The sequence below is a fragment of the Empedobacter sp. UBA5987 genome (genome assembly GCF_002429865.1).
Lineage (GTDB): Bacteria > Bacteroidota > Bacteroidia > Flavobacteriales > Weeksellaceae > Empedobacter > Empedobacter falsenii_B.
The window spans coordinates 1-41,197 of record NZ_DJBB01000058.1 but is presented as its reverse complement, the minus strand read 5'-3'; the positions used below and the strand labels follow the sequence as shown (position 1 = coordinate 41,197).

Here is a 41,197-nt window from a genome sequence, read left to right as displayed (position 1 = left end):
ACACACTTTAAGAGACAGTCCTAATAATTAATTTTTAATTTGTCCAAATTTTTGGGTGCAGTCCAAATTGAGATGGATTTTTTTATTTATCATTAAGATACTTATTAATCAACAATAATTTTATTAGATTGATTTTTCGTTTTAACGATATAAACTCCTTTAGGTAATTTATTTAATCTAACTTTAGAATTATTTGTTACATTTTGAATCGTTTGAACCAATTGTCCATTGATAGTAAAAATTTGAATTGTTTCTTTATTTTCAATTCCATTGACAACAAACTCATGATTTTTAACTGGATTAGGATAAATAACTAATTTATTATTTTGCTTTTTAACCTCATCTGTTGCTAATTTTTCGTAACAAGTCCATGATAAATTATCAAAAGAAACACGGTTATTTGAAGTTTCATCAATCAACTCAATTACAACATCTCCTTCAACATTAATATTATCAATTTTTGTTGTTTTAGCTGTTTTAGAATAAGGTATTTGTCCTTTTACTTCTCCATTAATTTTTAATGTATAAAATCCATCAGAATCTGCAAAAGGAAGATATGTTTTTACTGATAAAGAACCTATTCCTCCAGAAATTGTAGATGATTTTAAATTTCCTTTTCTAATACAAATTGCTTTATTACTATCTCCATCGATATAAATTTGCTTGTCTGTTCTTGCATTTGTTGCAGTCCACACAATTCCTCTATTCGACCAAGTTCTATCTGTGTAAGATGATGCTGGAGGTGTACTTCCTGTAGATGGAATATTTTCAAAATCCTCTGTTCCACAGCTTGTTCCTTCTCCTGAACCTCCTCCTATATTAGATTCTTTTGTTGTTACTTGAATTACAGTACTATTATCCGATTTATTTCCAGCTACATCTTTTGCTACAACATAAAAAGAATAAGTTGTCGAAGGATTTAATCCAGAAACTGTTCCGTTATTACTATAAACAGTTGTATTATATGTATTGTCTACATAAATATCATATTTATTAACACCTACATTATCTCTAGAAGCTGTCCAAGTTAACGACACACTTGATGATGTAATCGTTGTTGAAGCTAAATTTGTTGGCACAGTAGGTTTTTCAGTATCCTCTTCAGAACCTCCTCCTTCACCAAAAGATTCTGGCCAATTATTTTGCGCTTTAGGACCTCCCCAAATAACAGTTGCTAAATATGGATTATCAATAAACGGATTTCTATTTCCTTGAACATTCGCTACAACATTATTTCTTTGAATTTCAAATTGCGAAACAGGATCTTCTACATTCCATTTCAAAAGAATATCAGGGAAATCTGATGAATATGTACTTGGTCCAAAAGTAATGTTAAGAGGTAAAGTTCGTTTGTCATAACGTACATACATATACATTAAAATTCTCGCAACATCTCCTTTCCATTCATCACCTGGATACCAACCACCACGACTCGTTTTCATTGCCATTGCTCCTACTCCATCATCAAAAAGCAAACTTCCACGAGTACTATTCAATGTGACATCAGCAGGACGTAAATGATGTCCATCTGATCCAGGTCCAGAAGTTCCTAAATTTGGTGTTCCTTTAGATTTTGCATAAACATGCTCTCTATTCCAAGATCCTGAAAAAGCACGACTTCTTTGATGTGTACCAGAACTCTGAGATCCATAAATCAACAATAAATTAGATGGATTTTGAGGATCGGCATCACTTGTTTGAAATAAATTTTTCAAACCTTCTGAATAAGAAACATTTTGCTTATGAGTATCAGTAATTAATTTAGCAAAATCATTTTTCAACTCATTCTTCGTTTTACTAAAATTAATGCTTGAATAATACGCAGGTGCTTTTTGAGCTTGTGCGAATAATGCTAAAGCAAATGATAAAAAAGTAAATTTCAATTTCATTTTAATAACAATTATTTGTTTAATAGTATAACTTCCTTGTTTTCATAAGAAAGCCTTAATGTGTAATTTTTCATTATCAAAGGAATTTGTTTTTCGAACTCCAAAAAATAGATTTTTCCAAATTGATAAAACCTCGCATTTATTTCTTCTTTCAAATATGTAGATGCAACATTAGCTTCTATTTCATTGATTAAAAATGGTTTTTCTAACCAACTTATATTTTGTTCTTCAAAAAAGAATACATCTGTAAAAAGGCCTGGATGATTTTTTCCTTGTCCTATAAAAATTCTGTTTTCGCGTTCATCAATTCCAATCACATAAACCGGAAATTCTTTTCCGCTAACATTTAAACCTTTTCGTTGTCCTATTTCAAATTTTTCTATTCCAGTATGTTCTCCCACAATAAAACCATCAAACAAAGAATAATTTCTTTGGTTTACCTTCCAAGAAAGTTCTTCTTCTTTTGATTGAAAAGATGGTTTTTCCATATTATAAATAGAAGAATTTTTTGGAATTTCTACAATTTGACCTATTTTCACTTCAATTAATTTATTTGTTTCTTTCCAAAAAAGGAAAGCCATAAATATAGAATGTTAATGTTAACTAAAAGTTAAAAATAAAATTTTCATTTTTAAACTATTAACATCTTATAAACAAAAAAGGGATTTCTAATTGAAATCCCTTTTTTGTATTTTAAAATCTTTTAATGACTATGCGTGTTAGCTTCCCCAGCTGAACCTTCACGATCATATGAACAACAAGAAGGTAAATTTCCGTACACTTTTTCTTCTGCACGTTTATTATCAGTATCGTGACCAACCGCTACTACAGCGTTTTCTACATCATCCACTTTACTCTTTTTCTCATTCAATATAATATGTAAATTTTGCGTATTACTATCCCATTCAGCAGATTTTACACCTTTTACACCATAAGCTGCTTTTTCTATACGATCTTTGCATTGCCTACAATTTCCTTTAACGTGTAAATCGTGTTTTGCATTTTTATTTTGTGCTTGTGCGCTAATTCCTAAAGTCGCAACCAAAGCAAAGGCTAATAATTTTTTCATTATTTTATATTTTTTATGATTTTTATTTTAAACTAAATCTTAATCCAGCGTAATACATTTGTCCAAAAATTGGCGCATAAACAATCGAACTATCGAAATTTGAACCAAAAGGATTATCTGCTCCTAAAATTACGCGATGTTGTTGATAATTCGTTACATTTTCTCCTCCAATATATACTTCAAAACGTTTTGAAAAAACACGTGTAATCTGGAAATTAATTGTCCCAAATGGATTCGAATATTCATTCAACTGATTTTCTGGTAAATTATCTGATGTATTTGGTAAACGCTGTTTTCCAATCCAATTATACGTTGCATCAAAACGCCAATTTTTACCATTTCTTTCGCGTGTTTCGTATTCTAAATTTGTAAAGAAACGATGTTTCGCTTGCAACGGACGTTCTAATTTTCCTTTTTCATAATCTGTTGCGATATCGTAATATTTATAAGATGCTCTAATTTTGAAATTTGTGAATGGATTATAATTAAAATCAAATTGGAACGAATTTGCATACGAATCTCCTTCTAAATTATAAAATCTTACTTGACGAGCCAAATAATCGATATCAGTTACGATTTGATTTTGAAAATCTGTTCGATAAAAATCTGCTGTAACATCTGCATTTTTACCAAATAATTTAAATTCTTGTGTTACGCTAAATCCATAATTCCATGCAATTTCTGGATCTAAACCATATATTTTTCCATTTCCATCGCCCAGAATATTAAATTGTCTTGAAGATGCAAATAAATTCTGATTTTCTGCAAATATATTATTGATTCGTTTTCCGCGACCAACCGACGCTTTTATTGTTGTTCCTTTTACTGGCATATAACGCGTATGCAAACGCGGTGTCAAGAAAAAGCCCATTCGATTATGATAATCTCCACGAAGCCCAGCAATCATATTGAAATTCTTCATATTATCAAACGTATATTCGAAAAATGCTCCTGCAGAATTATCAATTCGATCATAATTCGCATCCGTTGGAAGCGCTACAAATTCCTTGAATTTATCGTATGTAAAACTAGCTCCTGTAGAGAATTTATTTTTTGTATTGCTAATAATCGAACTAAAAATATAATTGGCATAAAAACTTTGTTGTTCGATATCATATTGATTCAATCCAAAGTAAGAATCTTGTTTATGATAGCTAAACGCCGTTTGTAATCCCATACTTTGATAAGGCATTTCTGGAAAAACATACCCAATTTTTGACGAAACATCCACACGATTTGTATTGATTTCTGACCCCCAATAATTTGTTGTTAATTTATCACGATCTTTATCAAAATCAACTTGTCCTGCTTGTTTTGTATCATTCAAATATCTTGCAGATAAAAATCCGACCCAACCTTTTTCTAAGTTTTGATATTGCCAACGATTCATTACATTAACTTGGTGTCCAAGCGGATTATCTAAAAATCCATCATCGTTCATATCATTCTTCGAAACGCGTGCATTTCCATGCATAAACAAAGAAGTACTCCATTTATCATTCAATTTTTTGTTCAAATGCACATTTCCTTCAAAACGAGAATCTGTCGAACCATAAAGATTCACAAACAACGGAATATCATTTGAAGGTTTTATTAATTCTGTATTAATCTGCCCAGAAATACTTTCGTAACCATTAATCACCGTTCCAGCACCTTTCGTCACCTGAATACTTTCTACCCAAGTTCCTGGCGTAAAACTAAGCCCAAAAGCTTGAGAAGCTCCACGAACATTTGGTATATTTTCTTCTGCAATCAAAATATAAGGAGAGGTTAAACCTAACATTTTAATTTGCTTATTTCCTGTCACAGCATCCGAAAAATTGACATCAATAGAAGGATTTGTCTCGAAAGATTCAGCTAAATTACAACATGCTGCTTTCAACAATTCTTTTCCAGTCATTGTCGTCATATTGGTTGCAAACTTCGATTTTTTAAGCGAACTACTTGTATCACGAACCACAACTTCATTCAACGAAGTATCCCCAAAATGATCTTTTACATTGATGGTGATATTCTGAAATTCGTCTTTTAATTCCTTAAAAGTTGTTGTTTCATTGTCATAAAAAACACCTAAAATTGAGGTTGGTTGATAATTTTCGATCTCAAAGTTTCCTTTTTCATCTGTAATAACAGTAATATCTGACGATTGCCAAAACACTTCTGCTCCAACGATTGGTTGTTGATTTTGATCTGTAATTTTTCCTTTTAAAGTAGATTGTGCGTAAGAAAACGCAGCACTTAGTATAAATACTGAAGTGAATATTTTTTTCATTTTTACGATTTAAGGCTCAATGCCTATTTATTATTGTGTACTTGTTGATTAGATTTTCATCAAATACTTTAATATTTAGATAATAGCGTATTGTTTTCTGATTAATTTAATCAAAAAATAAACGGGTATTACCCTTCGTAAAATGTTAACTGAGAATTGAGTATATAATTTGGCGGTGCATTTGACGCAACATAAAAATCAAGGAAACTAGATTGATTGCTCACCTCTTCATCTTGAATCGGAATTCTAATTTGAAGAATTTCAGAAACTATAAAACTAATCGGAATAAGTTTTTGAATTTTGACAGTTTGCTTTTCTACAAACTTATCCGAATATGAAATATCCTTACAGCAATCATCTTTTTTAGATTTATTGTTTTCCGGTAATTCGCAATGTTTTTTTTCTGTTTTTGGAGGACAACACGAAGTAGAAACTCCCATTTCGTGCGAATTATTATCCAAATGATTCAACTTCACTTGCTCCACCACTCCTTGACAAAAATGCATAGAAAATGCGTAGCTAAGATTTGAAAAAATCAAAACCACCGACAAAACATACTTTATGTAATGTTGCATTTTCATGTTGGACAAAAATAAACAAAAAATTCAAATCAAAACAAACTGAAATTTATATCATTTTCAAAGTTTCTTATAGAATTTTCAGTTTTCATCACTTTATCTTCTTGCCTGTTTGTTCGTCGGAATATTAATAATCCCAGAACCATTTACCAACGATTTATCGTTTTCGTTAACAATTTTCAAAACAACTTCAAAATTTTGCCAATCTATCCCTTGCAAAGTCACTAAACCTGTTGCTTTATCAATCGATTTTATTTTAAATCCTTTATCAGGAAAATCTTGTCCATCGACAATCGGATCAAAATCCAACCCAACTTCTGGCTCAACTTTAAAAGCAGAATCTTGCACAAATTTGTATCGATCTTTAAAACTTTGCGTCAATAATTCATTTTGCTTGATATACTCATCTTCGTTTATTTTTCCAATTGTATCCATGATATAATCAACATAATTATTCATAAAATCAAGCGCAACATTATAATTAACATCCGATTCTTTAACCGAATCTTTCACTTCACTTTCAATTTTATTTTCTGTTGATGAACTAGATGAATTATTAGAATTACAACTTGTAACAAAACTTAATAATAGAACAGGAAGAATAATTTTTTTCATAGGGTTATCTTTTTTTTATGATTTAAAAGTATGTTTTTTTTGATTGAAATTGAAATAACTCGAATAGTAAAATCAATCATTTTGTTAATAATCTTCTCAAAAAATAGAATAAGCGATTAAAGCCTTACGATTTTATCAAAATATACCTCAATAGTCATCAAAAATCACTAAAATTGCACTTTAAATAAGAACACACAATTAATTATGTCAGAAGATATTTTCAAGAAAGTAGTTTCTCATGCGAAAGAATATGGTTTCATTTTTCAATCGAGTGAGATTTATGATGGATTATCAGCCGTTTACGATTATGGTCAAAACGGAGCTGAGCTAAAAAATAACATCAAACAATATTGGTGGAAAGCAATGGTACAAATGCACGAAAATATTGTCGGCATTGATTCTGCTATTTTTATGCACCCTACTACTTGGAAAGCTTCGGGCCACGTTGACGCGTTTAATGATCCTTTGATTGATAACAAAGATTCTAAAAAACGTTACCGTGCCGATGTTTTAATTGAAGATCATTGTGCAAAAATTGAAGGTAAAATCGAGAAAGAAGTTGCAAAAGCTGCAAAACGTTTCGGTGATGCTTTTGATAAAGATCAATTTGTTGCGACAAATCCTCGTGTTGTAGAATATCAAAATCAAATCAATACAATTTTAGCGCGCATGGGAAAATCTTTGGAAAACGAAGATTTAGATGATGTAAAAGCTTTGATTGAAGAATTAGAAATTGCTGATCCTGTAACTGGTTCTAAAAACTGGACAGAAGTTCGTCAATTCAACTTGATGTTCGGAACAAAATTAGGTGCAACAGCTGATCAGGCAATGGATTTATATTTGCGCCCAGAAACGGCTCAAGGTATTTTCTTAAATTACTTGAACGTACAAAAATCTGGACGTATGAAATTACCTTTCGGAATTGCTCAGATTGGTAAAGCTTTCCGTAATGAGATTGTTGCACGTCAATTTATTTTCCGTCAACGTGAGTTTGAACAAATGGAAATGCAATTTTTCGTAAAACCAGGAACTGAGTTAGATTGGTACGAAAAATGGAAAGAAACACGTTTACGTTGGCACCAAACATTAGGTTTAGGAAATGATAATTACCGTTTCCACGACCACGAAAAGTTAGCGCACTATGCAAATGCTGCTGCTGATATTGAGTTTAAATTCCCATTCGGATTCAAAGAATTAGAAGGAATTCACTCTCGTACAGATTTCGATTTGAAAGCTCACGAACAACATTCAGGTAAAAAAATTCAATATTTCGATAACGAAACAAACGAATCGTACACACCTTACGTGGTAGAAACTTCTGTAGGTTTGGATCGTATGTTCTTAGCAGTTTTCTCAAATTCATTGAAAGAAGAAGTTTTAGAAGATGGATCAGAACGTGTAGTATTGTCTTTACCAGCTGCATTAGCGCCAATTAAAGCGGCTGTTTTACCATTAGTTAAAAAAGATGGTTTACCTGAATTAGCGAAAGAAATTTTGAAGAAATTACGTTTAGATTACAACGTAATGTACGAAGAAAAAGATACTATCGGTAAACGTTACCGTCGTATGGATGCGATTGGAACACCTTTCTGTATCACTGTTGACCACGATTCATTAAACGATAATTCTGTTACTTTACGTTACCGTGATACAATGGAGCAAAAACGTGTTAATATTAATGAGTTAGCTCAAATTATCGACAAAGAAGTCAACATGAAATATCTTTTTGAACAATTATAAAAAGAATATCTTCTCAATACAATAATACTAAAGCTCAGAAATTTCTGAGCTTTTTTTATTTTTATTAAAATTTTTAACAATTTGGCAAAGCTTTTGATTTTAATCTAGATATATTAATCTAAAAAATACAAATTATGGGCTTTATTATTAATCTTTTGGTATCAGCATTAGTTGTTTTCGGACTTGCTAACATTTTACCTGGAGTATCTGTAAAAGGATATGGTTCTGCGATTATTGTTGCACTTGTTATCGGACTTTTAAATGCTGTTGTAAAACCAATTTTAAACATTATTAGTTTACCTGTAACAATCTTAACATTAGGTTTATTTTCTTTTGTGATTACAGCAATTATTATCTTATTAGCAAGCGCAATTATGGGAGACAGTTTCCATGTTGACGGATTCTGGTACGCATTATTATTTGGTATTGTTTTAGCAATTGTCAATTCTTTAGTTGGAGGAATGATGGGAGACTAATTTATACAAATTACTACATATAAAAAGCTGTCTAATTTTGGACAGCTTTTGTATTTTATAAAAGTTTTATTGAGGATAAAATTTTATTTGCTCAAAAATATAGTTATCATGTTTTTTAAGAAGATCAACCAATTGTTTCAATTCGGACTCTTCCCATTTATTCTGAAACATCTCATCATGAATTAACACAACTATATTATTATTTGTAAAGGTTTTATTCGATTCTAATTGATTAACAATTTGTTTATAAATCGCTTGAACAGATTGCACCGGTGTTCCATCTTTTCCATGATGCGTCCATTCCAAATCCCAACCAATAACTTTATAACCCAACTTTGCTAAACCATCAGCCGTTTGTACACCAGAAGCTCCATCATTCTTCGATTTTCCGTCCAATCTCCACATGTTTCTTCCTGGTAAACGAACAATTTTATCTTGTAATTTTAGTATCGATTGGTTTTTCAAAATATCCTCAACCGACGTTTGCTCGTTACTATAAAACTTTTTGTACTGATCATTCGCATGCGTCCAACTATGATTACATTCTTCGATGTAAGGATTATCTTCGTAATATTTAAAATAATCCGTCATTGTTTTATTTTTCTCCACATGTTCTCCAACAAGAAAAACAGTCACTTTTAACTTCTCATTTTTGAAAACCTCATCAATATTTTCACTTCCATTCAAAGGTCCATCATCAAAAGTTAAATAGATATATTTTTTCACAGAATCACTCGCTTTCTGTGCAAACAAACTTGTCGAGAAGATTAATAAAAAGACACTCAAAAGTGTCATTATTCTTTTATTCCATATCATTTAAGTTAGTTTTTAATGAATTAAATGTATGAAAGAAATTCTATTTTTTATATTTTTCTAATGCTTTTTCTAATCGTGTTTTGATTCTTTTTTTCACTAATCTTGGAGCAAGAATTTCTATTTCTTCTCCAAATCCTAAAAGTTCTCGTTCCAACTCAAAATTATGTACAACTTCTATCGAAAATAAAGTTCCTTCGTCCGTCACTTCCAACACTTTTTGCGTCGCATGAATTGGTTTTGTCACCACATAGGGCGCTAATTTTTTATTCACACGAAAAACAACACGCTGCTCCCTTTCTTTCACACTTTTCGTTACGCCAATCGCATTGTTATAATACGTATCAAAATTAATTTCTTGCTCATCGATAAAAGGTTCATTTGCCAATTCATAAAACTCAACAATTCTATCCAAAGCCAACGTATACAAATTTTTATCTTTTCTCGATTTAGCCAATAAAAACCAGCGATTACGGTATTCTTTCAACAAATACGGATAATAAACTTGTTGTTTTGGTTCTTGATTTTTTGCTTTGAACGATTGATAAGAAATCAGCAAAGACTGCTTCTTCACAATTGCTTGATACAATCGATTCAAATGCTCCAAACCTTTTAACAATGCATTTTCCTCAAACTGAATATAATTTGGTTGTTGATGAGTTTGCTTGGATAAATTATTTTCGAGACGCGTAATAATCTCGTTCATATCATCAAAATAATTAAAACCATTCAATTGTTTCATCACCGAAATCACTTCTTTCATTTTATCTAAATCTGCAGACGAAACAGGCGAATTATGAATCGAATAATTATGATCTTCATATTCATAAAACTTTTTTTCTCGAACAACAATTGGCGCATGATAACCCAATTTATCACTTCGCATCACCTGAATGTCGCTTTGAATTGTCCGTTTCGAAACGCCAGAAGTTATTCCTTCGTATTCATACAAAGCTTCCGAAACTTTTTCTATCAAATCTTCTAATGTCCATTTTCTGAAATGATTTTGAAGACATTTATCGATCGTTTGATAACGTATTAATGCAATTTTATTGGTTGCCATGGTTGATTTCTTTGTTCAATACTACAAATTTCAAATCAAAGTACGCAATCTATTTGCGCAGAAATTTTTATTTCAAATTTTATTCAAAATATTTTCAATATAAAATCCTCTATTCATCATCATTTACAAATTATTTCGAAAAAATATTTTATTGCGCAATTCATTCGCACACTTCTACTCCAACTTTGTCAAAGGTTTAACAACCAAACGATTTTAATTGTTCCTTGACAAATGTTTCAGTATAGCATTGTAGTAGAAAATGCTTCATCACTTCTATTCTGAATAATTAAAATCCCAATGATGCACATGGGTTCGAATCCCATTTTCAATTTCGATTGGAATAGCTAAGCGGTATAGCAATCATTAATGATGGGTCGTAGGTTCGATTCCTACTTTCAGTAAACTGAAATAACTCAGTTGGTTAGAGTAATCATTAAAATCAGACTTTTAATCTGTTTTTTATCGCCCGAAAGGGCACCATTGGAAACAAAAAAAGCTAAAAAGTTTTCTTTTCGAATAGAAAGTTTATTTCGTAGAAATAAATTTGAAATAAGATCAAAAACTTGCTTAAAACCTGAATTTGAAACTTTAGTTGATGATTGATTTCAAAAGTTTAAACTAAAAAATCAAGTCAAAATGATTTGAAAAAAATGATTAAAACAAGAAATCAAAATAAGCTGCTCAAACTTCAAATTCCGTTTTAAAAAAGAAAAATGATTTAGCTTTTTTAATTAAAAAATTTAGAAAAAGATTCTTCGATAAACTCAGAATGACAATAATTCGTCAATTCGAGTGATTTTTCGAAATGAAAATAAAGAAAAATTGTATCGAGAATAGAATTAAAAAATAGTCATCCTGAACTCGTTTCAGTATCTCATAATAAAGATTCTTCGACAGGCTCAGAATGACAAAAAAAATAGTAAAAACCTATAAAAAATAATAAAATGAAAAAATTAGCAATTAACAACCAAGAAATTGGAATCTATATCAAAAATAACGAAGTAGATAAAATTTACTCAAAAGGAAATTATTGGATTTTCTTTAATAAAAACATCGAAAAATTAAACATCAACGAAATAATTGATGAAAAATACCACACAATGTTTTTAGAAAATGAAACATTGAAATCGATGGTAGATTTTATCGAAGTATTACATAACGAAGTGTTGATTATTTACAAAAACAATCAATCGTACGATTCATTTTACAATAAAAATGTGATGATTTGGAAAAATTCGACTCAATTAAAAGCTGTAAAATTTGACTTGAATTCTACTGACGAAATTAAGAATTTAACAAAAAGAGAAATAGATATTTTAAGAAAAACTGGTGCGATTCGTATTATTTCTATTCCAACTTATCATGAAGGAATTTTGTTCAAAGACAATGAATTTAATTCAGTTTTAAAAGCTGGCGAGTATAAATTTTATAACAACGAAGTTAAAATCTCGATGGTATCTTTTGATATGCGTCCGCAAACAATTGAAATTTCGGGACAAGAAATTTTGACGAAAGATAAAGCGCAATTACGAATCAATTTTATGGTAAATTATCAAATTACTGATTTGTTAAACGCTTATCAATCGAACAAAGATTTCGAGAAAATGATTTATCAAGCCATTCAATTAGGTTTGAGAGAATTTATTGGAAACATGAATTTTGATGATTTGATGTCAGATAAAAATTCGGTAACGAATTATATCATTCAAAAATATCAAGCTCAATTCCAAGAAATTGGTCTAAAATTGATTGACGCAGGTATGAAAGACATTATTCTTCCAGGAGAAATAAGAGAAATTATGAACCGTGTTTTGATTGCCGAAAAAACGGCTCAAGCTAATTCGATTACGCGTCGTGAGGAAACTGCTTCAACAAGAAGCTTGTTGAATACAGCAAAATTAATGGAAGAAAACGAAACATTATGGAAATTGAAAGAGATGGAATACATCGAAAAAATTGCTGATAAAGTAGGAGAAATCTCAATTTCTGGTGGGTCGAATGTATTAAATGAACTAAAAACAATGTTTACTAAATAATATTCTAACCAAATTATATGAAAACAACTGAACAACAAAACAAACCAATTAATGGAAACGATTTGATTGCCTTGGGTTATCCTGAGAATGAAATTTTAGGAATTGCCTTAAAAATTAACCGAAAAAGAAATGGTTATACAAAAGCCGAAATGCTTGATAAATATGCGCAAGTTTTGTCTTCGCCACAAGATTTCTTAGAAGATAAAATTTTCAAAACGCTTGCAAATGGTTTTATCAATGGAATTCATTTACCTCAACAAGATGAAAACTTAATTGAATTGAATGAAAATCCGAACGATTTCAACATTTATGGTGCAAAAAATATTGAAGATGGTGCTTTAGAACAAATGAAAGTAGCCATGAAACTTCCTGTAACAGTTGCCGGCGCAATAATGCCAGATGCTCATCAAGGTTATGGTTTACCGATTGGCGGAGTTTTAGCAACAAAAAATGCAATTATTCCTTATGGTGTCGGCGTTGATATTGGATGTAGAATGGCTTTATCGATTTATGATTTACCTGCTTCTTATTATTTTGAGCATCATGATTCGTTAAAAAAAACTTTAATAAAAAACACAAAGTTTGGTGCAGGACATGGTTTTCATGGTCAATACAAAGCCGAACATCAGATTTTGGATGATGCAAAATTCGAAACAAATTCATTTATTCAAAATTTAAAAGATAAAGCGTGGTCGCAATTGGGTTCTTCTGGAGGAGGAAATCATTTTGTAGAATTTGGTCTGATTGATTTCAAAGAAGATGATAAGAAACTGAACATCAAAAAAGGTTCGTATTTAGCGTTATTAACGCATTCTGGATCGAGAGGTTTCGGTGCTACAATCGCTGGACATTATACAAAAATTGCAAAAGAAATTTGTAAACTTCCGTATAAAGCACAAAATTTAGCTTATTTGGATTTGGATTCTGCAGAAGGTCAAGAATATTGGATTACGATGAATTTGGCTGGTGAATATGCTTCGGCTTGTCACGAAATTATTCATCAAAAAATTAAAAAATCTATCGGTGCAGAAGTTTTAGCTAAAGTAGAAAATCATCATAATTTTGCTTGGAAAGAAATTTACAACGGCGAAGAAGTCATTGTTCATCGAAAAGGTGCAACGCCAGCTTCTAAAGATGTGATGGGAATTATTCCAGGTTCTATGACTGCGCCAGGATTTTTGGTTCGCGGAAAAGGTGAAGAAAATTCTATTCATTCGGCTTCGCATGGTGCTGGTCGTCAAATGAGCCGAACACAAGCAATTAAATCATTATCACAAAACAAGATAAATGATTATTTGAACGATTTTGGAATTACATTAATTGGCGGTGGAAAAGATGAAGCGCCGATGGCATATAAAGATATTCACGAAGTAATGGCAGCGCAACAAGATCTGGTTGATGTTGTGGCTACTTTTACGCCTAAAATGGTCAGAATGGCTGATGACGGATCAAGAGAAGATTAAAAAAATGCCTGAACAAATTGTTCAGGCATTTTATATTTTATTGATTAAATCCAATCTTTTGGATGTTTTAACACGTCTACTAATCTATATTCTTCAGAACCTTCTTCTGGCTGATGATTATAATGCCATTGTACATGTTTGGGTAAACTCATCAAAATAGATTCTATTCGTCCATTGGTTTTCAAACCAAACAAAGTTCCTCTATCATGAATCAAATTAAATTCTACATAACGACCTCGTCTAATTTCTTGCCATTCCTTTTGTTCAGCAGAAAATTCATCATTTTTGTGTTTTTCAACAATCGGAATATACGCCTCCAAAAATGAGTTTCCTACTTCTGTTACGAAATCATACCATTGTTCAACTGTTTTTTCTGAAGTTGGTTTCAAGTAATCAAAGAACAAACCTCCTATTCCACGCGCTTCTTCTCGATGCGTATTCCAAAAATATTTATCACATTCTTCTTTATACTTTAAATAAAAAGCCGCATCATGCGCATCACAACTTTTTTTACAGATTGTATGCCAATGCATCACATCTTTTTCATCCAAATAATATGGCGTCAAATCTTGACCTCCTCCAAACCATTGATCGACAATATTTCCTTCTTTGTCATACATTTCAAAATATCTCCAATTTGCATGAGTCGTCGGAATATGTGGACTTGTTGGATGAATAACCAAACTCAATCCACAAGCAAAAAATTTACCCGAAGAAACATTCAAAGCCTTTTGCATGGTTTCTGGTAATTCACCATAAACCTTAGATATATTAACGCCAGCTTTCTCAAAAACAGCTCCGTCAGTTAAAACACAAGATAATCCACCACCTCCTTCTTCGCGTTCCCAATTATCTCGTAAAAATTTAGCTTTACCATCAACTTCTTCAAGTTTGGCTATAATTTTACTTTGTAAGTCTTGTATATATTGAAAAAATTGATCTTTCATCATAAATATTTTTGCAAATATAGAATGAAATCTCCTTGTGATAAAATTAGCCTTAAGATTAATAAAATTTCAAACCTTAATTTATAATTTTAAATGGTATATCAAAAATTAATCTTGCAGGTTCTCCTTTTTCAGTAAAAGCTGGAATTATTTTTTTGTTGTCTTTTTTCAATTTTAAAACATAATTCACAAAAGCCTCTTCTATAAGTAATTTTTCTGAATCATTCCCATTTATTTCTAAATCTTGAAATTCACCTTCTTTATTTATCTCAAATTTAACTTTTGCATTTACATTTATTTCATTAATTGTCAAACCATTATTTTTTAACACCTGTTCAACTTCAAGCAATAGCTGTTTATTAAAATCCTTACTAAAACAGTCTGCTAACTTCTTTACACCTTTCTTTTCAAATTTTTCACAACCAGGATAAATCATCATCCTAGCCTTCCCTTTTTCTTGAGCAAAGACAATTGAACTAAATAATAAAAAAGTAAATAGTAATTTCATTCATTTTAATTTTTTGTAATATAACAAAACCCATATCCATTATCAGAATTATAAGTAATATATATTAAAATACAATTTTAAATAGTAAATACTTATATTTATCAAAATCAATAGAACCTTCAAAATAAACTTAATATCATTAAAAATAAATATTTTAGCCAATTAAAATCATTTAAACGATTTAATTTTAAATCAAACCAATAGCAATCCAAAAAAGTTATTAACAATATTATTCACAAAAGAAATCTTTCTATACCTTTGCAGAAGAAATTTTATAAAACAAAATATAAATGTCACAAAACGGAATTCCATCGGTTAATTTAGCAGACTTTTTATCTGATGATCCAGCAAGAAAACAAAAATTTGTCAACGAAATTGGACAAGCATACGAAGAAATCGGATTCGTTGCTTTGAAAGGACATTTTTTATCTGACGAATTAGTTGAAAATTTATATAAAAGCGTTCGCGAATTTTACGCTTTACCTACAGAAACAAAACAAACTTATGTAGTAGAAGGAATTGGTGGTCAACGCGGTTATACAGCTTTCGGAAACGAACATGCTAAAGGTAGAACTGTTGGTGACTTGAAAGAATTTTGGCATTTTGGACAGTATTTAACTGAAGAAGATAAAGCGAAATACAACTATCCAGAAAATGTTGATGTAAACGAAGTTCCAGGTTTTAACACTTATGGTGAAGAAACATACAAACAATTAGAAAAAACTGGAGTTTACGTTTTACGTGCTTTGGCTTTATTCTTAGGTTTAGACGAGTTTTACTTTGATGATAAAGTAAAAAACGGAAACTCTATTTTGAGAGCAATTCACTATCCTCCTATCACAGAAGAGCCTAAAGATGCAGTTCGTGCTGGTGCTCACGGAGATATTAACTTGATTACATTGTTAATGGGAGCGCAAGGTCGTGGATTACAAGTGCAACGTCATGATGGAACTTGGGTTGATGCAATTGCTGCTGACGACGAATTGGTGATTAATGTTGGTGACATGTTATCTCGTCACACAAACAACAGATTAAAATCAACAATTCACCAAGTGGTTAATCCAGAGAAAGAATTATGGGGAACATCTCGTTTTTCTATTCCATTCTTTATGCATCCAATTTCTGAAATGGATTTATCTGTTTTAGAAGATTGTGTAACAGAAGAAAATCCAAAACAATTTGAAGATATTACAGCTGGAGATTTCTTGACTCAGCGTTTAAGAGAAATTGGTTTAATTAAATAAGCCATATTTAATCTATTATTTCATAAAAAAAGAGAGTTGATTTCGTCAACTCTCTTTTCGTTTACATGCCTCTTACGTACATGTTGTAGTTAAAAATATCCAAACACAACAAGGTGTATTTATAATCATTTTTATTGATATCCACTTCCAAAACTGGATCCGAATTATAAAATCTAATCTTTAGATTATCATTCTTATCCAACAATAAATAAATGGACGAAATCGTTGGACGAATATCATTCATCCAGTTTTTTAAAGATTCTTTTGAATCTTTAATCAACTCAAATTTTTGAAAATATTCGTGAAAAAAATTCTCTAAACGTTGCACTTGTGTCAAACGATCCAATTCACGATATAAATCGATAAAAACGCATAATTTTTCGCGCTTTGGACAAACACATGGATATGGATGTTCTCCATTATAAAGCCATCTTTGCCACTTTTTACACGACGTTTCTTCTATCGCTTTCTCAAATTCGTCTTCGTACTTTAAAAGCCACCAATTCATGCGGCAAATTCGTAAATTACCTTTTGATAACTGCAAAAGCTCGTCTATATAAGCGCTAACGTTTAACATCAATTAAAAATTTGAGTCTTGCTAATTTACAACTTTTCTGATTGAATTTTAATGTTTTAAGAATAATTTTTCAAATTTTAGAATCTTAAATTACTCATCAAATAAAACATTATAAAAGAACATTTTTTCCTTCATCGTTTTATTTTTCATTTGCACATTTCTAACTGGAATTAAGACGTTAAATTGAAATTTTCTGTCTTTTTCGAATTGATTAACAGCCGCATAATTAATCAGATTGTACCACGAATCAATTGGTACATAAATCCCATAAAAGTCTGGGTATAGCGCATCTGATTCATCTTTGTAAACATTGGTAATCGAATAATTATCAATCTCAAATTTCGAAACACATTTGTAGGTTGTTAACTTAGAACAAATTGAAGTGTCTTGTACATATTTTACCGAATCCAATTTCAGTCCAAATTCGTCCATTTTATAATCTTCAAACTTATTAATTGTAGGATCTACCACAATTTTTTTGTTCGGAAATTCCAAACTTTGTTTTTGGATATCTTGTAAAATAATATCGTATATTTTTGCTCGAATTTGATTTGGGTTAACATTTTACGCATCAACAAATAACACAATATGTAAGGAAAAAACCAATAAAAAAAGTCTCATTTTGGTGTTTTTGGTTTAAAATTTGTTTAAATTTATGAAGTATTTACGATTCAAAATCAAATTTAGTTGAAAAGATTTCAAATCTTATCATTTCATCATCTTTTCGTAAATAAATAGTTAAAAAGGTGTTAAAATACGTTTTAACGTAAATACATATTAACTATTATTGTTTATTTTTAATGAGTTAATATAAAGATTAATATCCGACAACAAACGATCGTTATAAATATTTTCTATCCATATTATAAATAAAATCTTTTACCATTTCTCCAAATAAGACATAAAAGTTAGACATTTGCAGTGTCAAATAATTTATTCATAGATAGTAAGACAAAGAGTAACAACGAGTATAACGAAATTGATTTATGAAGTTTGAAATTACTCGCACTCTTTTTACTTTTTAGAGTTTTTTATAGTAGTTTAGGTTGGTTAGTAATCCGTTCACTTTGAACGGATTATTTTTTTATAGCTTATTTATAAAATCTTTCAACAAATTATATACTTTTTCAGAGGAACTCAAATCCAAACTTTCAGCTGTATCATTGGGATCATGATAAAAACCTTTTCCTCCTAAAGTGTAAATAAAAAATGACGGAACACCTTTTAAATAAAACGGACAATGATCGGAATTACACGATTCTCCTCGAATTTTAACTTCTTTTAGGTATTTATTTGTTTGATTGAATTCAACTAATTTTTCAAATTGATTTTTAAAAACTTTACCATTCACAACTTGAATTCCTTGATCGCCCGCTCCCATAATATCTAAATTGACTAAAAATTTGATTTGATTCAATGGAAAAAGAGGATGATTAACATAATAATCTGCGCCTAAAATCCCCGCTTCTTCACCTGCAAAAGCCATAAAAACTGTTCTATAATTAGGCTGATGTTTTGAATAATACTTCATCAGCGCCATCATCATTGCAGTTCCGCTCGCATTATCACTCGCTCCAGGAAAAATAGTTTGTCCAACTTTCCCTAAATGATCATAATGAGCAGAAATCACAATTACGCTATCATTGTTCTTTCCGTCAATGTAACCAATTATATTATTTGCTTCGAATGAATTATTTAACTCTGAATCAATAGAATAATCGTTTATTTTTAAATTTTTAGAATAAAATTTATCCGAAATAATAAATTCTGAAATAGAAGATTGTCGTTGACTAAGACTTGAAGTCAATTTATCTGATGCAAATCTAAAAATCGCTCGATTTTTATTTTCATTTTTCTCATAAATATTCGCCCATTGTTTGTAATATTTCTGAATAGAATCTACAGAAGTCACTAAAGGCGGCAAAATAATATGTTTTCCTTTTTGCGATTCATCATCTTTCACAATAAAATCCCTCGTTTTATCTTTCGACTGAAAAGATTCCACATAGGCTTTTGTGTCAAAAATATAAAAAGGTGAATTGGTTTTCGAAATTGATTTAGAACTTGGCTTTACAATAAAATCAATTCCATATTTTAATTCTTTTCCATTAATTTTCAGTTTTGCATCTTTGATAATATTAATCGGAAAAGTAAATGTTTGATTATAACGATTAGAAAAAGACTTCAATCCATTTTTTTGAAATTCGTTTTGTAAATAAATTCCAGCATTTGTCATTCCATTTTCTACATAACCTCTGCCAGCAAACGAATTTGACGTAAGCGAATCTAAAATTGATTTAAAATATTTTTGATCAAAGGTTTGCGCATTTCCGATTGTAATTACAAAACACGAAATCAAACCAAATAATATCATTTTTATCTTCAGCATTTTAATCATTTTATTCTTCAAAAAATATTCTATTCTAAGATAATTATCATTTTAACAAAAAAAATCAATTATCTGTATTAAGTCAATAACAAATTTAAAAAATCTTTAAAAAGTAAATCAAATTAATACTACTATAAATTTTATATCTTGCATTATTAAGTTATCATAATAAAAACAACAAATCACAAATTAAATGAAAGAAGTCGTAATAGTTTCAGCTGTTCGTACAGCAATGGGATCTTTTTTGGGAAGTTTATCTAACGTTCCAGCTACAGATTTAGGCGCAACAGCTATTAAAGGAGCTTTAGATAAAATCAACTTAGATGGATCTTTGGTTGATGAAGTATATATGGGAAATGTATTGCAAGCTGGTGAAGGACAAGCACCTGCTAAGCAAGCAATGATAAAAGCAGGTTTACCAAATACAATTCCTGCAACAACGGTAAACAAAGTTTGTGCCTCTGGTATGAAAGCTGTAATGTTTGCTACACAAGCAATTCGTTTAGGTGACGCAGATGTTGTAGTTGCTGGAGGAATGGAAAACATGTCGATGGTTCCTTTCTATTCACCAAATGCAAGAACTGGAAATAAATACGGAAATACTGTTTTGTTAGATGGAATTGTGAACGATGGTTTACAAGATTACTACAGCAAAGAAATGATGGGACTTTTCGGAGATACTTGTGCAACTGAGTTCAATATTTCTCGTGAAGAGCAAGATGAGTTTGCAATTAATTCTTACAAAAAATCTGCTGCTGCTTGGGCTGCTGGAAAATTTGACAACGAAGTTGTTCCTGTAGAAATTCCTCAACGCAAAGGAGAACCAGTTATTTTTAAAGAAGACGAAGAATATAAAAATGTAAACTTTGATAAAGTTCCAGGTTTGCGCGCTGTTTTCTCTAAAGACGGAACTGTAACTGCTGCAAATGCTTCTACAATTAATGATGGAGCTTCTGCTTTAGTATTAATGTCTTTAGATAAAGCAAACGAATTAGGATTAAAACCTCTTGCAAAAGTTATTGCTTATGCTGATGCTTCTCAAGAACCTTCAAAATTTACAACTGCACCAGCTAAAGCGGTTGAAAAATTATTGAAAAAAGCAAATATGACAGCTGCTGATGTTGATTTCTGGGAATTTAACGAAGCGTTTTCAGTTGTTGGAATTGCAAATACTAAATTATTAAACCTTGATGCTTCTAAAGTCAATGTAAATGGTGGTGCGGTTTCTATTGGTCATCCACTTGGAAATTCTGGATCAAGAATTTTGGTTACATTATTAAATGTTTTAGAGCAAAACGGAGGAAAAATTGGTGGTGCAGCTATCTGTAATGGTGGCGGTGGAGCATCTGCAATGATTATCGAAAAAATCTAATTTTAGATCAAATACACGATGAAAGCGTCTAATCTGTAGACGCTTTTTTATCTTTTGAAATTAAAATACTTGTAAAAAATCTGAAAAACATTCGACATTTATTATAATTGGCTTAAAAACCTTTTCTATATTTGTTGGATTGAACAAACACTTTTGTATGGAATATTTAGAATTTGAACAACCTATCAAAGATTTAGAAGAACAGTTACAAAGCTGTCAAATCGTCGGCGAAGGAAGCGGTGTTAACATCAAACAGGCTTGCGTTGAAATTGAAATTGCAATTGAAAATAAAAAGAAGGAAATCTATGGTAATTTAACACCATGGCAACGTGTACAATTGTCTCGCCATCCTTCTCGCCCTTATACTTTAGACTACGCTTACGCGATCACAGATAACACGTTTATCGAAATTCACGGAGATAGAACTTTTGCTGATGATAAAGCAATGGTTGGTGGTATGGGAAAAATCAATGGTCAAACTTTTATGATTATTGGTCAACAAAAAGGGAAAAATACCAAAGAAAGACAATATCGTCGTTTCGGAATGTCTAATCCAGATGGTTACCGCAAAGCTTTACGATTAATGAAGTTAGCAGAAAAGTTTAATATTCCTGTCTTGACTTTAGTCGACACTCCTGGTGCATATCCTGGTTTAGAAGCTGAAGAAAGAGGTCAAGGTGAAGCTATCGCTAAAAACATCTACGAAATGTTGAAACTTACAGTTCCTATCATTACAATTGTAATTGGTGAAGGAGCTTCAGGTGGAGCATTAGGAATTGGAGTTGGAAACAAAGTTTTCATGTTAGAAAACACTTGGTATTCTGTAATTTCACCAGAAAACTGTTCTACTATTTTATGGAGAAGTTGGGATTACAAAGAGCAAGCTGCTTCGCAAATGAAATTAACTGGACCTGATATGTTAGAATTAGGATTAATTGAAGATATCATTCAAGAACCGCTTGGTGGAGCACACTACAAACCAGAAGTTGCGTACACAAACTTGAAAAATAAAGTTTTAGACACTTACAACGAATTGAAAAAACTTTCTCCAAAAGAATTACAACAACAACGTCAAGAACGTTACATCAAATTCGGAGAATTTTCAGGATAAAATATTGTTTTACAATAATACTTATTGTAGAATATACGATTTTAAAACGAGATATAAAATTAGTTATATCTCGTTTTTTTATTTAATTTTGGAACTCTTATGGAACAAGCAAATTATAATCCCGAAACACCAGCTAACAAGCACAATGTCATTGGTTTAGAGAAAGGTAAACTTCCTCCACAAGCTGTTGATTTAGAGCAAGCTGTACTTGGCGCGATGATGATTGATAAAAAAGGGTTAGACGAAGTCATTGACATTCTTACACCGCAAGTTTTTTATCGTCCAGAGCATCAGGCGATTTATGCTGTCATTCAAAAATTATTTAACGATTCAGAACCAATTGATTTATTAACGGTTTCGAATGAATTGAAAAGTGAAGGCAAATTAGATCGTGTAGGAGGTGATTATTATTTGATTCAATTGACGCAAAAAGTTTCTTCTTCTGCGCACGTGGAATATTATGCTCGTGTAATTCAAGAAAAATACATCCTTCGTCGTTTAATTGAGATTTCGAATCAAGTCATTGAAAAATCTTACGATGATACTGCCGATGTATTTGATTTATTGGATTATTCAGAATCGAAATTATTCGAAATTACAGAAGGTGGAATCAAGCGTAGTTATTCGGAAGCAAGAGATTTGGTAACCGAAGCGATTGATAAAATTAAAGCCCAATCTACCAAAGAAGGAATGTCTGGTTTATCTTCTGGATTTACAGAAATTGACAAAATTACTTCGGGTTGGCAAGAATCGGATTTGATTATTTTAGCCGCTCGTCCTGGTATGGGTAAAACTGCTTTTATCCTTTCGATGGCGAAAAATATGACGGTTGACAAAAATATTCCGGTTGCTGTTTTTTCATTAGAGATGTCTTCTGTTCAGTTGATTACGCGTATGATTTCGGGTGAAACTGGAATTTCGGGTGAAAAATTGCGTAAAGCAAAATTAGCCGATCACGAATGGAAACAATTATACACAAAAGTAAAAGGTCTTGAAAATGCGCCGCTTTACATTGACGATACGCCTGCCCTTTCGATTTTCGATTTAAGAGCAAAAGCACGTCGTTTAGTTTCTCAACATGGTGTAAAAATGATTTTGATTGACTATTTGCAGTTGATGACTGCTGGTGGTAAAGCAAATGGAAACCGTGAGCAAGAGATTTCGATGATTTCGCGTTCCTTAAAAGCAATTGCAAAAGAGTTAAGTATTCCTGTAATTGCACTTTCGCAGTTATCTCGTTCGGTAGAAACTCGCGGAGGAAGTAAACGTCCTTTACTTTCGGATTTACGTGAATCTGGAGCAATTGAGCAAGATGCCGATATCGTTTCTTTTATTTATCGTCCTGAATATTATAAATTAGAATATTGGGATGATGAAAGTGAACCTTGTGCTGGACAAGCCGAGTTTATCATTGCTAAACACCGTAATGGTGCGTTAGAAAATGTACGTTTACGATTCATTAATGAACAAGCTAAATTTACCGATTTAGAAACTTCATTTGGTGGAGATTTCGAAATTCAAAGTTCGATGAATGATGGTTCTCAAGAAATGGGAAGTGCCATGAATTTATCTGCTATTGATCCCTCTGATGCTTTTGGAGATTTCGGTGGGGAATTCACAAGTTCGATGAACAACGACGACGATAATTTACCGTTTTAGAAAATAATTTTCATTAATTAATATTATGTCAAGCTGAATTCATTTCAGCTTCTCATCATTATGTTTTTTTTATAACCAATAATTTAAAAGATACCTCGACAAGCTCGGTATGACAAATCGTTTTTGTTTTAAATTTATTTTACTAATTATTATATATGATAATGTGATTCTGAAACTAGTTCAGAATGACTTATCATCTTTCAAAGATGATTTAAGAAATCTAAATCCTTAAACATTTAGAAAATAGAAATTTCTGAATTCAGCAAACAATCATCTAGCTCAAATTAATATAAAAACTAAACAATCAACTACATTTAGTTTTATTCAACAAACTATCAGTTTTATTTATCCTAAAAATTTTGTTAGGAACGAGAATTGCTACAACTTTGTATACATTAAATAAAGAGTGAAATGGCAAGTTCAATCAGAACATTAAATCCTGCTACAGGTAAAATCGAAAAAGAATTTCAAGCCTACACAAGCGAAGAAATCAATCAATATATAGACGACGCAAACGAATTATATCAAACATGGCGATTCGAATCTTTCGAAGAAAGAAAAGCTGTAATGAAACGTGTTGCAAACGAAATGCGTAATCAAAAAACTCGATTAGCCGCTTTGATAACAACAGAAATGGGAAAACCATTGTATGAAAGTGAAATCGAGATTGATTATAGTGCCAATATCATCGAATATTATGCAGATAATGCAGAAGAATTCTTGGCAAATGTTCCTTTACAAACAGAAAAAGGTGATGCTTATGTGGTTTCAGAACCTATTGGTGTGTTGTTAGGTGTTATGCCTTGGAATTTCCCTTTTTCTCAAATTGCGCGTTTTGCTGGACCTCACATTATGGCTGGTAACACAGTTGTTTTGAAAACAGCTTCTAATATTCCGCAATGTGGAATCGCTTTCGAAGAAATGTTTACAGCTGCTGGCGCTCCAAAAGGTTTGTACAAAAACTTGTTGATGTCAGGAAAAGACACAGATGCAATTATCAATAATCCAAAAATTGTGGGTGTTTCTTTAACAGGTTCCGAAGCCGCTGGTGCAGAGGTTGCAAGTATCGCTGGTAAAAATGTAAAACCTTCGGTTTTAGAACTTGGTGGTTCTGATCCAATGATTGTTTTGAATGATGCAGATATCGAAAAAGTGATGAGCGGAACAATTAATGGTCGTTTACGTAATGCTGGACAAGCTTGTACTTCTTCGAAACGTATTATTGTACAAGAAGGTATTTACGATGAATATTTGAGCAAAATTACGGACTATGTAAACGGAATGAAAGTTGGTGATCCTACACAGACAGATACCAACATGGGACCTGTAAGTTCGGAAAGTGCATTAGAAAAATTATTGGATCAAATTAATGATTCAGCGAATAAAGGAGCAACAATTGTTTCGGGAGGAAAACGTATTGATCGTGATGGTTTCTTTTTGCAACCAACAATTTTGACAGATTTAAAACCTGGAATGAAGGCTTATGACGAAGAAGTTTTTGGACCTGTGGTTTGTATTTGGAAAGTGAAAGATATAGAAGAAGCAATCAAAATTGCGAATGATACACCTTACGGATTAGGTGCTTCTATTTACACAGAAGATGTTCCAAATGCGGAAAAAATCGCTCGTAGAATCGATTCGGGAATGGTTTACGTGAACAAACAAGTTTCTTCAAGCCCAGATTTACCTTTCGGAGGTGTAAAACATTCGGGTTACGGACGAGAGCTTTCTAAAGCTGGAATTATGGAGTTTATCAATAAAAAATTAATCATGATTGCGAAATAATTTTTCAATCATATCTAAAATAATACAAAAAATGCAACTTCATAAAAGTTGCATTTTTTTATTGAATAAATCCTTGTTTTTGTTCCATTTGGTCAATTTTGAAAAGAATTAAATCACGCATAATTTTTGCTCTATTTTTTGCTTCATTTGCTATTTCTCCTTCAAATTTTTCGTCAATTATTCCGTACCACAATTCAATCCAGCGCTCGAAATGCTGTGGTTTTAATTTTTCTTTCTGACTCAAAACCAAATGTGTTCGCATTGGCCAACCTTCAAAAGTTGCTTTTCCTAACAAAACAGTTTCCCAAAACTGAATCATATGTGGCAAATGTTCGTCCCAATTTACCTTCGCAACTTCCGAAAAAAAGTAACCAATGACATCATCTTTTTGCACTTTATCGTAAAACGTATTCACCAATAAAGCAACATCTTCTGAAGTTTCGATATCTTTTTTCATTAAAACAAATTTACAAAGAACTTAATTCAATTCATCAATGTTTTTAATCACGAAAAAATGCAGTAATTTTACGGTCTCATAAAAATGAATAGAATTGGATAGCAATAGACAACAAAAAGTAAGTAAATTATTTCAAGAAGAATTAGCAGAAGCTTTTAGAAAATGGGCTGTAAAGGAATTCCCTGGAAATTTGATTAGTGTTACAGAAGTAAAAGTAACACCAGATTTGAGCGTTTCTAAAATCTATGTAAGTATTTTTCCAAGTACTCAAAAAGACGAAATTTTCAAAGAAATTAGAGTTAACACACCATTATTTAGAGGGATTTTATCAAAAAGTGCTTCTAAACAAATGCGTATTACCCCAGAATTAATTTTCATTTTAGATAATTCGTTAGACGAAATGGATAAAATCGACAAAGCGCTAAGAGGAGAAGGAAATAATCCAATCTTATAATGAGAAACATTTCACTTTACATTGCGAAACGCTACATTTTTTCGAAAACGAATACAAACGCTGTAAACATTATTACATCGATTGCTGTTGGTGCTATTTTGGTTGCTACAGCGGCTTTGTTTATTATTTTATCCGTTTTTTCGGGCTTAGAAAAAATGAATTTAAAGTATTATAGCAATGTAAATCCTGAAATTAAAATTTCTCCTTCGAAAGGAAAAGTATTAGATAGTTTAACTTTTGTTGTGGATCAATTAAAGCAACAAAAAGACGTCAAAGCTTTTTCTAAAATCATCGAAGAAAAAGTCTACATCGATTACAAAGGAAAGCAAGATATTGCCTATTTGAAAGGTGTTGACGAAAATTTCACCAAAATTACACGTTTAGATACGGTAATTTATGGTGGACAATATTTAGACTTTAATCGCGATGATAATTTTATTGTTTCGAATGGAATTGCAGAGCGTTTGCAACTTTATATCGATCCGATAACGCCAGCAGATTTGATGATGCCAAAAGCTGGAACAGGTCTAATAAAACAAGAAAGCGATGCTTTTACACGCAAAGATGCGTACAGTGTTGGCGTGTTTATTTTGAACGAACAATACGACAAACACATATTTACAACTTTAGGTTTGGCGCAAGAATTATTGTTGTTAAACGAAAATCAATGTTATTCGATTGAGGTAAAAACGACTGGAAAAAAATCGTTTAACGAAGTAAAAATTCAACTTCAAAAAATATTAGGTTCTCATTATAAAATCGAAACCAGACAAGATTTAGATTCAGCTTTCTTAAAAGTAATGAATATGGAAAATTTAATCAGTTACTTGATTTTTACGTTAGTCATTATCATTGCATGTTTCAATTTGGCAGGAACAATTATTATCTTGATTTTGGATAAAAAGAAAGAAATTCAGACGATGTATAGTTTTGGATTATCACGAAAAAACATTCGTAATATTTTCTTTCAAACTGGTTTTATTATCACCCTTATCGCGATGACAACAGGTTTATTAATCGCCTCTGTTATTGGATTATTACAAATAGATTTTGGTTTGGTTATGGCTTCGCCAACTGTTCCATTTCCATTTATCTTTTCTGTCGAAAATTTTGTTGCAGTTATTGTAACTGTTTTAGGTTTGGGAAGCTTAGTTTCGTGGATCGTTTCCAGACAAGTGAAATAAAAAATATTAAGACATAAAAAAAGCTTGNNCAAGCTTTTTTTATGTCTTAATCCCACCTATTCCAACGAATGTAATTTGGTTTTGAAAAGTCAAAATCCATCATTTGAAAATCTCTATTATCCAATAAATTTGTCTTGATTAGATTATCGCCTTGTCCAGGAATTGATGGATAATACGACAATGAAAAACGAATATTGTTGAACACAAAATAATCATTTGTCAACATCACACCCAAACTAAAACGCGAATAAATTGGGTTATTATTCAGTATAAATTTTTTGTTATCTCCAATTGCCGCAACCATCGCATTGAAAAAAGGCGAAATACGAAATCCTAAAAACTCGTAAGGCGTATAGGATTGCAATTGATACTCGAACATTAATTTCTGTTGACCTGTTAAGCCTCTATCCGATTTGAAACCTGCCATTCCCAAATAATCATGTTCATGAAGCGAAAGTTGATCCGCAGGAGAATCTAAACGATCATGTCCCAAAAGATAATTAGTTTTCATGAAGTTTCTGAACTTCCATTTTCCCCAATTTATCAACTTTGCCATATATTGTAATTCTACAGACAGCGTTTTTTGTTCAAATTTTCCTTTATTAAAAAATCCTCCAAACTCAACTCCAAATCCCCAAAAACCGGTATTTAAAAAACCTCCAGCAGAAGCTTTTCCGCCAAGATAATAACGATCAGTTTGACGAATATTTTGAATTCCTCCTATAATGCCCAATGATTTCCCTATCGCAATATCTTCTTCAATATCATAATTGAAAATATATTTTGTTTTGATATATCGTTTTGAAGAAATTCCTATCCCTACTAAATAATTCGTTTGGTCAGAAAAAAAGTTCACAGGATCGTTTTCTGGAGTTGGTGTTTCGGTATAAGATCGATCATAAAATCGCCCTGAAACAATAAAATTGGTAATATTTTCTGAATGACCATCATCAATTCTAAACGCTCTTGCCAACCAATAATCTTGGTAATTATATTTGAAATGGTTATCAACCAAAATAGGTTTTTCGAAATCTAATGAATCTTTAAAATACACTTGTCCAACCGAAACTCCACCTGCATAATGTGCTAATGGCGAATAAAAAGGTCGTACAAAACTGATTGATTTTGTATAATGATTATCTTCATTTTTGAAATAACGTACATTCCCAATAATTCGAGTTTGGGCAATATTTGGAACCGTATAATTAAATTGATATAACGAATTTCCTGTTTTGTAATTGTGACGGTAACGATTATCAAACACATGTCCTAAACCTAAAAAATTTCGCTCTCTAATGCGAATTCCAGCTTTTGAACTCGAAACCGAACCTGTAATAAACATACTCCAAGAGTCAATTGAATTGACATATAAATCAACCGAATCATTCCCGACAGCTTCTTCCTTAATCTCTACTCGACGAATAGAACGATTGGTACGTATTAAACGCTCAGATTCAGCTGCTTTTACAGAATCATATTTATCTCCTAGTTTCAGCAACATATTTTGACGCAACACAAATTGCTTAGATTTCCCGTGTAGTGTATTTCCAGTTCTTTCAATCCATTTTGTCGGTTTTCTTGTCGTGTCCTGCAAAGAATATCCGAAAGGGTCTTGTGTTTTGTAGTAAATATTTCGAATAATTTTTCCTTGATATTTTCCATCACCTACATTATTATTGGGCTGAATAGGAAAACTCGTTGGTTTTTTCTTGAATAATAATTTTTGGTAAAACTTTCTAAACTTAGAATGATTTTTATTCTCAATTCTAACTGTATCAATTTTGACACTATCTTCTTGAGCATTAACAACTATGGATAAACTAAAAAATAGTAATCCAAAAAAAGTTAATAATATAGTTCTTTTTTTAAGCACACGTCAAGTTATAAAAGTCTAACCGCTTTTACAAATCTAGTTTTCCAATAATTTTCATCAAGGGAAGAAATGATGACACCTTTCGAAGTTGAAGAATGTACAAAACTGATTGATCCGTCATGATTAATACTTTCTACAATACCTACATGAGAGATTGAATTTCCTGAAGTATTAAAAAATATTAAATCACCTATTTTAACATTTTCGATTGTAATTTCTTTTCCATATTCAGCTTGATCACTCGAACGACGAGGCAATTCTAAATTCATTTCCTTGAAACTTACATAAACCAGTCCCGAACAATCGAAACCTGTTTTCGTAACTCCACCATATTTGTAAGGTGTTCCTAAGTAAGATTTTGCCGTTTTTAGAATTTTATTTATATCACGAGGCGCACTATCATCAGCATTTTTAGAACGAAAAACCTCTGTAGATTCGTTTTTTTTGGAAGAAGTATAAACTTTTTTAGAACCAGTTTTCTTATACGAAGTTACTTTACTACTTCCACAAGACGTCAAGAATAAACTTGCGATAATAATTGTTGTAAGGTATATATGCTTCTTCATTTTCGGTCCGGTTTTCTTCAACAAATTTTCAACGAATAAATTTACTAAATATTATCTTGCATCACCTCTGTTAACAATTGTTTGGCTCTTAAAAGGCGAACTTTAACATTTGGTAAGGTCAAATTGAGTTCTTCAGCAATCTCTTTGTATGTTTTATCTTCGATATAACGCAATTCTATAATTTTTTGATAAGGTTCTCTCAATTTTGCAATAGCTTTTATCAGCGTGTCATTATCTTGTTTTAAAATCAAATGTTCTTCTGGCGAAGGATGATCTTCTAAAATTTCTAAAAATTTTGTTTCATCATCAAGAGAAATATTCAGTTTTGGAGATCTTCTGATATGATCAATCATCGTATTATGTGCGATAGAAATTACCCAAGTCGTAAAGTCAAAATCTTCGTTATATAATTTCAATTTTGTAAAAACCTTCGTAAACGTTTCTATAGCGATATCTTCGGCTTCTTCTTCGTTTCTAATCTTAGAAAATACATAATGATAAACTTTGTTCCACAAAACCTCTATCACTGCGTTCTGAGCATTTCGTTTCCCTTTTTTAGCTTCTAAAATTATGTCCTCTAATGTCATTTACTAAATCAATTATGATAAATATAACAAAATATATAGTATAAAAAAAGCTTCAATAAAAATATTGAAGCTTAAAATCTGTAGACCCACAGGGATTCGAACCCCAACTAGCGGCACCAAAAACCGATGTGCTACCGTTACACCATGGGTCTGTCCATGATTATTATGTTAAAATTGAAAAGAAAAAATTGTAGACCCACAGGGATTCGAACCCCAACTAGCGGCACCAAAAACCGATGTGCTACCGTTACACCATGGGTCTGACTAAATTTTATTTCAATTTTTGCAACTTTTCTCTTAACTAGGTTAGATAAAAATGCCTCAACAATTGCTTATCGAGGCATAAGACTTTTGTAGACCCACAGGGATTCGAACCCCAACTAGCGGCACCAAAAACCGATGTGCTACCGTTACACCATGGGTCTATGTCTTAATTGCTGTGCAAATATAGAAAGGTTTTTTAATTCACCAAAACTAATTTTACAAGTTTTTAGCTAAAACAGACGTTTTATGTGATAAGCTATTGAAAATGAATTTTAAAAAATGATTAAATTTTTTACATTTTTTTTATCAAAGCTTCATACGGATGATTTCGTTCTTGAATTTACGTTTCAAATCTTGTCCACAATCAAAAATCATTTGCTCATTTGATGGAAATGGAGCTGGTCTTCTACCAATCATATTTATATAATCTCGATCCAAAGAACGTCGATCTCCTTTGTAAGTTCCGTAAGAATCTCTAAAAATAAACTGACTTGCTAAGTTTTTAGAATCAATGGCTTGTTCTTTTTGATTATCGATCAAATAATATCTCGCTGTAATTGCAGCTTCTTTGATACGTTGTACTTCTTCGAATCTACTTTTTACTGTAATATAACGATCTACCATCACGGGTTTTCCGTCTTTATCTTTTACCACTACTCCATTTTGCACCAATTCTTCTTTACCATCAACAATTTTTTTCTCAAAATTATGCACCTCAATTTTTTCTCGTTCAGGTGAAACATTTATCGTCTCAAAACTTAATTGAATTACATAATCATACGAGCTATTTAGTTTTCCTGTGTAAAATTCAGTCCAATTAGAATCCAATCCATATGAGTTAAAATCTAACAAATCTTTCTCTAGTAGTTTAGGAATAACAACTTCGGTGTTGTTTACCAATTGTACCAAAACTTTATACATTCCGTTTGTGCGAGCGGTATTCATCAAACTACGAGTATCTTTATAATTAGAATAAACACTTTCTAAAACTTGAAACTTTTGATAGGCCGTTTGCGCATTCAATTTTCCTCCTTGATTTAAAAAAGATTTTGCATCATCGTACAAAAATTGCGCATATTTTTCTTGAATCGTTTTATAAGCTGCTGAATAATCTTTGGTTTTGAAATTATAGGTTTTCCCGCTAATCGATCTTCCATCAATTCCAGCAATCGTTTTTTGTCTTTCTTGCAAACGATTAATAATTTGATACGCTTCCTGATATTTAGAAGGATTAGTCAACGTTTCAATTTGTTTTAATCTATTTTCATCTTCTTGCTGTCCTTTATGATAAGCTTCAAAAATTAATGGAACATATTTGATTCCATTTTTCTCCGATGGATTTTTGAAATAAGCTTGTGTAGATTGCTCAAAAGCTTGCTTAAAATTACCAGAAACTAATGCTGAATTCGCCGTTTTGTACGAATTGCAAGCTGTAAATAGTAAGATTGTAAGTGTTAAAGCAAGTAATTTTACTTTCATATGCGTCTAAATATGGTTTTTCCTAAGAAAAAGAAAATTGAGATAGTAATATTGTTGCTATAAATAAAGTTTTTTTCATAATAGTAAGTGTTTAATTTATTTCTAAGTTAATCTTTAAAATTATAAAAAAATAAATTTAACAATTTTGTCAAATTATTTGACGAATTCAATTGAATCTTCAGCAAGCCAATCAATACGAACGAGAGATTCTACTCTCACTCCCTGATCTATCAATCTCTCTCTTCCTTCTTGAAATGATTTTTCAATGATGAATCCCATTCCTACCAAATCAGAACCTGCTTGTTTTATTAAACTTTTAACACCTAAAGCTGCATTTCCATTCGCTAAAAAATCATCAATAAAAATAACATGATCATTTTCATTCAAAAATTGACTACTTACGCAAACATCGTACGTTCGGTCTTTCGTGAATGAATACACTTGCGACGCATAAAAATCTGCCATCGTTTTAGGTTTTGCTTTCTTCACAAAAACAACAGGCAAATTCAATTCTAATCCAACCATAATCGCTGGTGCAATGCCACTCGCTTCGATTGTAATGATTTTATTAATGTTTAAATCCGAAAATCGCTGGACAAATTCCAACGCAATTGCTTTCATCAGAACAGGATCCATTTGGTGGTTGATAAAACTATCAACTTTTAGAATTCCACCATCGAAACTTTTTCCATCCTTCAGAATTCTTTCTTTTAAAAGTTCCATTTAATATTTAGTTTTTTAAAGTTTACATAGAAAAAAAGCCAGCACATTGGCTGGCTTTGATATATTTTTTAGCTTATTCCCACTCGATTGTTGCTGGTGGTTTTGAGCTGATATCGTAGGCTACACGGTTAATTCCTTTTACCTCATTGATAATTCTATTCGAAACTAATTCTAAGAATTCGTAAGGTAATTTTGACCAAGTTGCTGTCATAAAATCAATCGTATTTGCAGAACGAACAACCGCCGTATATTCGTACGTACGCTCGTCTCCCATTACACCAACAGATTTTACAGGTAATAAAACCACGAAAGCCTGAGAAACTTCGTCGTATAAATTATGTGCATAAAGCTCGTCAATAAAAATTTGATCTGCTTCTTGTAAAATTCTAACTTTTTCTTCGTCTACTTCACCTAAAACACGAATTCCTAAACCTGGTCCTGGAAATGGATGACGGTAAACTAATTCGCGAGGAATACCTAATTCTACTCCAACTTTACGAACCTCATCTTTGAATAATTCGCGTAATGGTTCTAATAATTGAAGTTTCATATCTTCTGGTAATCCACCAACATTGTGATGCGATTTGATTGTTGCAGAAGGTCCTTTTACAGATTGCGATTCGATTACATCAGGATAAATAGTTCCTTGTGCTAAGAATGCTGCATCTTCAAATTTATTTGATTCTTCATCAAAAACAGCCACGAAATCTTTACCAATTGATTTACGTTTTGCTTCTGGTTCATCGATACCTTTCAAGTTTGTTAAGAAACGTTCTGAAGCATCTACCATTTTGATGTTCATGTTGAAGTGCTTTCCGTAATTTTCCATTACTTTTTTCCCTTCATCTTTTCTCAATAAACCAGTATCAACAAAAATACACGTTAATTGATCGCCAATTGCACGATGAATTAAAACCGCTGCAACAGAAGAATCAACACCTCCTGAAAGTCCTAAAATCACTTTTTTATCACCAACTACTTCTTTTATACGAGCAATTTCTGTTTCGATAAAATCTTTTAAAACCCAATTCTTTTCAGCCTGACAAATATTGAAAACAAAGTTTTCTAACATTGTTGAACCATATTCTGAATGTGTAACTTCTGGGTGAAATTGTACCGCAAAAATCTTTTTATCTTCGTTTGCGATTGCTGCAATATCTATATTTGATTTTCCTGAAATTGTAAATCCTATTGGCGCTGTCATCACTTCATCGAAGTGACTCATCCAAACTGTAGATTGTTCTGGAACTCCTGCGAATAAACTGTTTTGAGCTAAAACTGTTAATTCAGATTTTCCATATTCTCCTTTTTCACCATTTTTAACTTCTCCACCTAAAAGATGAGAAATTAATTGCATTCCGTAGCAAATACCTAAAATCGGGATTCCTAATTCGAATAATTCTTTTTCAACCAAAGCAGCCTCTTCTCCAAAAACTGAAGAAGGTCCTCCTGATAAAATAATTCCTTTTGGATTGTGTTTTTTGATTTCTTCGATCGAAGTGTTGTAGGGAATAATTTCTGTATAAACTCCAAATTCTCGAATTCGGCGCGCGATTAATTGATTGTATTGCGAGCCAAAATCTAAAATAATAATTCCTTGCGTCATTGTGTTTGTCTTTGTGCAAAATTAAGTGAAATTCGGCGCAATCACAATTTTATTCACGTCATTTTTCATTCTTTTAGGTAGATTTTTATAGTTTTCCAAGAACTTAATATTTTCATAACTTTAAAACCGATTAATCGAAATAATTTTACCTTGAAAAAACAATTCATCATGAAAAAAATTATATTTACTGCCTTAACAACCTTTATGCTTACAAACATGGCAAATGCTCAAAAAATTATTGCTCATCGTGGTTATTGGGACACCGAAAACAACGCAAAAAATTCGATTAAATCATTAAAATCTGCACAAGAAATTGGTGCTTATGGTTCTGAATTTGATGTATTAATTAGTGCTGATGATGTTTTGATGGTGAATCATGATGATCATTACCAAGGTCATACAATCGAAACTACAAATTCTTCTCTTTTAAAAACGTTGAAATTAGCTAACAACGAAAATATGCCAACTTTAGAAGAATATTTTGAACAAGGAAAAAAGAATAAGAATGTCAAATTAATTTTCGAATTAAAACCTCACTCATCAAAGGAAAATGAAGATCGTGCAGTAAAAAAAGCAATTGAAATCATCAAAAAACATAAAGTAGAAAAACAAGTTGAAATCATTTCATTTAGTAAAAATATTTGTGATGAATTCAAGAAATTAGCACCTAAATTTCACGTTTCTTATTTAGCTGGAGATTTGTCTCCTCAAGAAGTAAAAGCGAGAAATTGGAATGGAATTGATTATCATTATAGCGTTTTTCAGAAAAATCCTACTTGGGTGAAAGAAGCGAAAGATTTGGGCTTATTGGTTAATGTTTGGACAGTTAACGACCCAAAAGTGATGCAAGAAATGATTGATATGAAAGCTGATTATATTACAACTGATAAACCTTTGATTTTAAAAGAAATTTTGACTAAATAAATTAGTATATTTAGCGGAATAAGAAATCATTTTATGTCTCAACTTAACTCATTCGAAATCTATTCATTTACAACATTAAACCAAATTCATAAAGACTATATTTTTAAAATTTGGAACAACGAATATCCTATTAATTTGGCTTTTGAGAGTTTACAGGACACCGAAAATTATTTGAATAGTTTGATTGAAGCGAAACATTTTTTTGCTGTTGATGAAAACAATCAAATGCAAGCTTGGGCGGTAATTTTTGAAAGAGATTATGAGAAATGGTTTGCAATAATTGTGGATAGCGAATTGCATCAAATTGGTTTGGGACGTAAAATTCTTAATCGATTAAAAACATTTTCGACAGAACTAAACGGTTGGGTAATCGACCATGAAAAAGATACAAAAGCGAATGGAGAGCCTTATCGTTCTCCGTTGGCTTTTTATATGAAAAATGATTTCAATTTACTTCCTGAAATTCGTTTGGAATTAGAGAAAATTTCTGCGGTTAAAATTAATTGGAGAGAGTAATAAAACAAAAAAGAGAAGCTTATTAACTTCTCTTTTCTATTTTATTCTCCTAAAACCTTTTCCAAATCAGTGCTTCCTTGTATATTTCGCATTTGTCGCTCTATATGACTAGCGCGTCTACTGATAAAAGACGAAGGCGGATTCACATTATATTTTCGTGGCAATGGCAAAGCTGCTGCAATTCGAGCCGCTTCATTTTTGGTTAAATCTTTAGCTGGTTTATTAAAATAATATTCTGAAGCTGCTTCAACTCCAAAAACACCAATTCCCATTTCTGAAGTGTTCAAATACATTTCTAAAATACGTTGTTTGCCCCAAATTTTTTCGATCATAAACGTAAAATAAACTTCCAATCCTTTTCTCAACCAAGAACGACCTTGCCACAAAAACACATTTTTCGCTACTTGTTGAGAAATCGTAGAACCTCCACGAAGTTTTTTCCCTTCTTTATTTTTTTCGATCGCTTCTTGTATTCCATCCATATCAAATCCATTGTGTACAGGAAACTTTTGATCTTCGGAACCAATTACAGCCAATTTTATATTTCGTCCCATTTCTTCATAGGAAATATAATCGCGCTTAAATTTTCCTTGTTCAAAACCTTGCTGAACTTGCGTAATCGTGAACGGCGGATTAATCCACTTTAACACAACAATGTATACAAGATGAGCTACAAAAAGATAAATTACAACCTTACGAATAAATTTAAACATTTTATTTCTTTAAATTATGAAAGCAAAGTTATACGATTTATTGAATTTTGAAAATAAAACTACTACCTAATTCTATCTTCTTCTTCATTTACTTTATTCTCTTTCGAGATGGTTTTATTTAATCGGCCAAAATTATATTTAACACTAACTGATAGTTCTTGATAATCGACTAAAAATAGATTTTTAGAACTTATTTTATCATAATTCAGTGTTTCGCTAAATTTCATTTGTTTGAATAAATCATTGAAACGAATAGAAAAATCAAAGTTTTTGTATGATTTTGTCAATCCAAGATTAACGATAACTTGAGAATTTCGATCATAAATTCCTTCAGTTCGTTTGCTTAACCAATATCCATCAACCATAAAGTTGAAATCTTTTCCCAATTTGAAATTGTGATTAGAGTATAAATAGATATACGGAATCGATTTTTTTAACACAGCTTTTTCATCAATTATTTTACTATGAATCATAGCTAAACTAATTTGTGTTGACCAAAATTTATATTCGAATGGAACATCCAAAGCAACAGAAATGTTTTTTTCTTTTTCGAAATTAATCGTTGTAAATGTTGAAATATTTCTCACATCATTATAAATTAATGTATAATTCATCGGATTTTTACTTTGATAATACGTCACATTCATGTTCCATTTTTTTAATGAATAATTCGCTGAAAATGTGTCGGTGTAAGTAGGTAAAATATTAAAATTTCCACTGTATTCGATATAAGGACTTCCGTACAAATTCCCAGAAGAAAGATTGCTGTAATTCGGTCTATCAATTGTACGTTTATAGTAAATTGTTAACGCATTTTTATTATCAAAAGTGTAATTAATTTCTGCATTCGGAAACCAATCGATGTATTTTTTATCAATATCCGAAAGTTGTTTTATTTCATCAAAACCTTTAGAATTAGTCGTTTCTGTTCTTAATCCAGCTTTATAATTCCATTTTTCATAATTTTTAGTGTATTGCAAATAGGCGGAAAGATTCAGTTCTTTGAAATTATAAAGAAATTCTTCTGATGATTGTTGAGGAAAAAATGTTTCATTATTCGTCTCAGATTTTGCATGCGTAAAACGTCCTCCAAATTCAATTTTTTGATCAGATTCAAACTTTTTCTCTACATCAAATTTTCCTGCAAAAACCTTAAGACGATATTTTTGATAGCGCGATTGATTGTATTTGATATTATTCTCATTAATCTTATTGTAAAAATAATATATTGTTCCTGTGTTATAAATCGTGTATTGTAAACCTGTTAAAATACTTGCATCGATTGACTTAATATTTTTATTGTAATTCACCAAAGTATTCACAAAATTTCGATGATTTTCATTATCATTTAACGTTAAAATAGATTGATTTTCATTGTTTTCGGTATATTCTGTTTTGGTATCAAGCAAACCTTTATCTTTTCTAAAATTTGAATTAATAGCAAACGAAAAATAATCTCCAGATTCATTTAATTCCTGAAAAAAGCTTGTGTTTACAATAAAATGTGGACGTTTAGTTTGCGATTTTATGAAATAATTGGACTGAATATTTTTGTCTTTTATGCGATAATCGAATCCATTTCCTTCCCACGGATTTAGTTGATTATAAGATGCGTTCAGTTTAAATTCGCTTTTATTTTTACGAATTTGAAAAGTCGAATTGAAATAATTATTAAACTTTCTTTTGAAAGATAATGTTTCTTGCAAAGTCAATTTTAAACCTTCTTTTTTACTTTTCTTTAGATTAATTTTTACGATAGATTTTCCATTTGCTTCATATTTAGCAGAAGGGTTTTTGATGATTTCAATCGATTTTATATCCTCAATTGCTAAACTTGAAATGGTAGAAAAATCAACTTGTTGATCGTCCAAATACAACAAAGGATTTCCTTTTCCAATAATTGTCAATGTTTCTTGATCTGCGCCCAACATGACGCTTGGTAATTTTGAAAATAATTCTTTGGTTGTAGCAAGTTTATTAAAATTTGAATTAGCGACATCAATAGCATAATTGCCATTTTCTATTTTGAAAGTTTCCTTTTTTCCATTGATTACAACTTCATTAATTTGTACAGTTTCATCAATATTTAAGTGAAATGTTTTATTTTCGTTCAAATAAAAAGGTTCTTCATCTTGAATTTTATTGTCATAAATAACTGAAATTGAATATGTTTTTGGATCTAAATTTTCAAAGTTAAATTTAGAGTTTTCAGTTTCAATTGTTTGAATAACGTTTTGAAATTCATCGTATAAAATAACTTTTGCGTGAATTGTTTTTGATTTATTTTCTGATGAAATATTTCCTGTAATCGAATATTTTTCTTGTGCAAAAGCAAAAGAACTAATCAAAATGAGAATTAATTGTAAAAATTTCATAATATAATTGTGTTGATTATTGTTTTACTTACATTTAGAGGAAGTAAAATTTTTGTTTGAACAATTTTAATTTATATTTTTAAATGTTTTTTATCAACTTGGTGTCAAATGATAATTGTTTACAATGTTATTCAAATTAAAGAAATACAATATGTTACGTTTTATAATTTCAGAAAATAGGTTTCTTAAATTTATCACAGTTATTCTATTCATATTCAGTTCAATAAATATGTTTGGAAAAACACAAAATGATAAAGCTGAATTTTTGCGTCAAAAAAATAATGATTTGGTTGAAGAAAATCTTCGAATTATTGATTCTACGATTTCAACAGCTTATCGATTGAATGATAAAGTTGTGTTGAGTGAAGCTTATATCGAAAAAGGAAATTATTTTTTGGAGCAGCGTAATTACAATAATGCTTTGAAAAATTTTACTATTTCAAAGGAATTATCAACTGAAATAAAAGATGATTTTACATTTTATTCTTCGCTTGTTGGAATTGCTAAAACAAAGGAAAACTTACATGAAACAAAGGAATCTATAGTCTTGTACGAAACTTCTTTACCTTATTTCGAAAAGCATAAAGAGCAACCAAAATCGTTCAGCATTTATCTCTCAATTCTTGGGAAATTGTCTTATTTATATAGCAAAACAAATCATCTGAACAAAAGTGATTATTACAATAAAATTGAATTATCTGAAACGGTTGATACAGCAAATTATCAATATGCATTGAAGAATAAGGGAATTATTGATTTCTACAAAAAAGATTATAATTCAGCATTTAATACATTGAAAAAAGCGCAACAAACTTTCTGGAAGCAAAATGATATTAAATGGTATGTGATTTCGGAGCAATTTTTAGGTGAAATTTTATATCAACAAAAGCGAAATAAAGAAGCAATTCAATATTTTGAAAATGTTGTAGAATTCTCAAAACAATATAAAATTCTTGATGAAGAATTGCGACTTTCTTATGAAAGAGTGGTTGAATATAATGAGAAGTATGGAAATAATCGAGATAAATTATTATCTGTTAATAATTTATTGTCTTTTGATAGTTTATTTTATGTGGCTGATCATACTGTTTTGAAACCAAATCTTGAGAAATATGAAAATACATTCTTGAAAACTGAAAGAAATTTATTGAAAGAAAAGAATCAAAACTTTAAAAGAACTTCATTTCTTGGTTTAGTTGCAATTCTAATTTTTGGTGGAATTGTTTTTTATAAAATGAATCAAAAACATCAAAAAAAGAAGAATTATTTACAAAAATGTCTTGATGAAATAACAATACTTGAGTTAGATATTAAGGAAGAAAATCAATTAGAAAAAACAAAATTCGAAGTTGAAATTGATGAAGATTTCGAACAAAGTTTGCAATTGTTTGAAGAACAAAAGATGTTTCTAAATCCAAAATTTTCGTTGAATGATTTGGTTCTAGAATTGAACGCCAATCGAACAATTGTGTCAAATTATATTAATCGTTCGAGATCGAAAAATTTTAACCAATATATCAACGAATTAAGAATTAATCATCTTTTGAAACGATTTGCAGATGAACCAAATCTCAAAAAATATACAATTGATGCTTTAGCAGAAGAAACAGGTTTTAACTCGAGAAAGACTTTTTCGGATGCATTCTTGGAACATACAGGTTTTAGACCTTCAAATTATATCAAGTTTTTATAATAAACATGAAGTAAGTAAGAACATTACTCAAAACTATACATTCTCGTACGTCATATCCTCGTAGACTTTAAATATAATTATTTTAGTTTTGATTTTAGTATTTCATAAGGAGTTTTACCTTTAAATGAACCATGTGGTCTATTGAAATTATAAAGATTTTCCCATTGTTCTAATTTT

General features: G+C 31.0%; 36 protein-coding genes and 3 tRNA genes. 14 read left to right on the top strand and 25 right to left on the bottom strand.

All coding sequences use genetic code 11. The features are described from left to right. Positions 1–104 precede the first annotated feature (104 nt). From B3J26_RS09800 to B3J26_RS09775, 6 genes are all read right to left on the bottom strand, one after another. Entirely contained in the window at positions 105–1,889 is a 1,785-nt protein-coding gene (locus B3J26_RS09800) for an endonuclease (RefSeq protein WP_291074337.1), read from the bottom strand. A gap of 11 nt (positions 1,890–1,900) precedes the next feature. Beyond that, positions 1,901–2,470 (bottom strand): tRNA methyl transferase PRC-barrel domain-containing protein, encoded by a 570-nt coding sequence (locus B3J26_RS09795; protein ID WP_115001257.1) that lies wholly within the window; start codon positions 2,468–2,470, stop codon positions 1,901–1,903. Positions 2,471–2,592: 122 nt separating this feature from the next. Continuing rightward, positions 2,593–2,958, bottom strand: coding sequence for a heavy-metal-associated domain-containing protein (locus B3J26_RS09790; protein ID WP_115001258.1), 366 nt, complete (start codon positions 2,956–2,958; stop codon positions 2,593–2,595). Positions 2,959–2,980: 22 nt separating this feature from the next. Beyond that, on the bottom strand, positions 2,981–5,230 hold the full coding sequence (locus B3J26_RS09785; protein ID WP_115001260.1) for a TonB-dependent receptor: 2,250 nt from the start codon (positions 5,228–5,230) through the stop codon (positions 2,981–2,983). 128 nt (positions 5,231–5,358) lie between these two features. Then, positions 5,359–5,805: an HYC_CC_PP family protein gene (locus B3J26_RS09780; RefSeq protein WP_125349052.1), complete on the bottom strand. Its 447-nt coding sequence runs from the start codon at positions 5,803–5,805 to the stop codon at positions 5,359–5,361. 99 nt (positions 5,806–5,904) lie between these two features. After that, entirely contained in the window at positions 5,905–6,423 is a 519-nt protein-coding gene (locus B3J26_RS09775; RefSeq protein WP_115001264.1) for a hypothetical protein, read from the bottom strand. A gap of 204 nt (positions 6,424–6,627) precedes the next feature. On the opposite strand from B3J26_RS09775, the gene B3J26_RS09770 reads away from it, so the two are divergent. Both B3J26_RS09770 and B3J26_RS09765 read left to right on the top strand, forming a co-directional pair. Continuing rightward, complete coding sequence (locus B3J26_RS09770; RefSeq protein ID WP_125349051.1) at positions 6,628–8,163, top strand: glycine--tRNA ligase; 1,536 nt, start codon at positions 6,628–6,630, stop codon at positions 8,161–8,163. A gap of 134 nt (positions 8,164–8,297) precedes the next feature. Continuing rightward, positions 8,298–8,639, top strand: a complete 342-nt coding sequence (locus B3J26_RS09765; protein WP_115001266.1) for a phage holin family protein — start codon at positions 8,298–8,300, stop codon at positions 8,637–8,639. A 66-nt stretch (positions 8,640–8,705) separates the two neighbouring features. On the opposite strand, the gene B3J26_RS09760 is transcribed toward B3J26_RS09765, so the two are convergent. After that, positions 8,706–9,455 (bottom strand): polysaccharide deacetylase family protein, encoded by a 750-nt coding sequence (locus B3J26_RS09760; protein ID WP_115001267.1) that lies wholly within the window; start codon positions 9,453–9,455, stop codon positions 8,706–8,708. 40 nt (positions 9,456–9,495) lie between these two features. Then, a complete protein-coding gene (locus B3J26_RS09755; RefSeq protein ID WP_188319801.1) occupies positions 9,496–10,515 on the bottom strand; it encodes a helix-turn-helix transcriptional regulator in 1,020 nt (339 codons plus the stop codon). A gap of 944 nt (positions 10,516–11,459) precedes the next feature. Between B3J26_RS09755 and B3J26_RS09750 the strand changes: the two genes are divergently transcribed. Next, positions 11,460–12,551, top strand: coding sequence for a slipin family protein (locus tag B3J26_RS09750; protein ID WP_115001269.1), 1,092 nt, complete (start codon positions 11,460–11,462; stop codon positions 12,549–12,551). A 17-nt stretch (positions 12,552–12,568) separates the two neighbouring features. After that, entirely contained in the window at positions 12,569–14,014 is a 1,446-nt protein-coding gene (locus B3J26_RS09745; protein WP_291049074.1) for an RtcB family protein, read from the top strand. Positions 14,015–14,058: 44 nt separating this feature from the next. On the opposite strand, the gene hemF is transcribed toward B3J26_RS09745, so the two are convergent. Then, positions 14,059–14,961 (bottom strand): oxygen-dependent coproporphyrinogen oxidase, encoded by a 903-nt coding sequence (gene hemF / locus B3J26_RS09740; RefSeq protein WP_291049071.1) that lies wholly within the window; start codon positions 14,959–14,961, stop codon positions 14,059–14,061. A 76-nt stretch (positions 14,962–15,037) separates the two neighbouring features. Continuing rightward, positions 15,038–15,469 carry a hypothetical protein gene (locus B3J26_RS09735; protein WP_291074332.1) on the bottom strand — a complete coding sequence of 144 codons (432 nt, stop codon included), beginning with the start codon at positions 15,467–15,469 and terminating at the stop codon, positions 15,038–15,040. A gap of 290 nt (positions 15,470–15,759) precedes the next feature. On the opposite strand from B3J26_RS09735, the gene B3J26_RS09730 reads away from it, so the two are divergent. After that, complete coding sequence (locus B3J26_RS09730) at positions 15,760–16,713, top strand: isopenicillin N synthase family dioxygenase (protein WP_291074330.1); 954 nt, start codon at positions 15,760–15,762, stop codon at positions 16,711–16,713. 61 nt (positions 16,714–16,774) lie between these two features. Here the strand turns inward: B3J26_RS09730 and B3J26_RS09725 are convergent, their stop codons facing one another. The 3 genes from B3J26_RS09725 to B3J26_RS09715 all read right to left on the bottom strand — a co-directional run bounded on the left by B3J26_RS09725 (position 16,775) and on the right by B3J26_RS09715 (position 19,679). Further along, the gene (locus B3J26_RS09725) at positions 16,775–17,290 is read right to left on the bottom strand and encodes a hypothetical protein (RefSeq protein WP_291074328.1); all 516 of its coding nucleotides are present in this window, start codon (positions 17,288–17,290) and stop codon (positions 16,775–16,777) included. 90 nt (positions 17,291–17,380) lie between these two features. Next, complete coding sequence (locus tag B3J26_RS09720; protein WP_291074326.1) at positions 17,381–17,785, bottom strand: hypothetical protein; 405 nt, start codon at positions 17,783–17,785, stop codon at positions 17,381–17,383. Positions 17,786–18,374: 589 nt separating this feature from the next. Beyond that, positions 18,375–19,679 carry a M28 family metallopeptidase gene (locus B3J26_RS09715; RefSeq protein ID WP_291074324.1) on the bottom strand — a complete coding sequence of 435 codons (1,305 nt, stop codon included), beginning with the start codon at positions 19,677–19,679 and terminating at the stop codon, positions 18,375–18,377. A 193-nt stretch (positions 19,680–19,872) separates the two neighbouring features. Here B3J26_RS09715 and B3J26_RS09710 point away from each other — a divergent pair, with 193 nt between their 5' ends. The 4 genes from B3J26_RS09710 (at position 19,873) to B3J26_RS09695 (ending at position 25,606) form a co-directional block, all read left to right on the top strand. Then, positions 19,873–21,051 (top strand): thiolase family protein, encoded by a 1,179-nt coding sequence (locus tag B3J26_RS09710; protein ID WP_115001279.1) that lies wholly within the window; start codon positions 19,873–19,875, stop codon positions 21,049–21,051. Between the two features lie 157 nt (positions 21,052–21,208). Then, complete coding sequence (locus B3J26_RS09705; RefSeq protein WP_038334644.1) at positions 21,209–22,162, top strand: acetyl-CoA carboxylase carboxyltransferase subunit alpha; 954 nt, start codon at positions 21,209–21,211, stop codon at positions 22,160–22,162. Between the two features lie 99 nt (positions 22,163–22,261). After that, positions 22,262–23,821: a replicative DNA helicase gene (gene dnaB / locus B3J26_RS09700; protein WP_291074322.1), complete on the top strand. Its 1,560-nt coding sequence runs from the start codon at positions 22,262–22,264 to the stop codon at positions 23,819–23,821. Between the two features lie 411 nt (positions 23,822–24,232). Continuing rightward, positions 24,233–25,606, top strand: coding sequence for an NAD-dependent succinate-semialdehyde dehydrogenase (locus B3J26_RS09695; RefSeq protein ID WP_038334641.1), 1,374 nt, complete (start codon positions 24,233–24,235; stop codon positions 25,604–25,606). A gap of 58 nt (positions 25,607–25,664) precedes the next feature. On the opposite strand, the gene B3J26_RS09690 is transcribed toward B3J26_RS09695, so the two are convergent. Further along, positions 25,665–26,063 carry a group III truncated hemoglobin gene (locus B3J26_RS09690; RefSeq protein ID WP_038334639.1) on the bottom strand — a complete coding sequence of 133 codons (399 nt, stop codon included), beginning with the start codon at positions 26,061–26,063 and terminating at the stop codon, positions 25,665–25,667. Positions 26,064–26,157: 94 nt separating this feature from the next. Here B3J26_RS09690 and rbfA point away from each other — a divergent pair, with 94 nt between their 5' ends. Together rbfA and B3J26_RS09680 are read left to right on the top strand one after the other, a co-directional pair. After that, positions 26,158–26,517: a 30S ribosome-binding factor RbfA gene (gene rbfA, locus B3J26_RS09685; RefSeq protein ID WP_038334637.1), complete on the top strand. Its 360-nt coding sequence runs from the start codon at positions 26,158–26,160 to the stop codon at positions 26,515–26,517. Beyond that, the gene (locus B3J26_RS09680; protein ID WP_221855976.1) at positions 26,517–27,701 is read left to right on the top strand and encodes an ABC transporter permease; all 1,185 of its coding nucleotides are present in this window, start codon (positions 26,517–26,519) and stop codon (positions 27,699–27,701) included. The genes rbfA and B3J26_RS09680 overlap by 1 nt, the downstream gene beginning before the upstream one ends. Positions 27,702–27,747: 46 nt before the next feature. Here the strand turns inward: B3J26_RS09680 and B3J26_RS09675 are convergent, their stop codons facing one another. The 9 genes from B3J26_RS09675 to guaA form a co-directional block, all read right to left on the bottom strand. After that, a complete protein-coding gene (locus tag B3J26_RS09675) occupies positions 27,748–29,574 on the bottom strand; it encodes a hypothetical protein (RefSeq protein WP_286495803.1) in 1,827 nt (608 codons plus the stop codon). An 8-nt stretch (positions 29,575–29,582) separates the two neighbouring features. Continuing rightward, complete coding sequence (locus tag B3J26_RS09670; RefSeq protein WP_038334631.1) at positions 29,583–30,140, bottom strand: C40 family peptidase; 558 nt, start codon at positions 30,138–30,140, stop codon at positions 29,583–29,585. A 44-nt stretch (positions 30,141–30,184) separates the two neighbouring features. Beyond that, the gene (locus B3J26_RS09665) at positions 30,185–30,727 is read right to left on the bottom strand and encodes an RNA polymerase sigma factor (protein WP_291061890.1); all 543 of its coding nucleotides are present in this window, start codon (positions 30,725–30,727) and stop codon (positions 30,185–30,187) included. Positions 30,728–30,808: 81 nt separating this feature from the next. Continuing rightward, positions 30,809–30,879, bottom strand: a tRNA-Gln gene (locus B3J26_RS09660). Between the two features lie 39 nt (positions 30,880–30,918). Beyond that, positions 30,919–30,989, bottom strand: a tRNA-Gln gene (locus B3J26_RS09655). A 92-nt stretch (positions 30,990–31,081) separates the two neighbouring features. Beyond that, a tRNA-Gln gene (locus tag B3J26_RS09650) sits at positions 31,082–31,152 on the bottom strand. 145 nt (positions 31,153–31,297) lie between these two features. Beyond that, positions 31,298–32,470: a hypothetical protein gene (locus B3J26_RS09645; RefSeq protein ID WP_115001283.1), complete on the bottom strand. Its 1,173-nt coding sequence runs from the start codon at positions 32,468–32,470 to the stop codon at positions 31,298–31,300. Positions 32,471–32,623: 153 nt separating this feature from the next. Further along, positions 32,624–33,193, bottom strand: a complete 570-nt coding sequence (xpt, locus tag B3J26_RS09640) for a xanthine phosphoribosyltransferase (protein ID WP_115001284.1) — start codon at positions 33,191–33,193, stop codon at positions 32,624–32,626. Positions 33,194–33,266: 73 nt separating this feature from the next. Continuing rightward, the gene (guaA, locus tag B3J26_RS09635; protein WP_115001285.1) at positions 33,267–34,799 is read right to left on the bottom strand and encodes a glutamine-hydrolyzing GMP synthase; all 1,533 of its coding nucleotides are present in this window, start codon (positions 34,797–34,799) and stop codon (positions 33,267–33,269) included. Between the two features lie 168 nt (positions 34,800–34,967). Between guaA and B3J26_RS09630 the strand changes: the two genes are divergently transcribed. Both B3J26_RS09630 and B3J26_RS09625 read left to right on the top strand, forming a co-directional pair. Beyond that, a complete protein-coding gene (locus B3J26_RS09630; RefSeq protein ID WP_291074318.1) occupies positions 34,968–35,723 on the top strand; it encodes a glycerophosphodiester phosphodiesterase in 756 nt (251 codons plus the stop codon). Between the two features lie 33 nt (positions 35,724–35,756). Then, positions 35,757–36,239, top strand: coding sequence for an N-acetyltransferase (locus B3J26_RS09625; RefSeq protein ID WP_286501758.1), 483 nt, complete (start codon positions 35,757–35,759; stop codon positions 36,237–36,239). 41 nt (positions 36,240–36,280) lie between these two features. Here the strand turns inward: B3J26_RS09625 and mtgA are convergent, their stop codons facing one another. After that, on the bottom strand, positions 36,281–36,952 hold the full coding sequence (mtgA, locus tag B3J26_RS09620) for a monofunctional biosynthetic peptidoglycan transglycosylase (RefSeq protein WP_291049037.1): 672 nt from the start codon (positions 36,950–36,952) through the stop codon (positions 36,281–36,283). Between the two features lie 62 nt (positions 36,953–37,014). Beyond that, positions 37,015–39,327, bottom strand: coding sequence for an outer membrane beta-barrel family protein (locus B3J26_RS09615; protein WP_291074316.1), 2,313 nt, complete (start codon positions 39,325–39,327; stop codon positions 37,015–37,017). Between the two features lie 229 nt (positions 39,328–39,556). Here B3J26_RS09615 and B3J26_RS09610 point away from each other — a divergent pair, with 229 nt between their 5' ends. Then, the gene (locus B3J26_RS09610) at positions 39,557–41,020 is read left to right on the top strand and encodes a helix-turn-helix domain-containing protein (RefSeq protein WP_291074315.1); all 1,464 of its coding nucleotides are present in this window, start codon (positions 39,557–39,559) and stop codon (positions 41,018–41,020) included. Positions 41,021–41,197 lie beyond the last annotated feature (177 nt).

Coding starts and splice junctions, on each gene's coding strand:
- mtgA (WP_291049037.1), bottom strand. CDS start 36,952: ATGTTTAAATTTATTCGTAAGGTTGTAATTTATCTTTTTGTAGCTCAT.
- guaA (WP_115001285.1), bottom strand. CDS start 34,799: ATGACGCAAGGAATTATTATTTTAGATTTTGGCTCGCAATACAATCAA.
- B3J26_RS09755 (WP_188319801.1), bottom strand. CDS start 10,515: ATGGCAACCAATAAAATTGCATTAATACGTTATCAAACGATCGATAAA.
- B3J26_RS09715 (WP_291074324.1), bottom strand. CDS start 19,679: ATGCTGAAGATAAAAATGATATTATTTGGTTTGATTTCGTGTTTTGTA.
- B3J26_RS09615 (WP_291074316.1), bottom strand. CDS start 39,327: ATGAAATTTTTACAATTAATTCTCATTTTGATTAGTTCTTTTGCTTTT.
- B3J26_RS09610 (WP_291074315.1), top strand. CDS start 39,557: ATGTTTGGAAAAACACAAAATGATAAAGCTGAATTTTTGCGTCAAAAA.
- hemF (WP_291049071.1), bottom strand. CDS start 14,961: ATGAAAGATCAATTTTTTCAATATATACAAGACTTACAAAGTAAAATT.
- B3J26_RS09630 (WP_291074318.1), top strand. CDS start 34,968: ATGAAAAAAATTATATTTACTGCCTTAACAACCTTTATGCTTACAAAC.
- B3J26_RS09695 (WP_038334641.1), top strand. CDS start 24,233: ATGGCAAGTTCAATCAGAACATTAAATCCTGCTACAGGTAAAATCGAA.
- B3J26_RS09780 (WP_125349052.1), bottom strand. CDS start 5,805: ATGCAACATTACATAAAGTATGTTTTGTCGGTGGTTTTGATTTTTTCA.
- B3J26_RS09710 (WP_115001279.1), top strand. CDS start 19,873: ATGAAAGAAGTCGTAATAGTTTCAGCTGTTCGTACAGCAATGGGATCT.
- B3J26_RS09765 (WP_115001266.1), top strand. CDS start 8,298: ATGGGCTTTATTATTAATCTTTTGGTATCAGCATTAGTTGTTTTCGGA.
- B3J26_RS09760 (WP_115001267.1), bottom strand. CDS start 9,455: ATGATATGGAATAAAAGAATAATGACACTTTTGAGTGTCTTTTTATTA.
- xpt (WP_115001284.1), bottom strand. CDS start 33,193: ATGGAACTTTTAAAAGAAAGAATTCTGAAGGATGGAAAAAGTTTCGAT.
- B3J26_RS09730 (WP_291074330.1), top strand. CDS start 15,760: ATGTCACAAAACGGAATTCCATCGGTTAATTTAGCAGACTTTTTATCT.
- B3J26_RS09665 (WP_291061890.1), bottom strand. CDS start 30,727: ATGACATTAGAGGACATAATTTTAGAAGCTAAAAAAGGGAAACGAAAT.
- B3J26_RS09800 (WP_291074337.1), bottom strand. CDS start 1,889: ATGAAATTGAAATTTACTTTTTTATCATTTGCTTTAGCATTATTCGCA.
- B3J26_RS09625 (WP_286501758.1), top strand. CDS start 35,757: ATGTCTCAACTTAACTCATTCGAAATCTATTCATTTACAACATTAAAC.
- B3J26_RS09690 (WP_038334639.1), bottom strand. CDS start 26,063: ATGAAAAAAGATATCGAAACTTCAGAAGATGTTGCTTTATTGGTGAAT.
- B3J26_RS09670 (WP_038334631.1), bottom strand. CDS start 30,140: ATGAAGAAGCATATATACCTTACAACAATTATTATCGCAAGTTTATTC.
- B3J26_RS09725 (WP_291074328.1), bottom strand. CDS start 17,290: ATGTTAAACGTTAGCGCTTATATAGACGAGCTTTTGCAGTTATCAAAA.
- B3J26_RS09705 (WP_038334644.1), top strand. CDS start 21,209: ATGGAATATTTAGAATTTGAACAACCTATCAAAGATTTAGAAGAACAG.
- B3J26_RS09790 (WP_115001258.1), bottom strand. CDS start 2,958: ATGAAAAAATTATTAGCCTTTGCTTTGGTTGCGACTTTAGGAATTAGC.
- B3J26_RS09770 (WP_125349051.1), top strand. CDS start 6,628: ATGTCAGAAGATATTTTCAAGAAAGTAGTTTCTCATGCGAAAGAATAT.
- B3J26_RS09795 (WP_115001257.1), bottom strand. CDS start 2,470: ATGGCTTTCCTTTTTTGGAAAGAAACAAATAAATTAATTGAAGTGAAA.
- dnaB (WP_291074322.1), top strand. CDS start 22,262: ATGGAACAAGCAAATTATAATCCCGAAACACCAGCTAACAAGCACAAT.
- B3J26_RS09680 (WP_221855976.1), top strand. CDS start 26,517: ATGAGAAACATTTCACTTTACATTGCGAAACGCTACATTTTTTCGAAA.
- B3J26_RS09745 (WP_291049074.1), top strand. CDS start 12,569: ATGAAAACAACTGAACAACAAAACAAACCAATTAATGGAAACGATTTG.
- B3J26_RS09750 (WP_115001269.1), top strand. CDS start 11,460: ATGAAAAAATTAGCAATTAACAACCAAGAAATTGGAATCTATATCAAA.
- B3J26_RS09645 (WP_115001283.1), bottom strand. CDS start 32,470: ATGAAAGTAAAATTACTTGCTTTAACACTTACAATCTTACTATTTACA.
- B3J26_RS09735 (WP_291074332.1), bottom strand. CDS start 15,469: ATGAAATTACTATTTACTTTTTTATTATTTAGTTCAATTGTCTTTGCT.
- B3J26_RS09775 (WP_115001264.1), bottom strand. CDS start 6,423: ATGAAAAAAATTATTCTTCCTGTTCTATTATTAAGTTTTGTTACAAGT.
- B3J26_RS09785 (WP_115001260.1), bottom strand. CDS start 5,230: ATGAAAAAAATATTCACTTCAGTATTTATACTAAGTGCTGCGTTTTCT.